Source organism: Pseudomonas sp. NFACC42-2, from assembly GCF_900116055.1.
Classification (GTDB): Bacteria; Pseudomonadota; Gammaproteobacteria; order Pseudomonadales; family Pseudomonadaceae; genus Aquipseudomonas; species Aquipseudomonas marginalis.
On the sequence record NZ_FOZO01000008.1, the window covers coordinates 168037 to 225014 of the forward strand.

At 62.5% G+C, this 56978-nt stretch carries 51 protein-coding genes and 1 pseudogene (2 of these 52 only partly in view); 31 read left to right on the plus strand and 21 right to left on the minus strand.

Annotation, left to right across the window (positions count from 1 at the left end):
- From BM416_RS17060 to BM416_RS17090, 7 genes are all read left to right on the plus strand, one after another.
- Window positions 1–375, plus strand: partial view of a DMT family transporter gene (locus BM416_RS17060; protein ID WP_092488827.1) — the 3' end only. It extends 555 nt beyond the left edge of the window; only the last 375 of its 930 coding nucleotides appear in the window; the start codon falls outside the window, past its left edge; its stop codon occupies window positions 373–375.
- Between the two features lie 124 nt (window positions 376–499).
- Complete coding sequence (locus BM416_RS17065; RefSeq protein WP_092488828.1) at window positions 500–3421, plus strand: monovalent cation/H+ antiporter subunit A; 2922 nt, start codon at window positions 500–502, stop codon at window positions 3419–3421.
- A complete protein-coding gene (locus BM416_RS17070; protein WP_003192163.1) occupies window positions 3421–3765 on the plus strand; it encodes a Na+/H+ antiporter subunit C in 345 nt (114 codons plus the stop codon). The genes BM416_RS17065 and BM416_RS17070 overlap by 1 nt, the downstream gene beginning before the upstream one ends.
- Window positions 3762–5444 carry a monovalent cation/H+ antiporter subunit D gene (locus BM416_RS17075; RefSeq protein ID WP_092488829.1) on the plus strand — a complete coding sequence of 561 codons (1683 nt, stop codon included), beginning with the start codon at window positions 3762–3764 and terminating at the stop codon, window positions 5442–5444. The genes BM416_RS17070 and BM416_RS17075 overlap by 4 nt, the downstream gene beginning before the upstream one ends.
- Window positions 5441–5929 (plus strand): Na+/H+ antiporter subunit E, encoded by a 489-nt coding sequence (locus BM416_RS17080; protein ID WP_092488830.1) that lies wholly within the window; start codon window positions 5441–5443, stop codon window positions 5927–5929. The genes BM416_RS17075 and BM416_RS17080 overlap by 4 nt, the downstream gene beginning before the upstream one ends.
- The gene (locus BM416_RS17085) at window positions 5926–6204 is read left to right on the plus strand and encodes a K+/H+ antiporter subunit F (protein ID WP_005789171.1); all 279 of its coding nucleotides are present in this window, start codon (window positions 5926–5928) and stop codon (window positions 6202–6204) included. The genes BM416_RS17080 and BM416_RS17085 overlap by 4 nt, the downstream gene beginning before the upstream one ends.
- Complete coding sequence (locus tag BM416_RS17090) at window positions 6201–6539, plus strand: Na+/H+ antiporter subunit G (protein ID WP_028616866.1); 339 nt, start codon at window positions 6201–6203, stop codon at window positions 6537–6539. Before BM416_RS17085 ends, BM416_RS17090 begins: the two co-directional genes overlap by 4 nt.
- 60 nt (window positions 6540–6599) lie before the next feature.
- Here the strand turns inward: BM416_RS17090 and BM416_RS17095 are convergent, their stop codons facing one another.
- Complete coding sequence (locus tag BM416_RS17095) at window positions 6600–7058, minus strand: HIT family protein (protein ID WP_065940422.1); 459 nt, start codon at window positions 7056–7058, stop codon at window positions 6600–6602.
- A gap of 112 nt (window positions 7059–7170) precedes the next feature.
- Here BM416_RS17095 and BM416_RS17100 point away from each other — a divergent pair, with 112 nt between their 5' ends.
- Window positions 7171–7500, plus strand: coding sequence for a winged helix-turn-helix transcriptional regulator (locus tag BM416_RS17100; RefSeq protein ID WP_065940100.1), 330 nt, complete (start codon window positions 7171–7173; stop codon window positions 7498–7500).
- Here BM416_RS17100 and BM416_RS17105 read toward each other — a convergent pair.
- Window positions 7497–8279 carry an SDR family oxidoreductase gene (locus BM416_RS17105; RefSeq protein WP_065940101.1) on the minus strand — a complete coding sequence of 261 codons (783 nt, stop codon included), beginning with the start codon at window positions 8277–8279 and terminating at the stop codon, window positions 7497–7499. The genes BM416_RS17100 and BM416_RS17105 overlap by 4 nt on opposite strands.
- 216 nt (window positions 8280–8495) lie before the next feature.
- Window positions 8496–9163, minus strand: a pseudogene (lepB, locus tag BM416_RS17110) (signal peptidase I).
- A 111-nt stretch (window positions 9164–9274) separates the two neighbouring features.
- On the opposite strand from lepB, the gene BM416_RS17115 reads away from it, so the two are divergent.
- Window positions 9275–9838, plus strand: a complete 564-nt coding sequence (locus BM416_RS17115) for a dihydrofolate reductase family protein (protein WP_092488831.1) — start codon at window positions 9275–9277, stop codon at window positions 9836–9838.
- Window positions 9839–9881: 43 nt separating this feature from the next.
- Window positions 9882–10250 (plus strand): dihydrofolate reductase, encoded by a 369-nt coding sequence (locus tag BM416_RS17120; RefSeq protein ID WP_092488832.1) that lies wholly within the window; start codon window positions 9882–9884, stop codon window positions 10248–10250.
- A gap of 349 nt (window positions 10251–10599) precedes the next feature.
- On the opposite strand, the gene cysS is transcribed toward BM416_RS17120, so the two are convergent.
- On the minus strand, window positions 10600–11988 hold the full coding sequence (gene cysS / locus BM416_RS17125) for a cysteine--tRNA ligase (RefSeq protein WP_065940105.1): 1389 nt from the start codon (window positions 11986–11988) through the stop codon (window positions 10600–10602).
- Window positions 11989–12008: 20 nt separating this feature from the next.
- The gene (locus BM416_RS17130) at window positions 12009–13709 is read right to left on the minus strand and encodes a glutamine--tRNA ligase/YqeY domain fusion protein (protein WP_065940106.1); all 1701 of its coding nucleotides are present in this window, start codon (window positions 13707–13709) and stop codon (window positions 12009–12011) included.
- 249 nt (window positions 13710–13958) lie between these two features.
- On the opposite strand from BM416_RS17130, the gene BM416_RS17135 reads away from it, so the two are divergent.
- Window positions 13959–14462: a peptidylprolyl isomerase gene (locus BM416_RS17135; RefSeq protein ID WP_065927032.1), complete on the plus strand. Its 504-nt coding sequence runs from the start codon at window positions 13959–13961 to the stop codon at window positions 14460–14462.
- The gene (gene lpxH, locus BM416_RS17140) at window positions 14459–15208 is read left to right on the plus strand and encodes a UDP-2,3-diacylglucosamine diphosphatase (RefSeq protein WP_074847193.1); all 750 of its coding nucleotides are present in this window, start codon (window positions 14459–14461) and stop codon (window positions 15206–15208) included. Before BM416_RS17135 ends, lpxH begins: the two co-directional genes overlap by 4 nt.
- Before the next feature lie 153 nt (window positions 15209–15361).
- Here lpxH and BM416_RS17145 read toward each other — a convergent pair whose 3' ends face one another.
- The 7 genes from BM416_RS17145 to BM416_RS17175 form a co-directional block, all read right to left on the minus strand.
- Entirely contained in the window at window positions 15362–16891 is a 1530-nt protein-coding gene (locus tag BM416_RS17145) for a DHA2 family efflux MFS transporter permease subunit (RefSeq protein ID WP_092488833.1), read from the minus strand.
- A complete protein-coding gene (locus BM416_RS17150; protein ID WP_065927031.1) occupies window positions 16891–18090 on the minus strand; it encodes an HlyD/EmrA/EmrK family protein in 1200 nt (399 codons plus the stop codon). The genes BM416_RS17145 and BM416_RS17150 overlap by 1 nt, the downstream gene beginning before the upstream one ends.
- Window positions 18091–18105: 15 nt before the next feature.
- A complete protein-coding gene (locus BM416_RS17155; RefSeq protein WP_092488834.1) occupies window positions 18106–19557 on the minus strand; it encodes an efflux transporter outer membrane subunit in 1452 nt (483 codons plus the stop codon).
- Window positions 19554–20027, minus strand: a complete 474-nt coding sequence (locus BM416_RS17160; RefSeq protein WP_092488835.1) for a MarR family winged helix-turn-helix transcriptional regulator — start codon at window positions 20025–20027, stop codon at window positions 19554–19556. Before BM416_RS17160 ends, BM416_RS17155 begins: the two co-directional genes overlap by 4 nt.
- A 205-nt stretch (window positions 20028–20232) precedes the next feature.
- Window positions 20233–23904 (minus strand): translocation/assembly module TamB domain-containing protein, encoded by a 3672-nt coding sequence (locus tag BM416_RS17165; protein WP_092488836.1) that lies wholly within the window; start codon window positions 23902–23904, stop codon window positions 20233–20235.
- Window positions 23904–25631: an autotransporter assembly complex protein TamA gene (locus BM416_RS17170; RefSeq protein ID WP_092488837.1), complete on the minus strand. Its 1728-nt coding sequence runs from the start codon at window positions 25629–25631 to the stop codon at window positions 23904–23906. The genes BM416_RS17165 and BM416_RS17170 overlap by 1 nt, the downstream gene beginning before the upstream one ends.
- A 64-nt stretch (window positions 25632–25695) precedes the next feature.
- A complete protein-coding gene (locus tag BM416_RS17175; RefSeq protein WP_092488838.1) occupies window positions 25696–26340 on the minus strand; it encodes a GNAT family N-acetyltransferase in 645 nt (214 codons plus the stop codon).
- Between the two features lie 168 nt (window positions 26341–26508).
- On the opposite strand from BM416_RS17175, the gene xthA reads away from it, so the two are divergent.
- Window positions 26509–27321 (plus strand): exodeoxyribonuclease III, encoded by an 813-nt coding sequence (gene xthA / locus BM416_RS17180; protein ID WP_092488839.1) that lies wholly within the window; start codon window positions 26509–26511, stop codon window positions 27319–27321.
- A 149-nt stretch (window positions 27322–27470) separates the two neighbouring features.
- Window positions 27471–28805, plus strand: coding sequence for a substrate-binding domain-containing protein (locus tag BM416_RS17185; RefSeq protein ID WP_092488840.1), 1335 nt, complete (start codon window positions 27471–27473; stop codon window positions 28803–28805).
- Window positions 28806–28927: 122 nt separating this feature from the next.
- Here BM416_RS17185 and BM416_RS17190 read toward each other — a convergent pair whose 3' ends face one another.
- On the minus strand, window positions 28928–30157 hold the full coding sequence (locus tag BM416_RS17190) for an acyl-CoA dehydrogenase (protein WP_032860248.1): 1230 nt from the start codon (window positions 30155–30157) through the stop codon (window positions 28928–28930).
- Between the two features lie 166 nt (window positions 30158–30323).
- Here BM416_RS17190 and BM416_RS17195 point away from each other — a divergent pair, with 166 nt between their 5' ends.
- The 3 genes from BM416_RS17195 to BM416_RS17205 all read left to right on the plus strand — a co-directional run bounded on the left by BM416_RS17195 (window position 30324) and on the right by BM416_RS17205 (window position 32682).
- Entirely contained in the window at window positions 30324–31259 is a 936-nt protein-coding gene (locus BM416_RS17195) for a LysR family transcriptional regulator (RefSeq protein WP_027606275.1), read from the plus strand.
- Window positions 31260–31373: 114 nt separating this feature from the next.
- On the plus strand, window positions 31374–31766 hold the full coding sequence (locus BM416_RS17200; protein WP_027606274.1) for a MerR family transcriptional regulator: 393 nt from the start codon (window positions 31374–31376) through the stop codon (window positions 31764–31766).
- Window positions 31767–31782: 16 nt separating this feature from the next.
- Window positions 31783–32682, plus strand: coding sequence for a hydroxymethylglutaryl-CoA lyase (locus BM416_RS17205; RefSeq protein ID WP_092488841.1), 900 nt, complete (start codon window positions 31783–31785; stop codon window positions 32680–32682).
- A gap of 543 nt (window positions 32683–33225) precedes the next feature.
- Here BM416_RS17205 and BM416_RS17210 read toward each other — a convergent pair.
- The gene (locus BM416_RS17210; protein WP_092488842.1) at window positions 33226–34863 is read right to left on the minus strand and encodes an AMP-binding protein; all 1638 of its coding nucleotides are present in this window, start codon (window positions 34861–34863) and stop codon (window positions 33226–33228) included.
- Window positions 34864–35013: 150 nt separating this feature from the next.
- Here BM416_RS17210 and BM416_RS17215 point away from each other — a divergent pair, with 150 nt between their 5' ends.
- From BM416_RS17215 to BM416_RS17230, 4 genes are read left to right on the plus strand one after another with little or no spacing between them, the layout of a single operon-like run.
- The gene (locus BM416_RS17215) at window positions 35014–36177 is read left to right on the plus strand and encodes an isovaleryl-CoA dehydrogenase (RefSeq protein WP_092357658.1); all 1164 of its coding nucleotides are present in this window, start codon (window positions 35014–35016) and stop codon (window positions 36175–36177) included.
- Window positions 36178–36188: 11 nt separating this feature from the next.
- Entirely contained in the window at window positions 36189–37796 is a 1608-nt protein-coding gene (locus BM416_RS17220) for a carboxyl transferase domain-containing protein (RefSeq protein WP_092488843.1), read from the plus strand.
- A 14-nt stretch (window positions 37797–37810) separates the two neighbouring features.
- Complete coding sequence (locus BM416_RS17225; RefSeq protein WP_092488844.1) at window positions 37811–38617, plus strand: gamma-carboxygeranoyl-CoA hydratase; 807 nt, start codon at window positions 37811–37813, stop codon at window positions 38615–38617.
- Window positions 38614–40539 carry an acetyl/propionyl/methylcrotonyl-CoA carboxylase subunit alpha gene (locus tag BM416_RS17230; protein ID WP_092488845.1) on the plus strand — a complete coding sequence of 642 codons (1926 nt, stop codon included), beginning with the start codon at window positions 38614–38616 and terminating at the stop codon, window positions 40537–40539. The genes BM416_RS17225 and BM416_RS17230 overlap by 4 nt, the downstream gene beginning before the upstream one ends.
- Here the strand turns inward: BM416_RS17230 and BM416_RS17235 are convergent.
- On the minus strand, window positions 40536–41171 hold the full coding sequence (locus tag BM416_RS17235; protein ID WP_092488846.1) for a LexA family protein: 636 nt from the start codon (window positions 41169–41171) through the stop codon (window positions 40536–40538). The genes BM416_RS17230 and BM416_RS17235 overlap by 4 nt on opposite strands.
- A 131-nt stretch (window positions 41172–41302) precedes the next feature.
- On the opposite strand from BM416_RS17235, the gene BM416_RS17240 reads away from it, so the two are divergent.
- Entirely contained in the window at window positions 41303–41653 is a 351-nt protein-coding gene (locus BM416_RS17240; protein ID WP_092488847.1) for a DUF6124 family protein, read from the plus strand.
- A gap of 464 nt (window positions 41654–42117) precedes the next feature.
- Entirely contained in the window at window positions 42118–43269 is a 1152-nt protein-coding gene (locus tag BM416_RS17250) for a M14 family metallopeptidase (protein ID WP_092488849.1), read from the plus strand.
- 18 nt (window positions 43270–43287) lie between these two features.
- On the opposite strand, the gene BM416_RS17255 is transcribed toward BM416_RS17250, so the two are convergent.
- Both BM416_RS17255 and BM416_RS17260 read right to left on the minus strand, forming a co-directional pair.
- Window positions 43288–43827: a cytochrome b gene (locus BM416_RS17255; protein WP_065940125.1), complete on the minus strand. Its 540-nt coding sequence runs from the start codon at window positions 43825–43827 to the stop codon at window positions 43288–43290.
- A complete protein-coding gene (locus BM416_RS17260; RefSeq protein ID WP_092488850.1) occupies window positions 43824–44906 on the minus strand; it encodes a catalase family peroxidase in 1083 nt (360 codons plus the stop codon). The genes BM416_RS17255 and BM416_RS17260 overlap by 4 nt, the downstream gene beginning before the upstream one ends.
- Window positions 44907–45075: 169 nt before the next feature.
- Here BM416_RS17260 and BM416_RS17265 point away from each other — a divergent pair, with 169 nt between their 5' ends.
- The 4 genes from BM416_RS17265 (at window position 45076) to BM416_RS17280 (ending at window position 48818) form a co-directional block, all read left to right on the plus strand.
- A complete protein-coding gene (locus tag BM416_RS17265; protein WP_027606262.1) occupies window positions 45076–45582 on the plus strand; it encodes an RNA polymerase sigma factor in 507 nt (168 codons plus the stop codon).
- Entirely contained in the window at window positions 45579–46316 is a 738-nt protein-coding gene (locus BM416_RS17270; RefSeq protein WP_092488851.1) for an anti-sigma factor family protein, read from the plus strand. The genes BM416_RS17265 and BM416_RS17270 overlap by 4 nt, the downstream gene beginning before the upstream one ends.
- A gap of 62 nt (window positions 46317–46378) precedes the next feature.
- Window positions 46379–47473: a cell division protein ZapE gene (zapE, locus tag BM416_RS17275; protein WP_092488852.1), complete on the plus strand. Its 1095-nt coding sequence runs from the start codon at window positions 46379–46381 to the stop codon at window positions 47471–47473.
- A gap of 40 nt (window positions 47474–47513) precedes the next feature.
- The gene (locus BM416_RS17280) at window positions 47514–48818 is read left to right on the plus strand and encodes a protein kinase (protein WP_092488874.1); all 1305 of its coding nucleotides are present in this window, start codon (window positions 47514–47516) and stop codon (window positions 48816–48818) included.
- A gap of 76 nt (window positions 48819–48894) precedes the next feature.
- Here the strand turns inward: BM416_RS17280 and BM416_RS17285 are convergent, their stop codons facing one another.
- Complete coding sequence (locus tag BM416_RS17285) at window positions 48895–49602, minus strand: YebC/PmpR family DNA-binding transcriptional regulator (protein WP_027606258.1); 708 nt, start codon at window positions 49600–49602, stop codon at window positions 48895–48897.
- 98 nt (window positions 49603–49700) lie between these two features.
- Entirely contained in the window at window positions 49701–50558 is an 858-nt protein-coding gene (locus BM416_RS17290; protein ID WP_092488853.1) for a LysR substrate-binding domain-containing protein, read from the minus strand.
- A gap of 113 nt (window positions 50559–50671) precedes the next feature.
- On the opposite strand from BM416_RS17290, the gene BM416_RS17295 reads away from it, so the two are divergent.
- The 3 genes from BM416_RS17295 to BM416_RS17305 all read left to right on the plus strand — a co-directional run bounded on the left by BM416_RS17295 (window position 50672) and on the right by BM416_RS17305 (window position 53441).
- Complete coding sequence (locus BM416_RS17295; protein ID WP_092488854.1) at window positions 50672–51781, plus strand: 2-aminoethylphosphonate--pyruvate transaminase; 1110 nt, start codon at window positions 50672–50674, stop codon at window positions 51779–51781.
- 27 nt (window positions 51782–51808) lie between these two features.
- Window positions 51809–52636, plus strand: a complete 828-nt coding sequence (gene phnX, locus BM416_RS17300) for a phosphonoacetaldehyde hydrolase (protein ID WP_092488855.1) — start codon at window positions 51809–51811, stop codon at window positions 52634–52636.
- Window positions 52637–52883: 247 nt separating this feature from the next.
- The gene (locus tag BM416_RS17305) at window positions 52884–53441 is read left to right on the plus strand and encodes a cytochrome b (RefSeq protein ID WP_092488856.1); all 558 of its coding nucleotides are present in this window, start codon (window positions 52884–52886) and stop codon (window positions 53439–53441) included.
- Here the strand turns inward: BM416_RS17305 and BM416_RS17310 are convergent.
- Both BM416_RS17310 and BM416_RS17315 read right to left on the minus strand, forming a co-directional pair.
- The gene (locus BM416_RS17310; protein WP_092488857.1) at window positions 53431–54321 is read right to left on the minus strand and encodes a 1-aminocyclopropane-1-carboxylate deaminase/D-cysteine desulfhydrase; all 891 of its coding nucleotides are present in this window, start codon (window positions 54319–54321) and stop codon (window positions 53431–53433) included. The genes BM416_RS17305 and BM416_RS17310 overlap by 11 nt on opposite strands.
- A 57-nt stretch (window positions 54322–54378) precedes the next feature.
- Window positions 54379–56418 carry an NADPH-dependent 2,4-dienoyl-CoA reductase gene (locus BM416_RS17315; protein ID WP_092488858.1) on the minus strand — a complete coding sequence of 680 codons (2040 nt, stop codon included), beginning with the start codon at window positions 56416–56418 and terminating at the stop codon, window positions 54379–54381.
- 211 nt (window positions 56419–56629) lie between these two features.
- Between BM416_RS17315 and BM416_RS17320 the strand changes: the two genes are divergently transcribed.
- Window positions 56630–56978, plus strand: the start of a protein-coding gene (locus tag BM416_RS17320; RefSeq protein WP_092357682.1) for a carbon-nitrogen hydrolase family protein. Its footprint extends 782 nt past the window's final position; 349 of the gene's 1131 nt are visible here — the first part of the coding sequence; the start codon lies at window positions 56630–56632; the stop codon falls past the right edge of the window.

Sequence of the window (56978 nt, forward strand, 5' to 3'; positions counted from 1 at the left end):
CGGGTGACGGTGGTGCAACTGGCGACGGCGTCGCTGCTGTCGTTTTTGATGGTGGTGCCGATGGGCGAGGCGCTGCCGGGGTTCTCCTGGCTGCTGCTCTTCAGCGCCGTGGGCCTGGGCCTGACCAGTGCGGTGATCCAGGTCGCCATGAATTGGGCGCAGCAAAGCGTTTCGCCGACACGGGCCACGTTGATCTACGCCGGTGAGCCGGTGTGGGCCGGGGTAGTCGGGCGGATCGCCGGCGAGCGGTTCCCGCCGATTGCCATGCTGGGGGCGGCGTTGATTGTGGTGGCGGTGATTGTGAGTGAGATCAAGACAAAAGGGCAAAAGGCCATCGAGTTGCAGGATGAGCGGGAACAGGAGCAACAGGGCTAGGGTCCGAAACAATGCCAAACGGGAGTTTTCGACCTACTTTGTAGGATCCTGCCACATGTTGCCGTTTGGTGATCGACAAAGCGGCACGTATGATGCATCCCAAACTCCCGCAGATTAGAAGCCTATGTCCCTGATAGTTCTACTGCTTCTGCCTTTTATCGGCAGCTGTCTGGCGGCCTTGCTGCCGCACAATGCACGTAACACCGAATCCCTGCTGGCTGGCCTTGTGGCCCTGGTCGGAACCGTTCAAGTCGCCCTGCTCTACCCCCAGATCGCCCACGGTGGCGTGATCCGCGAAGAATTCATGTGGTTGCCCAGCCTCGGGCTGAACTTCGTGCTGCGCATGGATGGGTTCGCCTGGCTGTTCTCGATGCTGGTGCTCGGCATCGGCACGCTGGTGTCGCTGTATGCGCGCTACTACATGTCACCGGACGATCCGGTGCCGCGTTTCTTCGCGTTTTTCCTGGCCTTTATGGGCGCCATGCTCGGGCTGGTGATCTCCGGCAACCTGATCCAGATCGTGTTCTTCTGGGAACTGACCAGCCTGTTCTCGTTCCTGTTGATCGGCTACTGGCACCACCGCGCCGATGCGCGTCGTGGTGCGTACATGGCGTTGATGGTCACCGGCGCGGGCGGCCTGTGCCTGCTGGCCGGGGTGATGCTGCTGGGGCATATCGTCGGCAGCTATGACCTGGACCGGGTGCTTGCCGCCGGGGACCAGATTCGCGCGCATTCGCTGTACCCGGTGATGCTCGCCCTGGTGCTGATCGGCGCGCTGAGCAAAAGCGCGCAGTTCCCGTTCCACTTCTGGCTGCCCCATGCCATGGCCGCACCGACCCCGGTGTCAGCCTATCTGCACTCGGCGACGATGGTGAAGGCCGGCGTGTTCCTGCTGGCCCGCCTGTGGCCGTCGCTGTCCGGCAGCGAAGAATGGTTCTGGATCGTCGGCGGTGCCGGCGCGCTCACCCTCCTCCTCGGCGCTTACTGCGCCATGTTCCAGAATGATCTCAAAGGCCTTTTAGCCTATTCCACCATCAGCCACCTCGGGCTGATCACCTTGCTGCTGGGCCTCAACAGCCCGCTGGCCGCCGTCGCCGCGGTGTTCCATATCCTCAACCACGCCACCTTCAAGGCCTCGCTGTTCATGGCGGCGGGCATCATCGACCACGAAAGCGGCACGCGGGATATCCGCAAGCTCAGCGGCCTGGTCAAGCTGATCCCGTTTACCGCGACGCTGGCGATGGTCGCCAGTGCGTCCATGGCGGGGGTGCCGTTGCTTAATGGTTTCCTGTCCAAGGAGATGTTCTTCGCCGAGACCGTGTTTATCTCGTCGACACAATGGGTAGAAATCGCCCTGCCGATGATCGCCACCATTGCCGGGACCTTCAGCGTCGCCTACGCCCTGCGCTTCACCGTGGATGTGTTCTTCGGCCCCCCTGCCACCAACCTGCCCCACACGCCCCACGAGCCACCACGCTGGATGCGTGCGCCAGTTGAGCTGCTGGTGTTTACCTGCCTGCTGGTGGGGATCTTCCCGGCCCAGGTGGTCGGTTCGATCCTCGCGGCTGCTGCATTGCCGGTGGTCGGCGGCGTGCTGCCGGAGTACAGCCTGGCGATCTGGCACGGCTGGAATGCACCGATGATCATGAGCCTGGTGGCCATGTCCTGCGGCGTAGTGCTCTACCTGCTGCTACGCAAGCAGCTCAAGCGCGGCCGCTTCAAGTACCCGCCGATCATCAGCTACTTCAACGGCAAGCGCGGCTTCGAGCGCAGCCTGGTGCTGATGATGCGCGGCGTGCGCAAGATCGAGAAACGCATCAGCACCAAGCGCCTGCAAACCCAATTGTTCCTGTTGGTAATCGTCGCGGTGATCGGCGCCATGATCCCGATGCTCAACAGCGGCCTTACCTGGGGCGACCGGCCGAAGATCCCGGGCTCCATCGTGTTCGTCACCCTGTGGCTGCTGGCGATTGCCTGTGCCCTGGGCGCCGCCTGGCAAGCCAAGTATCACCGGCTCGCGGCCCTGACCATGGTCAGCGTGTGCGGCCTGATGACCTGCATCACCTTCGTGTGGTTCTCGGCACCGGACCTGGCGCTGACCCAGTTGGTCGTAGAAGTCGTCACGACGGTGCTGATCCTGCTCGGCCTGCGCTGGCTGCCACGGCGGATCGAAGAAGTCTCGCCACTGCCCAGTTCGCTGCGCAAGGCGCGCATCCGTCGTCTGCGCGACTTCCTGCTCTCCACCGTGGTAGGCGGCGGCATGGCGTTGCTGTCCTATGCAATGCTGACGCGCCAGACGCCCAACGATATTTCCTCGTTCTACTTGAGCCGCGCCCTGCCCGAGGGCGGTGGCAGCAATGTGGTGAACGTGATGCTCGTGGACTTCCGGGGCTTCGATACCCTCGGCGAAATCACCGTGCTCGGCGCCGTGGCGCTGACGGTGTATGCCCTGCTGCGTCGTTTCCGCCCGTCCAAGGAAAGCATGGAGCTGCCGCCACAGCAGCGTCAACTGGCGCCGGACGTGGCCACCGACCTGGTCAACCCGCGCCAGGCCAGCGACACCGCACTGGGCTTCATGATGGTGCCGGCGGTGCTGGTGCGCCTGCTGCTGCCGATTGCGCTGGTGGTGTCGTTCTACCTGTTCATGCGCGGCCACAACCAACCGGGCGGCGGGTTTGTCGCGGGGCTGGTGATGTCGGTGGCGTTTATCCTGCAATACATGGTTGCCGGTACCCAGTGGGTCGAGGCGCAGATGAGCCTGCGGCCGATGCGCTGGATGGGCTTCGGCCTGCTCTCGGCGACGCTGACGGGGATCGGCGCTTTGTTTGTCGGCTACCCGTTCCTCACCACCCATACCTGGCATTTCAGCCTGCCGCTGCTGGGCGATATTCATGTTGCCAGCGCGTTGTTCTTCGATGTGGGCGTATACGCCATGGTCGTCGGCTCGACGCTGCTGATGCTCACCGCCCTCGGTCACCAGTCGGTGCGCGCGCATAAACCGAGCAACCAGGCCAAAGTAGTCGCCGCCACCGAAGGAGCCGCCTGATGGAAGAAGTCATCGCAATTGCCATTGGGGTCCTGGCGGCCTCCGGCGTCTGGTTGATCCTGCGGCCACGGACGTTCCAGGTGGTGATGGGCCTGTGCCTGTTGTCGTACGGGGTCAACCTGTTCATTTTCAGCATGGGCAGCCTGTTTATCGGCAAGGAGCCGATCATCAAGGACGGCGTGCCCCAGGACCTGCTCAATTACACCGATCCCCTGCCCCAGGCCCTGGTGCTTACGGCGATCGTGATCAGCTTCGCAATGACCGCGTTGTTCCTGGTGGTGCTGCTGGCGTCACGGGGCCTGACCGGCACTGACCATGTGGACGGCCGGGAGCCCAAGGAATGAATTGGGTCAACCAACTGATCGTCGCCCCGATCCTGCTGCCGTTGCTCACCGCCGCGCTGATGCTGATGCTCGGCGAAAAACGCCGCCCGCTGAAGGCCAGGATCAATCTGTTCTCCAGCGTCATCGGCCTGGGCATAGCGATCCTGCTGTTGTACTGGACGCAAAAAGGCGGCCCCGGCTCGATTGGCGTGTACCTGCCGGGCAACTGGCAGGTGCCGTTCGGCATCGTGCTGGTGGTCGACCAGCTCTCGGCGCTGATGCTGGTGCTCACCGGGATCATCGGCGTGAGCGCGCTGCTGTTCGCCATGGCCCGTTGGGACCGTGCCGGTACCAGTTTCCATGCGCTGTTCCAGATCCAGATGATGGGCCTGTACGGCGCGTTCCTCACGGCGGACCTGTTCAACCTGTTCGTGTTCTTCGAAGTGCTGCTGGCGGCGTCCTACGGCTTGATGCTGCACGGCTCGGGCCGGGCGCGGGTGTCGTCGGGGCTGCATTACATCGCGATCAACCTGTTGGCGTCGTCGCTGTTCCTGATCGGCGCGGCGATGATCTACGGTGTGACCGGCACGCTGAATTTCGCCGACCTGGCGCTGAAAATCCCCCTGGTCCCCGAGGCGGATCGCGGCCTGCTGCATGCCGGTGCGGCGATCCTCGCCACCGCATTCCTGGCCAAGGCCGGCATGTGGCCGCTGAACTTCTGGCTGGCCCCCGCCTATTCCTTGGCCAGTGCGCCGGTGGCGGCGATGTTCGCGATCATGACCAAGGTCGGCGTGTACACCGTGCTGCGCCTGTGGACCCTGCTGTTCTCCGGCCAGGCCGGCGCGTCGGCGTTGTTTGGCGGCGACTGGCTGGTGTACGGCGGCATGGCCACGATCATCTGCGCGGCGCTGGCGATGGTGGCGGCGCAGCGGCTGGAGCGCATGGCCAGCTTGAGCATCCTGGTCTCGGCCGGGATCCTGCTGTCGGCCGTTGGTTTCGCCCAGCCAAGCCTGACCGCTGGGGCGCTGTTTTATCTGGTCAGCTCCACCCTGGCGTTGAGTGCGCTGTTCCTGCTGGCCGAATTGATCGAGCGTTCGCGCTCGGCCAACGACCTGCCGCTGGATGAAGAAATCGACGCACTGCCCAAGGCCATGGAATCCCTGCATCCGCGTCCTGGCGTGAACCTGGATGACGAGCAGAAAGCCGTGGTCGGCCAGGTGATTCCCTGGACCATGGCCTTCCTCGGCTTGAGCTTTGTCGCCTGCGCCCTGTTGATTATCGGCATGCCGCCGCTGTCCGGATTTATCGGCAAGCTCAGCTTGTTGAGTGCGCTGGTTAACCCCTTGGGCCTGGGCGTCAGCGTGGATGAACCCATTCGTCCCGCGGCCTGGGGTTTGGTGGCGCTGTTGATCCTCTCGGGCCTGGCCTCGCTGATCGCCTTCGCCCGCCTGGGTATCCAGCGCTTCTGGACCCCGGAAGAGCGCCCGTCGCCCTTGCTGCGCCGCTATGAGTGCGTGCCGATCTTCTTCCTGCTGGGCCTGAGCATCCTGCTGACCTTCAAGGCCGAGCCGCTGATGCGCTACACCCAGGCCACTGCCCAGAGCCTGAACAACCCGGAACACTACGTGATGGCGGTGATGGCCACGCGTCCGGTCCCCAGCCCCGAAGCCAAGACCGCCGCGCTGGAGGTGCAACCATGAAACGCCTGCTCCCTGGGCCGTGGTTGTCCCTGGCCTTGTGGTTGTTGTGGCTGGTCCTGAACCTGTCCGTCAGCCCAGGCAACCTGCTGCTGGGCGCGCTGCTGGGCGTTCTCGCGCCGCTGCTGATGGCACCGCTGCGCCCGCTGCCGATCCGCATCCGCCGCCCTGGCGTGATCATCCGCCTGTTTTTCCTGGTCGGCCGCGATGTGATCGTCTCCAACCTGCAAGTGGCCTGGGGCGTGCTGGTGTGCGGCTCACGCCCACCGCGTTCGCGCTTCGTCAAAATCCCCCTGGACCTGCGCGACGCCAACGGCCTCGCCGCCCTGTCGATGATCACCACCGTGGTCCCCGGCACCATCTGGTCGGAACTGGCGCTGGACCGCAGCATCCTGCTGCTGCACGTATTCGACCTGGAGGATGAAGTGTCGTTTATCGAGCACTTCAAGACCACCTACGAGCGGCCCCTGATGGAGATCTTCGAATGAGCGCCCTGCTCTCCAATGCGATCCTGTTCAGCCTGTTCCTGTTCTCCCTGGCCATGGTGCTGACCCTGATCCGCCTGTTCAAAGGCCCGTCGGCCCAGGACCGGGTCCTGGCGCTGGACTACCTGTACATCCTGGCGATGCTGATGATGCTGGTGCTGGGTATTCGATATGCCAGCGACACCTACTTTGAAGCGGCGCTGCTGATTGCGCTGTTCGGCTTCGTGGGCTCGTTTGCCCTGGCCAAATTCCTGCTGCGTGGGGAGGTGATTGAATGATGCCGTTATGGATGGAAATCGTCGTCGCGGTATTGCTGGTGTTGAGCAGCGTGTTTGCGTTGATCGGCGCGATTGGCTTGCTGCGGATGAAGGACTTCTTCCAGCGCATGCACCCGCCGGCGCTGGCCTCGACATTGGGTGCCTGGTGTGTGGCGCTGGCGTCGATTATCTATTTTTCGGTGCTCAAGTCGGGCCCGGTGTTGCACGGCTGGCTGATCCCGATCTTGCTCTCGATCACGGTGCCGGTGACCACGCTGCTATTGGCGCGCACCGCGCTGTTTCGCAAGCGCATGGCGGGCGATGATGTACCCGCCGAAGTCAGCAGCCGCCGCTGACGCTTGAGGCGGACGCAACCCTTTGTAGGAGCCGGCTTGCCGACTCCTACAGTTTGGACATCAGGCGAGCGATCGGATATGCGCGGCCAATTGCGCCAGCTCCCCATCATCCGCCCGCACAAAATCGTGGGACGAAATGTAGCCCTCATACGTTTCAAAAAACTTGTCCACCTTTGAACTGATCGGTTTGAACGCACTGTCCGACCCCGTCCCATGCATGGGAAACAACTTCGCATGCAGGTGATCCACGCCGTAGCCTTCCAGCATCATCCCGGTGCGCGCCACATCCGGAAACGCCCGATCAATCTGCAGCGCGGTTTTCTTCGCCGCGACCGCGAGCCCGGCCAACACCTCATCCGACTGCGCAAACGCATAGCTGCCGTAGTGCTGCTTGGGGATTACCACGCTGAAACCCGGTGTGTTGGGAAAGATCGAAAGAAACGCCATATGCTGGTCGTCTTCCCACAGAATGTGCGCTGGGGAGGTCTTTTGAACAATGCTGCAGAAAATACAATCCATTTGAATCACCGCCAGTTTCATCGTGGGTTTGGTCGTGGCGACTATCTAAAGCCAGGATTCGGGCGGCGTCAAAACAAATGGCAAATGACCGAAATGTCCAAGGACGTATGCGATGAGTAAAACCTACACCCCTGCCACCGCTGCCGCCGACGTCGAAACCACCCTCGCCTGGCTTGGCGGGCGGTGGAAGCTGATCATCCTGTTCCATCTGTTCGGCGGCCAGGTGCAACGTTATTCGGACCTTGAGCGGCTGATCCCGGATATCTCGCAGAAGATGCTGGCCCAACAATTGCGCCAGCTCGAAGCCGATGGGCTGGTACAGCGCACGGTCTATCCGGTGGTGCCACCCAAAGTGGAATACCGCATGACCGAGTGGGGCCAGAGCCTGTGCCCGGTGCTGGATGGCCTGCTCAAATGGCAGGCTGCCAAGCCGACGACTTAAACCGTGGGAACGGTACCGCCATCGATCACGTACTCGGTCCCGCTGATCGACGCGGCGCGGGGCGAGACCAGGAAGGCGATCAAGTCAGCCACCTCCTGGGGCTTGGCCGGCCGTCCAAGCGGAATGCCGCCGAGCGCCTGCATGATGATCTGCTTGCCGCCCTCGTAATCCGTCCCCGCCTGCTCCGCCAGACGCTCCGCCAGCGCCACCGCCGCGTCAGTCTCCACCCAGCCTGGAGAAACCCGTACCACCCGAATGCCCTTGGGCGTCACTTCTTTCGACAGGCTCTTGCTATACGTCGCCAACGCCGCCTTTGCAGCGGCATACGCTGTGGTCGACTCCGGCAACGGCAACTCTCGCTGGATCGACGTGACATGAATAATCACCCCTGCCCGACGCTCGATCATCCCCGGCAACAACGCCCGATCCAACCGCACCGCCGCCATCAGGTTCTGGCCCAGCGCACTCGCCCACTGCTCATCGTCCAGTACCGCAAAACCACCACCCGGCGCGCTGGAGCCGCCGAGCACATTGACGATGATATCCACCCCACCAAACCGATCCTTCACCGCCTCGGTCACGCTCGCACAACCCGCGGCAGTGCCCAGGTCGGCAGCGATGAAATGCACGCCTTCAAGCGTCGAATCCGCCGCCGAACGCGCGACCGAAATCACCTGCGCGCCTTGTTCATGCAACACCGTCACCACGGCCGCGCCAATACCTTTGGTGCCACCGGTGACCAGTGCACGAAGGCCTTTTAGTCCGAGATCAAAACTCATGAAACCTACTCCTGGGTAAACGAAGACCGCAGGATAAGAACGAGATGGACAGCCCACAAGAACGCACAAAAAGGTGATGGGCTCACCAAAAAGTAAGTGCCTGGATTCAGGGGGCCGCGCCACACGTCGAACGGTAGGAACCGGCTTGCCGGCGATGGCGGCGTGTCGGTCGCTGTGGATGCAACTGACATACAGCAATCGCTGGCAAGCCAGCGCCTACAGGATCGGCGCGCCAAATCTGTTCAGGCGTGGCATCCAATGCTCCAGGATCTGCGCCGATGCCAGCACATGATGCGCCCGCCCGATCAACAGCCGACGTGGCACAAAGCCGATGTATCGCGAGTCATCGCTGTTATCGCGGTTATCCCCCAGCATGAAATAGCTGTCGGCCGGCACCACCACTGGTGCGAAATTGCGCATCGCCCGCACCGTCGGCATGAACTGCACAGTACGCTGGCGGTTGGCGGCCAATTCGTTCAGCTTGATCCCCGGTACCGTATGACCTGGGACAATTGGCTCGCTGATGTCCTGCGCATCACTGTAGGTGGCTGGCGTACCGTTGACCCACAGCACTTCATCGCGCATTTCCAGGGTGTCGCCGGGAACGCCGACAATCCGCTTGATCAGGCGCATGCCATCCTTGGGTGACGAAAAGTCACCACATCGCCGCGCTGGGGATTATCGAGGTGGGTCAGGGAAATATCCGTGAGCGGGACCTTGAGGTCATACGCTACGCGATTGACCAGCACCACATCGCCTTCCAGCAGGGTTGGGCGCATGGAGCCGGAGGGAATCGGATTCCAGTCGGCCAGGGAGGTACGGAAAACACCGAAGCATATCCAGAAAATGATTGCGTAACGGTAACGGATCAACCAACTTCGCATACATCCTCGCACGGCAGAAAGGGGCATCAGACTGTTTCTCAGACGCCCGGTTGTGGCACCCGAGGATTAAATGAATATTAGCGTCAAAGCGCACTAAAAGGAGTTTTCGCCATGGATATCCACTGTTCCGTTTTTATCGCAACCAGCATCGACGGCTTTATTGCCCGTCCAGACGGTGATATCGAATGGTTGCACCGACCGGAATACGAAACCGCCGAGCTGAACGGCGTGACCTATGAACGCTTCATCGCCACGGTCGATGCACTGGTAATGGGTCGCAAAACCCTGGAGAAAGTCTTGTCCTTTCCGGATTGGCCCTACGAGGGCACTCCCGTCATTGCACTCTCCCATCAGCCTCTGCAGATCCCTGCGCATCTGGAGGGCAAGGTCGAGGTCATGGCAGCAGACGTCACCTCACTCGTGGCAACGTTAGCCGAACGCGGTATGAAGCACCTCTATATCGACGGTGGTCAGACGATCCAGGCGTTTCTTGACGCGGGCCTGGTCAATGAGCTGATCATTACGCGTATCCCGGTTTTGCTGGGGCAAGGCATTCCACTGTTCAGCCAGGTTGGCAGTGAGCGGGAGCTGCAGCATATTGGCACCTACGTGTCGGACAATGGTTTTGTGCAAAGTCGGTATCAAGTAATGTCAGGCGGTTACGCCGCGCAATAATGGATTTCTCTGAAGGAACAGACCATGAACCCACCCCCTCGCATTGGTCGCAGGCATAGGCAGCCGTAATCGCTCCATCGGCAAAGCCGGCGGGCTGTTGCGAATGGTGCCGGATGATCTGCGCAGATTCGCTGCCAAGACGATTGGCAAACCGGTCATCATGGGCCGAAAAACCTTCGAGTCGGTCATTGCACTCAGCGGTAGGCCATTGGCCGATCGGCCCAACATCGTGCTGTCCAGAAACCCTGACTATGTGCACGAGCACGCTATCGCCTGCCAATCCCTGGCAGCGGCACTAGAACGCGCAGCCCTCTACACCCCCGAGGAAATTCATATCGGTGGCGGGCCAGAGCTTTATGACCAAGCGATACACTTTGTGGACAGGCTGTACCTGACCCCTGTTCAACGATGATCACGAGGGTGAAGCCAGGTTTCCGAGTTTTAAGGATGAGTTCGTTGAGGTCTGCCGCCATGGCGTCCGACAGCACGAGGGCCTTGAGTACGAATGGGTGGACTACGTCAGGCGTAGATAACGACGCAATGAAACGGCCGCGCTAAAAACTGTAGGAGCTGGCTTGCCGGCGATGGCGGTGTATCAGCCAGCATGTTCGGTGGAAACCGAAGAATTCGCAAAGTGGACACGGTAAAAAATGTGGGAGCGGGCTTGCTCGCTCCCACAATGGATCGAGTGAGCCGTTAAACCGGCATGCAAAAAAAACGCCCCGAACCAGTCGGGGCGTTTTTTGTTCAGCGTTGACCGATCAAGCCTGATCAGCCAACCGCCACGTCGTCCCGCCCTTGCCGTCTTCCAATACCACACCCATCGCGGTCAGTTGGTCACGGATACGGTCGGATTCCGACCAGTCCTTATTGGTACGGGCGGTCAAGCGCGCCTGGATCAATGCATCGACTTCAGCCGCATCCACACGCCCTTCGGCGCCGGCTTGCAGGAAGTCGTCGGCTTCCATCTGCAACACGCCCAGCACACTGGCCAGCTCTTTCAAGCGCGCCGCCAGACCCGCCGCTGCGTCAAGATCGCTCTCGCGCAGGCGGTTGATCTCGCGCACCATCTCGAACAGCACGGCGCAGGCTTCCGGTGTGCCGAAGTCGTCGTTCATCACTTCGGTGAAGCGTGCCACGAACGCTTCGCCGCCGGCCGGCGCCACGGATGGCAGGCCTTTCAACGCGTGGTAGAACCGCTCCAAGGCGCCCTTGGCGTCCTTGAGGTTGTCTTCCGAATAGTTGATCGCGCTGCGGTAGTGGCTGGACACCAGCAGGTAACGCACCACTTCCGGGTGGTACTTTTCCAGCACGTCGCGGATGGTGAAGAAGTTGTTCAAGGACTTGGACATCTTCTCGCCATTGATGCGGATCATGCCGCAGTGCATCCAGGCGTTGGCGTAGGTCTTGCCGGTGGCGGCTTCGCTCTGGGCGATTTCGTTTTCGTGGTGCGGGAACTCGAGGTCGCTGCCGCCGCCATGAATGTCGAAGGTCTCGCCCAGGCAGCAGGTGGACATCACCGAGCATTCGATGTGCCAGCCCGGACGCCCGGCGCCCCATGGCGATTCCCAGCTCGGCTCGCCGGGCTTGGTGCCTTTCCACAGCACGAAGTCGAGCGGATCCTGCTTGGCTTCGTCGACTTCGATGCGCGCGCCGATGCGCAGGTCTTCGATTTTCTTGCGCGACAGCTTGCCGTAGCCCATGAACTTGGCGACGCGGTAGTACACGTCACCGTTGCCAGGAGCGTAGGCGTAACCCTTGTCGATCAAGGTCTGGATCATGGCGTGCATGCCAGGGATGTGGTCCGTGGCACGCGGTTCCATGTCCGGCTTGAGGATGTTGAGGCGCGCCTCGTCCTCGTGCATGGCGGCGATCATGCGCTCGGTCAGCGCGTCGAACGACTCGCCGTTCTCGTTGGCGCGGTTGATGATCTTGTCGTCGATGTCGGTGATGTTGCGCACATAGGTCAAGTCATAGCCGCTGAAACGCAACCAGCGGGTCACCAGGTCGAAGGCAACCATGCTGCGGCCGTGGCCGATGTGGCAGTAGTCGTACACGGTCATGCCGCACACGTACATGCGCACCTTGTTGCCATCCAGCGGCTTGAAGACTTCTTTGGTCTTGCTGAGTGTGTTGTAGATCGTTAGCACGACAGTTCCTTAAGACAGAATCACTGGCCCCACGAATCACGCAAGGTCACGGTACGGTTGAATACCGGCTGACCAGGTTTCGAGTCCTTGATATCCGCGCAGAAGTAGCCTTCGCGCTCGAACTGGAAACGGTCTTCCGGCTGTGCGTCGCCCAAAGAGGGTTCGGCACGACAACCGGTGAGCACTTGCAGGGAGTCAGGGTTGATGTTGTCGAGGAAGCTGGCGCTGTCTTCGGCCTTTTCAGGATTCGGCGAACGGAACAGGCGATCGTACAGGCGCACTTCGCACTCGATGCTGGCAGCGGCCGGCACCCAGTGGATCACGCCCTTGACCTTGCGGCCTTCAGGGTTCTTGCCCAGGGTTTCCGGGTCGTAGGAGCAACGCAGTTCGACGATGTTGCCCTCGGCGTCCTTGATCGCTTCGTCGGCGCGGATCACGTAGCTGCCGCGCAGGCGCACTTCGCCGTTGGGCTCCAGGCGCTTGTAGCCTTTTGGCGGCTCTTCCATGAAGTCATCGCGGTCGATGTAGATTTCACGGGCGAACGGCAGCTTGCGCACGCCGAGTGCTTCGTTCTGCGGATGACGCGGCAGTTCGAGATGGTCGACCTTGTCTTCCGGGTAGTTGGTAATCACCACTTTCAACGGACGCAGCACGCACATGGCCCGTGGCGCGTTCGCGTCGAGGTCCTGGCGGATGCTGAACTCGAGCATGCCGTAGTCGACCACACCGTCTGAGCGGTTGGTGCCGACCATCTCGCAGAAGTTGCGGATCGACGCCGGGGTGTAGCCACGGCGGCGGAAGCCCGACAGGGTCGACATGCGTGGGTCGTCCCAGCCATTGACGTGCTTTTCATCCACCAGTTGCTTGAGCTTGCGCTTGCTGGTGATGGTGTAGTTGAGGTTCAGGCGGCTGAATTCGTACTGACGCGGGTGCGCCGGGACCGGCAGGCTGTCGAGGAACCATTCGTACAGCGGGCGATGGCTCTCGAACTCCAGGGTGCAGATGGAGTGGGTGATGCCTTCGATGGCGTCCGACTGGCCGTGGGTGAAGTCGTAGTTCGGGTAGATGCACCACTTGTCGCCGGTCTGGTGGTGATGGGCGTGGCGGATGCGGTACATGATCGGGTCGCGCAGGTTCATGTTCGGCGAGGCCATGTCGATCTTGGCGCGCAGCACGCGGGCGCCGTCCGGGAACTCACCGGCGCGCATGCGGGCGAACCAGTCGAGGTTCTCTTCTACGGAGCGGTCGCGGAACGGGCTGTTCTTGCCCGGTTCGGTCAGGGTGCCACGGTATTCCTTGGCCTGCTCGGGGGTCAGGTCGTCGACGTAGGCCTTGCCGGCCTTGATCAGCTCGACGGCCCAGTCGAACAGCTGGTCGAAGTATTTGGAGGCATAGCGCACTTCACCGGACCATTCGAAGCCCAGCCACTTGATGTCGCTTTCGATGGCGTCGATGTATTCCTGATCTTCCTTGGCCGGGTTGGTGTCGTCGAAACGCAGGTGCGTGACGCCACCGAACTCCTGGGCCAGGCCGAAGTTCACACAGATCGACTTGGCGTGACCGATGTGCAGGTAGCCGTTGGGCTCTGGCGGGAAGCGGGTGACGATCTGCGTGTGCTTGCCCGAATCCAGGTCCGCCTGGATGATCGGGCGCAGGAAATTGACCGGGACGGCAGGTCCGGCCTTGGAATTCGAGGTAGGGTCGACAGTGGGCTTGCTCATAGGATCCTTGAACAGACAGGTTCGTGGCCGGTTGGGGCCAGATAAAACAAAGGCGATATCATAGCTGATGCTGTCAAGACACTGACAGGTCACGACCAAAAACTGCTGCTTTAATTAACCAGGCGGTAAAAAACCACCTCGAAATTCCTGCCGGGCACGCTAAACTGCGCGCCTTGGCCGCCGTTTAGCCAGACAGGTAAGGCGCCCCAGGCGTCCAAACCCACGAATTCCCTGAAAAGAGTAGTGAACATGACTCAAGTCAAACTGACCACCAACCACGGTGACATCGTCATCGAGCTGAACGCCGAGAAAGCGCCGATCACCGTCGCCAACTTCATCGAGTACGTTAAGGCCGGCCACTACGAAAACACGGTTTTCCACCGTGTCATCGGTAACTTCATGGTCCAGGGCGGCGGTTTCGAGCCTGGCATGAAAGAAAAGAAAGACAAGCGCCCAAGCATCCAGAACGAAGCGGACAACGGCCTTTCCAACGACAAGTACACCGTCGCCATGGCCCGTACCATGGAGCCGCATTCGGCCTCCGCGCAGTTCTTCATCAACGTGGCCGACAACGCCTTCCTGAACCACAGCGGCAAGAACGTACAGGGCTGGGGCTACGCCGTGTTCGGTAAAGTCACCGAAGGCCAGGACGTTGTCGACAAGATCAAAGGCGTGTCGACCACCTCCAAGGCCGGTCACCAGGACGTTCCGGTCGAAGACGTGATCGTCGAGAAAGCCGAGATTGTTGAGTGATATTACTGATTTCAGATTTGCATCTGGAAGAGGAGCGCCCGGACATTACCCGGGCGTTTCTGGATCTGCTTCACAACCGCGCCCGTGGCGCCCAGGCGTTGTACATTCTGGGGGACTTCTTTGAAGCCTGGATTGGCGACGATGGGATGACGCCCTTCCAGCGTTCGATCTGCGAGGCTCTGCGCGAGCTGAGCGACAGCGGCACCCCGATTTTTATCATGCATGGCAACCGCGACTTCCTGATCGGCAAGGCGTTCTGCAAAGCGGCAGGCGCCACCTTGCTCAAGGACCCGAGTGTCGTGCAGCTCGCAGGCGAACCCGTGCTGTTGATGCACGGCGACAGCCTATGCACCCGCGACCTTGGCTACATGAAGCTGCGGCGCATCCTGCGTAATCCCATCGTGCTGTTTATCCTGCGTCACCTGCCGTTGCGCACCCGCCACCGGCTGGCGCGCAAACTGCGCAGTGAAAGCCGCGCGCAAACGCGCATGAAGGCCAACGACATTGTCGATGTGACCCCCGAGGAAGTGCCGCGGGTGATGCAGCAGTTCGGCGTGCGCACCCTGGTCCACGGCCATACGCACCGCCCGGCGATCCATAAGCTGCAGATTGGCGACCAGGCGGCCAAGCGCATTGTACTGGGGGATTGGGACAAGCAGGGCTGGGCGTTGCAGGCGGATGAGCAAGGCTTTCAGTTGGCGGCGTTTGACTTCGTCAATCCGCAGCTGGCGTTGCCTGGCGCCTGATCCTCGAATCCCCTGATCCAATGTGAACAGAGATCAAAATGTGGGAGGGGGCTTGCCCCCGATTAGGGCGGGTCAGTAAAAGATGTTCAACTGACACTCCCTCATCGGGGGCAAGCCCCCTCCCACAATTGATTGCATTTCAGTCTTTGCCAATCAGTGGGCGGACGCTTCCGGCCCTGCCTTGGCGCCAAACGGCGGTTTGGCCAGCCACACCAGCAGCATCAACCCCATGAACATCCACCCCAGCAACGTGAAGTAATCCACGGTGGACATCATGTACGCCTGGCTGGTGAGGATCTGGTCCAGTTGCGCGTAGGCCTTGTGCCCTGCCCCACCGAGCGCCTGCAGCGCGTCGCGGGTGGCCGAGTCATAGGTGGTCATGTTCTCGCTCATGTACGCATGGTGCTGGTCCGCCCGGCGGATCCAGATCCAGGTGGTCAGCGACGCCGCGAAGCTGCCGCCCAGGGTCCGCAGAAAGGTCGCAAGACCGGCGCCGTCGGCGATCTGGTGCGGTGGCAGGTCGGACATCAGGATGCTCAAGGTCGGCATGAAGAACAGCGCCACGCCGATGCCCATGAACAACTGCACCAGGGCGATGTGGGTGAAGTCCACCTCATTGGTGAAGCCCGCGCGCATAAAGCAGCTCAGACCGATCGCCAGGAACGCCAGGCCCGCCAGCAGGCGCAGGTCGAACTTGTGCGCGTACTTGCCCACGAACGGTGACATCAGCACCGGCAGGATGCCGATCGGCGCCACCGCCAGGCCGGCCCAGGTGGCGGTGTAGCCCATCTGGGTTTGCAGCCATTGCGGCAGGATCAGGTTGATGCCGAAGAAGCCCGCGTAGCCGAGGATCAGCACAATCGTGCCAATGCGAAAGTTACGGTAGGCAAACAGCCGCAGGTTGACCACCGGATGCTTGTCGGTCATTTCCCAGATGATGAACACCGCCAGGGCGATCACCGAAATCGCCGCGCCCACAATGATGAAGTTGGATTCGAACCAGTCCAGGTCGTTGCCCTTGTCGAGGATGATCTGCAGCGCGCCGACGCCCACGATCAGGCTCAACAGCCCGACATAATCCATCGGCTGGTAGCTGGTGGTCACCGGGCGCTTCTTCAATTGCGCACGCACCACCATCACCGCAAAGATGCCGATGGGGACGTTGATAAAGAAGATCCACGGCCAGCTGTAACTGTCAGTGATCCAGCCACCGAGGATCGGCCCCGCAATCGGCGCCACCACCGTGACCATTGCCAGCAACGCCAGGGCCATGCCACGCCTGGCCGGCGGGTAGACCGCGATCAGCAGCGTCTGGGTCATCGGGTACAACGGCCCGGCCACCAGGCCTTGCAGCACCCGGAAGCCGATCAATTCGGGCATCGAAGTGGAAATACCACAGAGGAACGAGGCCAGCACAAACAGCATGGTCGCCCACAAAAACAGCTTCACCTCGCCAAAACGCCGGCTCAACCAACCGGTCAGCGGCAAGGCGATGGCGTTGCTCACCGCAAACGAGGTGATCACCCAGGTGCCCTGCTCCGAACTCACGCCGAGGTTGCCGGAAATGGTCGGCAACGCCACGTTGGCGATGGTGGTGTCGAGCACCTGCATAAAGGTCGCCAGCGACAGGCCGATGGTGGCCATCACCAGGCTGGGCGGCGTGAAGGAGGCGTTATTGCTCATCAGCGTTGCACAGCCTTGGGCGCGGCGATGCTGTTGGCATGGATCAACTCGGTGATCATGGCGTCAGCCTCGGCCAATTGGCGGTCATACACATTGGTGGTGAAGGTCGCCTTCTGCGGCGCCTGTTGCGCCAGCACCGGGCCGCTCTGGTCATGCAGGTCGACATTGACGACGGTGCTCAGGCCGACCCGCAGCGGGTGCTTGGCCAGTTCTTCGGCATTGATGTGGATGCGTACCGGCACCCGTTGCACGATCTTGATCCAGTTACCGGTGGCGTTCTGCGCCGGCAGCAGTGCAAACGCACTGCCGGTGCCGGCGCCAAGGCTATCCACGGTGCCGCTGAATTTCACGTCGCTGCCGTAGATGTCCGACTCGATGTCCACCGGCTGGCCAATGCGCATGTCGCGCAATTGGGTTTCCTTGAAGTTGGCGTCGATCCACAGCTGGTTCAGCGGGATCACCGCCATCAACGCCGTACCCGGCTGCACGCGCTGGCCCAGTTGCACGGTGCGCTTGGCCACGTAGCCGGTGACCGGCGCGATCAAGGTGCTGCGCGCATTGGCCAGGTAAGCCTGGCGCAGTTGCGCGGCGGCGGCCTGCACGTCCGGGTGGGACGAGATCACGGTGTCATCCACCAGCGCATTGCTGGTCTTGAGTTGCTGCTCAAGGTTGGTCAGCGCGTTTTTCGCGGCCGTCAGGCTGTCACGGGCGTGGGACAGTTCTTCCTGGGAAATCGCGCCGCCCTGGGCCAGGGTCTTGCGACGGTTGAAGTTGTCCTGGGCAGTTTGCACATCGGCTTTCTGTGCGTTGACCTGGGCTTTCATGCCATCGACGTTGCTGTACAAGCCCCGTACCTGGCGCACGGTGCGGGCCAGGTTGGCCTGGGCACTTTGCAGGCCGACAGCGGCGTCGTTGGGGTCGAAGTTGATCAGCACCTGGCCTTCGTGGACCAGGTCGCCATCGTCGGCGCCGATGCTGACCACGGTGCCAGTGACCAGCGGGGTGATTTCCACCACGTTGCCGTTCACATAGGCGTCGTCGGTGCTCTCGTTGAAGCGCCCGTAGAATTCATACCAGCCCCATACGCCCACGACGCCGAGGATGACGATCAGCGCGAGGCCGATCAGCATGACCTTGCGTTTGCGTGGGTTGTTGTCTTTGGGTTGTTCTGTAGCGTTGGTGTTTTCGGCAGTGGCCATGACAAATACCTCAAATTATTCCGTGCGGGTGGCTGGGGTGGTCGACGCCACGTTGTCGGCGCTGTATCCGCCACCCAGGGCCTGCATCAATTGAATCGACAGATCGATTTGCCCGGCATTCAGGGTCGCCAGCTGACGCTGGGCCTGCAGCAATTGCTGCTCGATGCTGAGCACGTCCAGGTAGTTACCGACCCCTGAGCCGTAGCGCTGGACCACAGTGTCGTAGGACTGCTGGGCAATGTCCGTGGCGTGTTGCTGGGCCTGGATCTGCCGACCGGTTTCGCGCAGTTGCGAAAGGGTGTTGCCGATATCGCCCAAGGCCTGCACCAGGGTCTTGTTGTACTGGGCCACGGCCAGGTCGTAGTCGGCATCGCGCGCATCGAGGTCGGCGCGCAGGCGGCCGCCATCGAAGATCGGCAACGAGATCGTCGGCGCAATGTTGAAGAAGCGGCTGGCCGAGCCGAACATCGCATCCCCCAGCAACGACTCGGCCCCGGCGCTCGCGCTGAGGTTGAGGTTGGGGTAGAAGCGCGTCTTGCTGGCGGCGATGTCCTTGCTCGCAGCCTCAACTCGCCAGCGCGCGGCGATCAGGTCCGGGCGGCGGCCCAGCAATTCGGCGGGCAACACCGAAGGCACGGCGACAGCGGCGGGCTTGAGCACATTCGGACGGGCCAGTTCGCCGCCTCGGTCGGGGCCTTTGCCGAGCAATACGGCGAGTGCGATCTGGGCGCTCTGCAGTTGCTTGTCGGCATCGATCAATTGCGACTGGGAGCTGGCTTCCAGGCTTTCGGTCTGCTGGTACTGGTACTGGCTGTCGATGCCCGCAGCCAGGCGGCGCTTGCTCAGGTCGAGCATTTGCCGGGTGCGCTTGAGGTCATCGCCGGCCAGGTCGCGCACGATGTGCGCCTGGCCCAGGTCGCTGTAGGCCTTGGCCACATCGGCAGCGAGGGTCAGGCGCGCGGCCTGCTGGTCGACCTCGGCGGCGCGGGCCTGGCCCAGCGCGGCTTCCCAGGCGGCGCGCTGGCCACCCCAGAGGTCGAAGTTGTAATTGAAGCTGGCGCCGATATTACGCACGGTCGAGTAGGCATCGCCCTCGCCGCGCGGGTCCTGGTCCTTGGCCAGGCGTGAACGGCTCACGCCGGCGCTGCCATCCAGGGTCGGCATGCGTGCGGCATTCGCGGCATAGGCGGCGGCTTCGGCCTGATGGGCACGGGCGCTGGCGACTTGCATGTCGGGGCTGTTTTGCAGGGCTTCCTGGATCAGGCCGTCGAGCTGCGGGTCGCCGAGGCTTTTCCACCAGTCGGCGCTGGGCCAGGCGGCATTCGACAGGGTCACCCCGCTCAGGGATTTACCGGTCTGCAAGGTGTTGGCGTCGAGGCGCCGGCCCTGGGTGTCGAGACCGCTGAAGTTGGCGCAACCGGCCATGCTCATGGCCACGAGCACCAGGCATAGGGCACGTGTGTTCATGCTTTACCTACCCGCTGCAGGGTGATGGGATCACCGGCAGCTATCAGAATTTTCTTGAGGATCCGTTCCAGGGTTTGCAGCTCGCCGGGTTCAAGCACGCCCGCCAACTGGTTCAACGCCTGGGCGCCTATATGCGGCAGCATGTCTGCCAGGCGCTGGCCGTCGGCAGTCAGCACCAACTGCACCTGGCGGCGGTCCTGCTCGGAGCGTTTGCGGTCCAGCAGGCCTTTCTGCTCGAGGCGGTCGAGCATGCGGGTCATCGAACCGCTGTCCAGGGACAGGTTGCGGCACAGCTCGGCCGGGGTGTCGACACCGAACTGGGCCATGATGATCAGCACCTTGAACTGCGCGGCCGTGATGCCGTGGGGTTCCATGTGGGTGTCGATGATGCGGTCCTTGAGGAGCGCCGCACGGCCCAGCAACAGCCCGAGGTGGCAGTTGTGGAAGTTTTCAGGGGTGAAGTGGGGCATCGGAAGTCACCTTATTACTGCCTAGGCAGTGAATGTATGACGAGATGTTACTGCCTAGGCAGCGAAAGTCAAATGGAATAATTAGCTTGCTTGCTAATGTGGGAGGGGGCTTGCCCCCGATAGCGTTGGGTCAGTCACTGATGTGTTGACTGAACGACCGCCATCGGGGGCAAGCCCCCTCCCACATTTTGTACCGCGACAGGATCTAGAAATCGCGCTTGTAGAAGATGTCGAGGGAACTGGCCACGCCACTCGCCACTTCCAGGTACACCTTCTTGCTCAGCAGGTAGCGCAAGGCGATGGTGCTGGCCGGTTCAAACACTCCTACCCCGTAACGCAGGCTGAGTTTCTCGGTGATCTTGCCGCTGGCCACCACTGCCGTATTGTTGCCGCTGCCCTGGGTGTCGAGGTCGAAGTCGCGAATCCCCAGTTTGTTGGCAAGATCCGAGGTGACCCCGGCGCTGCCCATCAGGCCCAGGCCAAGGGCGGCCTGGGCGAGCATGTTGTTGTCTTCGCCGGTGGAGCTCAGCGGACGGCCCAGCACCAGGTAGGACAGCGCCTGTTCCTGGCTCATGGCCGGTTCCGAGAAGATCTGCGTGGTGGGCTGCTCGGCGCTGCCGCTGAGGCGGATACCGGCGACTACATCGTCGGTCTTGCGGATCGCTTCGATATCCAGGTACGGCTGGTCGAGCGGCCCGGCGAACAGCAGGCGTGCGCGGCGCACATCCAGGCGCTGGCCATAGGCGCGGTAGCGACCGTCGTTGAGCCACAACTCGCCACGGGTATCCATGTTGTCGCCGATGTGCACATGGCCCTGCACCTTGGCGGTGAGGCCGAAGCCCGAGAAGTTGAGCTGGTCTTCGCCCACCGCCACGTCGATATCCATGGCCATGGCCATCGGTGGCTTGCCCTCTTCGGTCTGGCTGCCGACGATCACGGTGTCATCCGAGACCTTGACCGTCGAAGGCGGCAGTTCGCGCACGGTGATGTCGCCGCGGGGGATTCGCACCTTGCCGGCTATCGCCAGTTTGTCGTTCTTCAGGCTGATCTTCAGGTCCGGGGCCACTTCCAGCACCGCATAGGGCTCCACCGTGACCGGCAGTTGCGAGCCTTGCAGGCTGAGGTCCACCACCAGGGCCTGGCCCCAGTCGACCTGGCCCTTGAGGCTGCCCTGCCCGGCCTTGCCACTGCGCCATGCGCCATTCAATTGCACGCTTTCACCGGCGATCAGCGCCTGCACGTTCAGGCCTTCAAGGCTGATGGGCAATTCCGGCCCGGAGACTTCACCGCCCACCAGGTTGACGTTGCCGTTGACCTGCGGCGCCAGCAGGCCACCGGCGATCCGGCCGCTGCCGTTGAGCTTGCCGTTGAGTTTCTCGACCATTGGCACAAACGGCCGCGCCACGGCGAGATCGAGGCCGGTCAGGCTGAAATTGCCGCTGATCGGCTTGTTTTTCGGCAACGGGTTGATCTGCGCCTGCAACAGCAACTCGCCGAGTTTGCCGCCTCGGAAGTTCAGCTGGGTGTCGATGCGCTTGGGGTTGAGGGTGGTTTCCAGCTTGAGGGTGTCGTAGGGGAAATCCAGCCACTGGTCCTTGTCCTTGACCCGCAGGGTGCCGCCGCTGGCATCCACCGCGACCACGCCTTTGGGGCCGCTGTCAGGCAGGTCCAGTTGGACGTCGGCGTTGAGCTTGCCCTGCCAGGCGAAGTCCTTGGGCAGAAACGCCGCCAGGCTGTCGATGGGGAATTGCTTGAGGTGGTAGCGTAATTTGGGTTCGGGCATCAGGCGCTGGTCTTCACCGCACAGGCTGGCGGCGCCGGAGATCCAGCAGTGGGCCGCGAAGGTCAACTTGCCGTCGGCCAGGCGCTCGATTTTTGCCGGCGCCTGCAGCTTCCAGTCCTGGCCACCCGCCTGCACATCGCCACTGGCCAGGCGACCGCGCCAGTTGCCCTGGTCGAGGTTGCCATCCAGGGCCAGGGCCAGTTTGACCAAGGGGCCGGCCAGGTCGAGTTGGACCTTCTGGCTCCTGATATCGCCCTGGGCACTGGCGGTGAGCGTGCCAACCTGGGTGTCACCGCTTTGAATGCCGCTGCCCTTGAGGTCGATTTTCCCGCGCTGGGCACTGTCCAGGGTCGCGCCCAGGCTCAGGCTTTGCAGGCGATTATCGGCGAACGCCAGTTGCTGGCCCTTGAGGTCGAGTTTGCCTTGGGGCGCCTTGAGGCTGCCGGCCACGTCGAGTCGGCCATTCACCTGACCACGCAACTGCGGCCACAGCTGAGCCAGGCGCGCCAGCTTGATGTCGATCTGCCCGGCCAGGCGTTGCTGCAGGCTGCCGCTGCCGTTGACGCGGTTGTCGCCCAGGCGGATATCCAGGTTGGCCAGGGTCCATTGCTCGCCCGCGCCTTCGGCCTTGGCCGCCAGCACGGCGGTTTGCCCACGCAGGCGGCCCTTGAGGTCGAGGTCGGCGTTGAGCTTGAGCTGTTCGTTTTTGAATTCACCTTTGCTGCGCAAGGGGCCAGCCAGCGTGCCCGGCAATTCCGCCACCCAGTACGCCGGGTTCAGCGCCGACAGGTCCAACGCGGTGTCCCAGGCAATCCCATCGGCGAATTGCAGGTTCAGGTGCCCTTCGGCCTTGCCTTGGCCAGCGGTCAGTTTCAGCTCCGGCAGGAAGATTTGCGTGAGGTCGCCACTGAACGGCGTGACCAGATTGAATTTGCCGGCCGGGCCGTCGAGGTCGGCCTTGAGGTTACCGAGGTAGTTGCCGTCTTTGTAGGAAATCTCACCGTTGAAGGTGCGCAACACCACCTGTGGCTCGTCGATCAGCGGGTAGAGGCGATGCCAGGGAAAGTCCAGCCAGTCGATCTTGGCCTCGGCACTGAAGCCTTGTTGCCAGTCCAACTGCGCCGTGAGCTTGAGGCTTTGTTTGTCGCCGGCATTCAGGTCCAGGCCGGCGATCTGCGCGCCCTTGGCGTCGACCTTGCCTTGCAGCAGCAGGTCCACCGGGCCTTTTTCCGCCGGCAGTACAGCCTTGCCCAGCAGTTGGTAGCCGCTGCCCAGGTCGCCCTTGGCGGTGAGGTCCAGTTGATTGAGTTGCAGGGTGTCGGGCAGATCGGCGCTGGGTTTGAAGCCATCGGCAGTGAGGTGCAACTGGGCCGGGAGGTTGTCCACCAGGGGTTGCAGCTCGCCCTTGAGTTTGGCCGGCAGGTAGCCGCTGCTGTCGGCGTCGAGCCTGAGGGTCTTGAGCAGGTCGCCCTCGACCTTGAGCGCCACCGTCCACGGCGCGCCGCCGGGGGCGTAGGGCAGGCTCAGGTTGCCGCTGGCGGTCAGCGGCCAGTCGCCGCTGGGTTGCAACAGGCCGTTCAGGTCCAGCACCAGGCCGTCCCGTTGCAGGTGCACCGCGTCAATCTGCATGCCGGCGGCGGTCCAGTGCGCGGCCAGTTGCAGGCCCTTGAGTTGTTCGCTGCCGTTGAACAGCAGGCTGCCGACGCGAATGTCGCCCAACTGAATGGAAACGGGCAGCTTCAGGTCCGGCAAGTGAATCGGCCCACTGCTCTCTTCAGTGCTCGGCGCGACGTCCAGGCGGACTTGCTCCACATCCAGGCGATTGATGCACAGGGTCATGCGCAACAGGCACGCCGGCGACCAGTCAAACGTCGGCGCATCGAGTTCGACGCGACTGCCGTCCTGCGCCCACAGCAGATGATCGGCGCGCCACTGGCCGCCCAGACGGCCGTGGAAATTCTCTACGCTCAAACCCGGTAAACGCCCCAGCGCCCAGCGACTGCCCGCCTGGGTGCCGAGGACCGCCCACAGGGCCAGCAACAACACGACAAGGACGGCCAACACGGCCAGCCCCGCTATTTTCACACCACGCATCACAGCTCAGGCCCCATGGAAAAGTGCAATCGAACGCCGCCGGGGTCTTCCAGGGCGTGGGCCAGGTCCAGGCGGATCGGGCCGACCGGCGAGACCCAGCGGATGCCGACACCCACACCGGTCTTCAAGCTGGGCAACTCCAGGGAGTTGAACGAGTTACCCTGGTCGATAAAGGTCGCAATCCGCCATTTTTCGGCGATGGAATATTGATACTCGGCACTCAGGGCCACCATGTAGCGGCCGCCGATACGGTCGCCCCGGTCATTCTCCGGCGACAGGGTCTGGTACTCGTAGCCGCGCACGCTCTGGTCGCCACCGGCGAAGAAACGCAGCGACGGCGGCACCGACTTGTAGCCATTAGTGGCACTGCCGCCGACCTGCGCACGCGCCAGGAAGCGGTGGTTGTCCCACAGGGTGGTCAGGCCCTTGACCATGGCCGTGCCGTACAGCAGGTTGGTGTCGGAGCCCAACCCTTCCTTGGCCACCTTGCTGTCGAATTGCAGGCGGTAGCCGTTGTGGGGGTCGATGCGGTTATCGCTGCGCAGATAGGAATAACTGATCCCCGGCATCACCAGGTTACTGAGGCCCGAGTCATTGCCCAGGCGATATTCTTCGCGCTGGTATTTGAGCGAGATCACCCGGGTCCAGCCACTGGGCAACTTGCTGTGCCATTCGGGCCCGAGGGTGAGCAATTTACTCAAGGTGTCGGTGTTGGCGATTTCTTCATTCTGGTAACCGCCGGCGAAACGCAGTTTATCGGTGAGCGGCGGGTCCAGCGGGATGTCGTACCACAGCCCGACGTTCTGCCGAGGTGCCGACAGTTCAGCCTCCCAGCCATAGCTGTGGCCCTGGGGATTGACCCAGTGGCGCGTCCAGTTGGCCTTGCCGCGCGGGCCGACGTCGGTGGAGAAACCCAGGCCCAGGCCCATGGTGCGTGGCTTGCGGGTCTCCAGGTTGACGGCCACCGGGATCACGTCATTGGCCGAAGCCGCGGGTGCGGCGTCGACGCGCACGCCTTCGAAAAAGCCGCTGGCTTGCAGGTTCTGGTTGAGTTCGGCGATCAGTTCAGAATCGTAGGGGGCGCCACTTTTAAACGGCACCATGCGTTGCAGCAGCTCTTCGTCAAACGGCGTATCGCCGGCAAAGCTGACCTTGCCCAAGGTGTAGCGCGGGCCGCTGTCATAGATGAGTTCGATATCGGCGACACCGGCCTGGGGGTCTACCGAGAGTTTCTGGTGAGTGAAGCGCCCGCTGAAAAAGCCGTAGCGCGAGGCCTGGTTCTGGATCAGACGCTTGGCGTCTTCGTAGTGGCCGTGGTTGAGCACGGCGCCGGATTTCAGGTCGTCGCTGGCGGGCACGCGAAAGGCCTTGAGGTCAGCGGCCGGGCCGTCGACCCGAATGGTCACGTTGCGCAGATGCACCGGTTCGCCGGGATCGATGGTGAGGATCAGGCGCGGGTTCTTGCCGCCCTTCACATCGCTTTCGATCCGGGGCTGATAGAAACCTAAAGCCTGGGCGGCTTTGCGCGCCTGCTCTTCGGCCCCACGGCTGAACCGCAGCAAGGCCTCTTCGTCACGCTCGCCCACCCCGCCGATATAGCCTTCGATGTTGGCTTTCAACGCGTCGTTTTTTGGCTTGATCCGCACGTCCAATTCGCTTTGCGCGAATGCGCCGCAGCTTGTGAACAGCAGAACCAAGCCGCTGGTAAATCTTCCTGGAAACTTCATAGGCGCGGATGCTACACGAGCTGGGGAGAAACTTAGAACTCAGAGGATTCTGAAAAATTCTGCGCTAAGCCGTTGCAGCATGTAACACCTGCGGATTGGGGTGGAAAAATACGTGTTCCAGAATCGGTCCTACCGCCACTTCGCCGATCTCCTCATAGCCCTGGCGTTTGTAGAACTCCAGATAGCGCGAATTCCCCGTGTCCAGTACCACACCGGATGAATGCGGGTCTTCCGCGCACCAGTTGTGCACCGCTCCCAGCAACTGCTCACCATAGTGCTTGCCCTGGAATTGCGGGTGAATGCCCAGCAGCGGCAACACATGCACCGACTCGTTGGGCAGGCAGGCCATCACCGCATAGTGGTAGTCCAGGTAGCGCCGGGTGCCGCGCACGCCGGTGCTCAACCACATGCGCAATTGCCAGGCCCAACTTTCGGTAATCCCCAGGCGCCGCTGCGGGGGCGCGATCAGCGCGATGCCGATCAGGCGGTCGTTGACGAACAGGCCGATGGCGGGAAGTTTCTGGAAGAAATGCTGCTTGACCAGTTCGCGCACCGTGGCACGTACCCGTTGTTCATAGCCTGCGCGTTCCGCCTCGAAGATGTAGGCAAACGTCGGCTCATGCCGATAGGCCTGGTACAGCAGCGAGCGTGCTTCGCGGGAGTAGCCGCTGTTGAGCAGGCGAACTTCGCCAATGGCAGTGTCAGTCATACGGTCAATCTCCCTGGGCGCCACTCAATAGATGGCGTTCTTATGGGTACGAACCTACGCAGCACCAGTCGTTCCCAGACATTAGCAGTGCATCTGTCCTACCGCCACGCTGGCCCCCGTCAGACTTGTCCGCTAGCATCGCCCTTTTGCCAGACTGGACCGCCGACCATGAAAATCGTCTCCTTCAATATCAACGGGCTGCGCGCCCGCCCTCATCAGCTGGCGGCACTGATTGAAAAACACCAACCCGACGTGATCGGCCTGCAGGAAACCAAGGTCCACGACGACCAGTTCCCTCTGGCCGAAGTGCAGGCCCTGGGCTATCACGTGTACTACCACGGCCAAAAAGGCCACTACGGTGTAGCGCTGCTCTCGCGCAAAGAAGCCTTGAGCGTGCACAAGGGGTTTGCCAGCGATGAAGAAGACGCCCAGCGTCGTTTTATCTGGGGCACCTTCGCCGATGAAAACGGCCAGCCCATCACCATCATGAACGGCTATTTCCCACAAGGTGAAAGCCGCGACCACCCGACCAAGTTCCCCGCCAAGCAGCGCTTCTACGCAGATTTGCAGCACCTGCTGGAAAGCCAGTTCAGCAACGACCAGGCCCTGGTGGTGATGGGCGATGTGAACATTTCCCCGGAAGACTGCGACATCGGCATCGGTGCCGACAACGCCAAGCGCTGGCTGAAAACCGGCAAGTGCAGCTTCCTGCCTGAAGAGCGCGAGTGGATGACGCGCCTGAAGAACTGGGGCTTGGTGGACAGTTTCCGCCACCTGAATCCCGAGGTGGCGGACCGTTTCAGTTGGTTCGACTACCGCAGCCGTGGGTTCGAGGATGAGCCCAAGCGTGGGCTGCGCATTGACGTGATCATGGCCTCCAATGGCTTGTTGCCACGAGTCAAGGATGCCGGGGTGGATTACGACCTGCGGGGCTTGGAGAAACCGTCTGACCATGCGCCGATCTGGCTTGAACTGAGCTGATCCCCCTGACTGTACTCGGGCCAAATGTGGGAGGGGGCTTGCCCCCGATCGCGGTGTATCAGTAACAGATAAGCTGACTGTCAGTCACATTATTGAAATCCAAGTGACTTAATCTCGCGGCACTCCCTTTGGCTTGAGAAGGTGCCGGCATGATGCTGCGCGTTCTGTTCCTGTTGTGTAGCGCGTTTTCCCTCTGCGTCGTGGCTGCCCCCCTCCCCGTTCCCGACCAAGGCCCGGCTTTGCGCATCCAGGGTTCCAACACCATTGGCGCGGCGCTGGGGCCGGCGTTGGTCAAGGGGTTGATGGAGCATCAGGGCCTGCAGGCGGTGCGCAGCGAACCGGCCGAGGGCGCCAATGAACAGCGCGTGATCGGCAAGACGCGCCAGGGCAGGACGGTGACCGTCGAGGTGGCGGCCCATGGTTCCAGCACCGGGTTTGCCGCGCTGAAAAACGCCAGCGCCGACCTGGCCGCCTCGTCCCGGCCGATAAAAGACAGTGAACTGGTGGACCTCGAACCGCTCGGCGACCTGAAAAGCCCCGAGGCCGAACAGGTGATCGCCATCGACGGCCTGGCCATTATCCTCAACCCGCGCAACCCGCTGAATACGTTGAACACCGAGCAACTGGCGCAGATTTTCAACGGCGAAATCAACACCTGGGAAGCATTGGGCGGGATCGGCGGCACCATTCACCTGTACGCGCGGGATGATCAATCCGGCACCTATGACACCTTCAAGGACCTGGTGCTGCGCCTGGGCGGCAAGCCCCTGGCCGCGTCCGCCAAGCGCTTCGAGTCCAGCGAAGCGTTGTCCGATGCGGTGAGCCGGGATCCCCAGGGCATCGGTTTTATCGGCTTGCCTTACGTGCGCCAGGCCAAGGCAGTGGCGATTGTCGATGGCGACTCACAACCGATGTTGCCGTTGAACAGCCTGATTGCCACCGAGGATTACCCGCTGTCACGCCGGCTGTTCTTCTACCTGCCGCCCTCCTCCAGCAACCCGTGGGCCAAGGCCCTGGTGGACTTTGCCCAGAGCAGCAAAGGCCAGGCGATTGTGGCGGCCAATGGGTTTATTGCGCAGCAGGTGCAGGCGATGACGGTGGAGCCGCGCCCTTCGATGCCCGACGACTACCAGGCGATTGCCCGTGACGCCCAGCGTTTGAGCGTGAATTTTCGCTTCGAGGAAGGCAGCGCCAGCCTGGACAACAAGGCGCGCCAGGATGTGCAACGCGTCGTGGCCTATATAAAGAGCCACAACCAACTCGACAAGCAGGTAACGCTGGTGGGATTCGGCGATGCCAAGAATGACCCGCAACGGGCCGCGCTGCTGTCCAAGCTGCGAGCGATGGCGGTGCGCCGGGAGCTGGTCAAGAACGGCGTGGTATTGCGCGATATTCGCGGCTTCGGCGCACAGATGCCGGTGGCGACAAATACGGCGGATGAGGGGCGGATCAAGAATCGGCGGGTGGAGGTTTGGGTGTACTGAGGGCTGCTGGATCTTCAGGGCCTGATCCGGCCTCATCGGGGGCAAGCCCCCTCCCACACTTTGAATGTATTCCCAAATCAAAATGTGGGAGGGGGCTTGCCCCCGATTCAGGCGACGCGGTGTTACTGCCCGCTGCGCATCAACTCTTTAGGCACATACTTGCCGATCTCGAACTTGCCGATGGCCGCGCGGTGCACTTCGTCCGGGCCGTCGGCCAGGCGCAGGGTGCGTTGCATGGCGTACATGTAGGCCAGCGGGAAGTCGTTGGAGACGCCGGCGCCGCCGTGGATCTGGATCGCGCGGTCGATCACCTTCAACGCCACGTTCGGCGCCACCACCTTGATCTGGGCGATTTCACTTTTCGCCACTTTATTGCCCACGGTGTCCATCATGTACGCCGCTTTCAAGGTCAGCAGGCGCGCCATGTCGATTTCCATGCGTGAGTCGGCGATCTTGTCGATATTGCCGCCCAGGCGCGCCAAAGGCTTGCCGAACGCGGTGCGGCTGACGGAGCGTTTGCACATCAGTTCCAGCGCGCGCTCGGCCATGCCGATGGAGCGCATGCAGTGGTGGATACGGCCGGGGCCAAGGCGACCTTGGGCAATCTCGAAGCCTCGGCCTTCACCCAGCAGTACGTTTTCGTACGGCACGCGGACATTGTCGAACAGCACTTCGGCGTGACCGTGGGGCGCGTCGTCGTAGCCGAACACCGGCAGCGGGCGTACGATTTTCACGCCGGGGGCGTCCACCGGCACCAGGATCATCGAGTGCTGCTGGTGGCGCGGTGCATCCGGGTTGCTCAGGCCCATGAAGATCAGGATCTTGCAGCGCGGGTCGCAGGCGCCGGAGGTCCACCACTTCTTGCCGTTGATCACCCACTCGTCGCCCTGGCGCTCGGCGCGGGCGGCCATGTTGGTGGCGTCCGAGGAGGCGACATCGGGCTCGGTCATGGCGAAGGCCGAACGGATCTCGCCGCGCAGCAGCGGCTCGAGCCAGCGTTGTTTCTGCTCTTCGTTGGCGTAGCGCACCAGCACTTCCATGTTGCCGGTGTCGGGGGCGGAGCAGTTGAACGGCTCCGGACCCAGCAGCGAGCGGCCCATGATCTCGGCCAGGGGGGCGTATTCAAGGTTGGTCAGGCCGGCGCCCAGTTCGGACTCGGGCAGGAACAGGTTCCACAGGCCTTCGGCTTTCGCCCGGGCCTTCAGCTCTTCCATGATGGCGGTGGGCTGCCAGCGGTCGCCTTCGCTGACCTGGCGTTCGAACACCGGCTCGGCCGGGTAAACGTAAGCGTCCATGAACGCTGTGACGCGTTCACGCAGTTCCTGAACCTTGGGCGAATAGGCGAAATCCATGAGCAGCTCCCTTCTTTGAGAGGTTGTTTAGGTCATGCAATCGATGCTAGAACAGCGCTGATAATTTACCTAGCCTATTCTCGGCGTGTATTAACATTCATCACCGATATATGATCGACGTATGAGCACGTAACAAATCGCCACCTAATAATAAGAGCGCAACCCAATGAATCTGAGCAAGGTCGACCTCAACCTCTTTATCGTCTTCGACGCGATCTACACCGAAGCCAACCTGACCCGCGCCGGGCAGATTGTCGGCATCACCCAGCCGGCGGTGTCCAACGCCCTGGCGCGCCTGCGCGAGACGTTCAACGACCCGCTGTTCGTGCGCACCGCCCAAGGCATGGTGCCCACGCCGATGGCGCAGAACATCATCGGCCCGGTGCGCAATGCGCTGTCGTTGCTACGGGTGTCGGTGCAGGAAAGCCGCATCTTCAATCCGCAGCAGGCGGCCAAGACCTACCGCATCAGCATGACCGACCTCACCGAAGCGGTGATTCTGCCGCTGCTGTTCCAACGCCTGCGCCGCCTGGCGCCCACCGTGGTGATCGAGAGTTTCCTGTCCAAACGCCGCGAGACCACCAAGGAACTGGCGGCCGGGCGCCTGGATTTTGCCGTGGATGCGCCGCTCAACACCGACCCGCAGGTGCGCCACGTCAAGCTGATGGAAGACCGCTACGTGTGCGCCATGCGCAAGGGCCATCCCATGGCGGGCAAGGACAAGTTCACCCTGGATGACTACCTGTCGCTGACCCATATCCATATCTCCAGCCGCCGCAACGGCTTGGGCCACGTCGACCTGGCCCTGGGCAAGATGGGCATCCAACGCAAGATCGCCCTGCGCTCCCAGCATTACCTGATGGCCTCGCAAGTGTTGCAGCAGACCGACATGGTCATGACCGTGCCCGAACGTTTCGCCCGCCGCCATGAGCTGCATTGGTTCAACCTGCCGGTCAACGACGTGCCACCGGTGGAAACCCACCTGTACTGGCATGAAAGCACCGACCAGGACCCGGCCAACCGCTGGATGCGCGAGCAGATGATCGAGTTGTGCCAGCAAGTCACCGCCCACGAGAAGAAGCTGGACAAACAACAGGCCTGAGGCTGAAGAGCGCCCCCTGTGGCAGGGGGCTTGCCCCGATGGGCTGCGCAGCGGCCCTTGACGTTTACGTCAACCTGACATTAGCTTAGCGCCAAGACCTTCTTGAGCGCCCCCATGAGCACGACCTACAGCATCTCCGACCTCGCCCGCGAGCTCGACATCACCACCCGCGCCATTCGCTTCTATGAAGAACAAGGCCTGCTGGCCCCGGAACGTCGGGGGCAGGAGCGCATTTATTCGGCGCGGGACAAGGTCAGCCTCAAGCTGATCCTGCGGGGCAAACGCATCGGTTTTTCCCTGGCCGAGTGCCGTGAGCTGATCGAACTCTACGACCCCACCGGCGGCAACCAGATCCAACTCAACAGCATGCTGGCCAAGATCGCCGAGCGCCGTGAGCAGTTGGAACAGCAACTGCTGGATATCGAACAAATGAAGCTGGAACTGGACACCGCCGAAGAGCGTTGCACCCAGGCCCTGGCGCAAACCATGGGCCAGGTTGGCCATTGATCAGAAGGTAGCTGCCATGTCCCTCCCCTCCCATGTGCGCCTGGTGGAAGTCGGCCCGCGCGACGGCTTGCAGAACGAAGCCCAGCCCATCAGCGTGGCCGACAAGGTCCAATTGGTGGATGCCCTCAGCGCGGCGGGCCTGAGCTATATCGAAGTCGGCAGTTTTGTCTCGCCCAAGTGGGTGCCGCAAATGGCCGGTTCCGCCGACGTGTTCGCGCAGATCCAGCGCAAGCCCGGCGTAACCTACGGTGCGCTGGCGCCAAACCTGCGTGGTTTCGAGGACGCGCTGGCGGCGGGCGTGAAGGAAGTGGCGGTGTTTGCCGCAGCCTCCGAGGCGTTTTCCCAGCGCAATATCAACTGTTCCATCAGCGAAAGCCTGGAGCGTTTTGCGCCGATCATGGCGGCGGCGAGGCAGCACGGCATCAGCGTGCGCGGCTATGTGTCCTGTGTGTTGGGTTGCCCTTACGAAGGTGAGATTGCGCCGGAACAGGTGGCGGCGGTCGCGCGGGAGTTGTATGCCATGGGCTGCTACGAGGTGTCCCTGGGCGACACCATCGGCACCGGCACGGCGGGCAACACGCGGCGGCTGTTCGAGGTGGTCGGCGCGCAGGTGCCACGGGACAAACTGGCGGGCCACTTCCATGACACCTATGGCCAGGCCATCGCCAATATCTATGCCGGCCTTCTGGAAGGCATTACGGTATTCGACAGCTCTATTGCAGGCCTCGGCGGCTGCCCCTATGCCAAGGGCGCCAGCGGTAACGTCGCCACCGAAGATGTGCTGTACCTGCTCAATGGCCTCGGGATCGACACCGGCATCGACCTGGACGCATTGATTCGCGCGGGCCTGCAAATCAGCCATGTCCTCGGCCGCCCCACGGGCTCGCGCGTAGCCAAGGCGCGGACAGCCGTTTGAGTAGCGTAGCCGTGACAATGTGTTACCGCACGGCTACACATCGAGTAACACGGGAACATATTTTGTCGTATTTTCTGTAGGTCAAGGCCTACTAAAAAAATTAACTTATTGATTTTAAAGGAATTTAAAAAGTTGGCACGCCTTCTGCTATCTCTATGGCATAACAAGAATAAAAAGCGCCAAACCTAATAAAAATAAGACGAAACGACTCTGACATAACAAAAACAACACGGCAGAGACGCAGCTAACAGATTTTTTTGGAGAAGATGTGCTTCGCAGGGTCCGGCATGCCGAAACCCGCAACCGGTTAGAGAAAAATAAAACTACCTCAGGTAGCTACCCACTGGTTGGATCGTTAACGAAGAAGCAGATCAGCGCTCAAAAAAATACGTTTGCTCTTGACCCCGGATGGGGGTCGCCAAAAACAGCGGTAAAGGGTAACGGTTGCCAAAAACAACAATAGACCGCCCCTCAATAATAAAAAAAGAGCACGCAACGACAAATTAAAGGGGACCTTCGGGTCCCCTTTGTGCTTTCTGGCCTTTAACCCTGCCCTGCCCCCAGCTCTTCGATCGAGATCTCGCGCATGCGGAATTTCTGGATCTTGCCCGTCACCGTCATCGGAAACTCCTCCACGAACTTGAAATACCGCGGCGTCTTGAAGTGCGCGATGCGGCCCTTGCACCAGGTCTGCAGTTCCTGTTCGCTGGCCACATGACCGGGATGTAGCTTGACCCAGGCCACGATCTCCTCGCCGTAGCGCTCGTCCGGAATGCCGATGACCTGTACATCGGCCACCGCCGGGTGGGTGAAGAAAAACTCTTCCACCTCGCGCGGGTACACGTTTTCGCCACCGCGAATGATCATGTCCTTGTTGCGCCCGGCGATGCACACATAGCCATGGGCATCCATGGTGGCCAGGTCGCCGGTGTGCATCCAGCCCGCAGCGTCGATGGCCTCGCGGGTGCCGTCGGGGTTGTTCCAGTAGCCGAGCATCACGCTGTAGCCACGGGTGCACAGTTCGCCGACCTGGCCACGGGGCAGCGTGTTACCGGCTTCATCGATGATCTTGCTTTCCAGTTGCGGCTGGGTGCGGCCGACGGTGGTCACGCGGCGCTCCAGATCGTCATCCGCGCCGGTTTGCAGGGATACGGGGCTGGTCTCGGTCATGCCGTAGGCAATCTGCACCTCGCCCATGTGCAATTCGCCGATGACCCGGCGCATCACCTCGATGGGGCACGTGGCGCCGGCCATGATGCCGGTGCGCAGGGTGGACAGCTCGAACTCGCCCCGGCGCGGGTGATCGAGCAAGGCAATAAACATGGTGGGCACGCCGTACAGGCCGGTGGCACGTTCTTCGGCGACGGCGGTGAGGGTCAGCAGTGGATCGAAGCCGTCATTCGGGTAGATCATGGTGGTGCCATGGGTGATGCAGCCCAGGTTGCCCATCACCATGCCGAAGCAGTGGTACAGCGGCACCGGGATCACCAGGCGGTCCTGCGCGGTGAGGCCCAGGCTTTCGCCGACCATATAGCCGTTATTGAGGATGTTGTGATGACTGAGGGTGGCGCCCTTGGGGAAACCGGTGGTGCCGGAGGTGTACTGGATATTGACGGCTTGATCGAAGTGCAGGCTGGCCTGGCGGCTGTGCAATTGCTCGGGCGGCAGACCAGCACCGAGGGCCGCCAGTTCCGACCAGGGCAGGAAGCCCGGGGGCGGGGTGGGGTCGAGGCTGATCATGCCGCGCAGCTCAGGCTGCAATGCCTGCAGCATCGCGTGGTAGTCGGAGGTCTTGAACGCGCCGGCGCACACCAGCCACTCGCAGCCGGACTGCTTGAGCACGTAGTCCAGTTCACTGCTGCGATACGCCGGGTTGATATTGACCAGGATCACGCCAATCTTGGCGCTGGCGATCTGGCTGATGCACCACTCGGCACAATTGGGCGCCCAGATCCCCAGGCGGTCGCCGGTCTGCATACCCAAGGCCAGGAACGCGCGAGCGTGCACCTCGACGGTCTCGGCCAGTTGCCGCCAGGTGTAGCGACGCTGCTGATGGCGCACCACAAGGGCCTCGCCATCGGGGTGTTGCGCCACGGTGTGATCGAAGGCCTGGCCAATGGTCATGGCCAGCAAGGCCTTGTCCTGGGAGCCACGGCTGTAGCTCGGATGCGGTTGATCCATAACGACCCCTGTTGTCTTTTTTGTAGGTTGACGTATACGTAAACTACGATTGACAGCACCGTAACGCAAGCTTACGTTAACGTAAAGGTGAGCGCCCTTCCCTGGCGCGCCATCCACACAACAACAACGCTCACATTAAGGTGCCTGTCCATGAGTTACCCGTCCCTGAACTTCGCCCTCGGTGAAACCATCGACATGCTGCGCGACCAGGTGCAGTCCTTCGTGGCCAAGGAAATCGCCCCCCGTGCGGCACAGATCGACATCGACAACCTGTTCCCCGCCGACCTGTGGCGCAAGTTCGGGGACATGGGCCTGCTGGGCATCACCGTACCGGAAGAATACGGCGGCGCCGGCCTGGGCTACCTGGCCCACGTGGTGAGCATGGAAGAAATCAGCCGTGGCTCGGCCTCGGTGGCGTTGTCCTACGGCGCCCACTCCAACCTGTGCGTGAACCAGATCAACCGCAACGGTACTCACGAACAGAAACTCAAGTACCTGCCCAAACTGATCAGCGGCGAACACGTCGGCGCCCTGGCCATGAGCGAGCCCAACGCCGGTTCCGATGTGGTCTCGATGAAACTGCGCGCCGACAAGCACGGCGACCACTACGTGCTCAACGGCAGCAAGACCTGGATCACCAACGGCCCCGACGCCAGCACCTATGTGATCTACGCCAAGACCGACCTGGAAAAGGGCCCCCACGGCATCACCGCGTTTATCGTCGAGCGCGACTGGAAAGGCTTCAGCCGCAGCAACAAGTTCGACAAGCTCGGCATGCGTGGCTCCAACACCTGCGAACTGTTCTTCGATGACGTGCAAGTGCCGGAAGAAAACATCCTCGGCGTGCTCAACGGCGGCGTGAAAGTGCTGATGAGCGGCCTCGATTACGAGCGCGTGGTGTTGTCCGGCGGCCCCACCGGGATCATGCAGGCGTGCATGGACCTGATCGTGCCGTACATCCACGATCGCAAGCAGTTCGGTCAAAGCATCGGCGAGTTCCAGCTGATCCAGGGCAAGGTCGCCGACATGTACACCCAGCTCAACGCCAGCCGCGCCTACCTCTACGCGGTGGCCCAGGCCTGCGAACGCGGCGAAACCACGCGCAAGGACGCGGCCGGGGTCATCCTGTACAGCGCCGAACGCGCCACGCAAATGGCCCTCGACGCGATCCAGATCCTCGGCGGCAATGGCTACATCAATGAATTCCCCGCCGGGCGCCTGCTGCGGGACGCCAAGCTGTATGAAATCGGCGCCGGCACCAGTGAGATTCGGCGGATGCTGATCGGTCGCGAACTCTTCAACGAAACCCGCTGAAGGAGCGCCCCATGGCCACCTTGTACACCCAGCTCAACCCACGCTCGGCGGAGTTCGCCAGCAACAGCGCGGCGATGCGCCGACAGGTCGACGCCCTGCACACCCTGCTCGCCCATGTGCAGCAAGGCGGCGGCGCCAAGGCCCAGGAGCGCCACACCTCGCGCGGCAAACTGCTGCCGCGCGAGCGCATCAATCGCCTGCTGGACCCAGGCTCGCCGTTCCTCGAACTCAGCCAACTGGCCGCCCATCAGGTGTATGGCGAAGACGTGCCGGCCGCCGGCGTGATCGCCGGCATCGGCCGCGTGGAAGGCGTCGAATGCATGATCGTCGCCAACGACGCCACGGTGAAAGGCGGCTCCTACTACCCGCTCACGGTGAAAAAACACCTGCGCGCCCAGACCATCGCCGAACAGAACCGCCTGCCGTGCATTTACCTGGTGGACTCCGGCGGCGCCAACCTGCCGCGCCAGGATGAAGTGTTTCCCGACCGCGAACACTTCGGGCGGATCTTCTTCAACCAGGCCAACATGAGTGCCCAGGGCATCCCGCAGATCGCCGTGGTGATGGGCTCGTGCACCGCCGGTGGCGCCTACGTGCCGGCCATGGCCGACGAAGCGATCATGGTGCGCAACCAAGCCACCATCTTCCTGGCCGGCCCGCCATTGGTGAAGGCGGCTACCGGTGAAGTGGTCAGCGCCGAAGACCTCGGCGGTGCCGACGTGCACTGCAGGATATCCGGCGTCGCCGACCACTATGCCGACAGTGATGAACACGCCCTGGCCCTGGCCCGCCGCAGCGTGGCCAACCTCAATTGGCGCAAGCAGGGCCAATTGCTGCAACGCACGCCCGTGGCGCCGTTGTACAGCAGCGAAGAGCTCTACGGCGTGATCCCGGCCGATGCCAAGCAGCCGTTCGATGTGCGCGAAGTGATCGCACGGCTGGTGGATGGCTCGGTGTTCGATGAGTTCAAGGCGCTGTTCGGCACCACCCTGGTGTGCGGCTTCGCGCATGTGCACGGCTACCCGATTGCGATCCTGGCGAACAACGGGATTCTGTTCGCCGAAGCCGCGCAAAAAGGCGCGCACTTTATCGAGCTGGCCTGCCAACGGGGGATTCCGCTGCTGTTCCTGCAGAACATCACCGGATTTATGGTCGGCCAGAAATACGAAGCCGGGGGCATCGCCAAGCACGGCGCCAAGCTGGTGACCGCAGTGGCGTGTGCAAAGGTGCCGAAATTCACGGTGATCATCGGCGGCAGCTTCGGCGCCGGCAACTACGGCATGTGCGGCCGCGCCTATGACCCGCGTTTTTTGTGGATGTGGCCCAACGCGCGGATTGGTGTGATGGGCGCCGAACAGGCCGCAGGCGTGCTGGTGCAGGTCAAGCGTGAGCAGGCTGAACGGGCAGGCGTCGGTTTCAGCGCTGAAGAGGAAGCGGCGATCAAGCAGCCGATCCTCGACCAGTACGAAACCCAGGGTCACCCTTATTACTCCAGCGCACGCCTGTGGGACGACGGCGTCATCGACCCGATGCAGACCCGCGATGTGCTGGCCCTGGCCTTGTCCGCCGCGCTGAATGCCCCCATCGAGCCGAGCCGCTTCGGCGTGTTCCGCATGTAAATGGAGCCGTACCCATGAGCGATTTCAATACCCTCGAACTGATCACCGACAGCCGTGGCTTTGCCACCCTGTGGCTCAGCCGAGAAGCCAAGAACAACGCGTTCAACGCCGAGATGATCCGCGAACTGATCATCGCCCTCGACCATGTGCAAGGTGATGCGTCCCTGCGTTTCCTGGTCCTGCGAGGGCGTGGCAGGCACTTCAGCGCCGGTGCCGACCTGGCCTGGATGCAGCAGTCGGCCGAGCTGGATTACCACACCAACCTGGACGACGCCCGCGAACTGGCGGAGCTGATGTACAACCTGGCCAAGCTGAAAATCCCGACCCTGGCGGTGGTGCAAGGCGCGGCCTACGGTGGCGCGCTGGGCCTGATCAGTTGCTGCGACATGGCCATCGGCGCCGATGACGCGCAGTTCTGCCTGTCGGAAGTGCGCATCGGCCTGGCCCCGGCCGTGATCAGCCCGTTCGTGGTGCAGGCCATCGGCGAACGGGCGGCGCGGCGCTATGCCCTGACCGCCGAGCGCTTTGGCGGCCAGCGTGCCCGGGAAATCGGCCTGCTGGCGGAAAGCTACCCGATTGGCGAACTGGCCCAACAGGTGGAACAGTGGATCACCCACCTGCTGCATAACAGCCCGGCAGCGATGCGCGCCAGCAAGGACCTGCTGCGCGAAGTCGGTAACGGCGCGCTCACCCCTGCCCTGCGCCGCTATTGCGAAAATGCCATTGCGCGCATCCGTGTCAGCGCCGAAGGCCAGGAGGGCTTGCGCGCGTTCCTGCAAAAACGCCCACCCAGCTGGCAGCCCCAGGAGCCGCGTTCATGAGCACGCTGACCACCGTACTGGTGGCCAACCGCGGCGAGATTGCCTGCCGGGTGATGCGCACCGCCAAAGCCATGGGCCTGACCACCGTGGCGGTGCACAGCGCCGTCGACCGTGATGCGCGACACAGCCGCGAGGCGGATATTCGTGTCGACCTGGGGGGCAGCAAGGCCACCGAGAGCTACCTGCAAATCGACAAACTGATCGCCGCCGCCCAGGCCAGCGGTGCCCAGGCCATTCACCCAGGCTACGGCTTCCTGTCGGAAAACGCCGGGTTTGCCCGTGCGATCGAGGCGGCGGGCCTGATCTTCCTCGGGCCGCCCGCCTCGGCCATCGACGCCATGGGCAGTAAGTCCGCCGCCAAGGCCCTGATGGAAACCGCCGGCGTGCCCCTGGTGCCTGGGTATCACGGCACAGAGCAGGACCTGGAAACCTTCCGCGCCGCCTGTGAGCGCATCGGCTATCCGGTGCTGCTCAAGGCCACGGCCGGTGGCGGCGGCAAGGGCATGAAGGTGGTGGAGGATGTCAGCCAACTCGCCGACGCCCTGGCCTCGGCCCAGCGTGAGGCGCTGTCGTCCTTCGGCAATGGGCAGATGCTGGTGGAGAAATACCTGCTCAAGCCACGCCACGTAGAGATCCAGGTATTTGCCGATCAGCATGGGCATTGCCTGTACCTCAACGAGCGGGATTGCTCGATCCAACGCCGCCACCAAAAGGTCGTCGAGGAAGCCCCGGCACCGGGGCTGAGCGTTGCACAGCGCAAGGCCATGGGCGAAGCGGCGGTGCGTGCGGCCCAGGCCATCGGTTATGTCGGCGCGGGCACGGTGGAGTTCTTGCTGGATGCGCGCGGCGAGTTTTTCTTCATGGAGATGAACACCCGGCTGCAGGTGGAACACCCGGTCACCGAAGCGATTACCGGCCTGGACCTGGTGGCCTGGCAGATTCGCGTCGCCCAGGGCGAGGCGCTGCCGATCACCCAGGAGCAGGTGCCGCTGATCGGCCATGCGATTGAAGTGCGCTTGTACGCCGAAGACCCGGCCAACGACTTCCTGCCCGCCACCGGGCACCTGGCGCTGTATCGCGAGTCCGCGCCGGGTCCGGGGCGTCGCGTGGACAGTGGTGTCGAGCAAGGAGACGACGTGTCGCCGTTCTACGACCCGATGCTCGGCAAGCTGATTGCCTGGGGCGAAGACCGTGAACAGGCGCGCCTGCGCTTGCTGAGCATGCTCGACGAGTTTGCCGTGGGCGGGCTGAAGACCAATCTGGGCTTCCTGCGGCGCATTATTGGCCATCCGGCATTTGCGGCGGCCGAGTTGGATACCGGGTTCATTCCGCGCTATCAGGACGATCTGCTGCCAGTGCCCGGCGCGTTGAGCGATGAATTCTGGCAGGCCGCAGGTTCTGCCTTCATGCAGAGCTTGCCCCCAGGTAACGGGCCATGGGCGGACACCGGTGGATTCCGTGCGGGACTGCCCGCCGAGGTCTCGCTGCACTTGAGCTGCAATGGCCAGGACCGCCTGGTGACACTGGCCGCCGTCGCCGCGACATTGCAGGGCGAACAGTTAGTGATCGAACACCAGGGCGTCCGTCGTTCACATCTGGCAGTGCGCAACGAGCACAGGGTTTTCCTGCGTTGGGACGGCGAGATGCAGGGCGTGAGCCTGTTCGATCCGATTGCCGCAGTCGAGGCCAGCCAGTCGCACCAGGGCGGCCTCACGGCACCCATGAACGGCAGCATCGTGCGGGTACTGGTGGACGTCGGCCAAACGGTGGAGGCCGGCACCCAGTTGGTGGTGCTCGAAGCGATGAAGATGGAGCACAGCATCCGCGCGCCCCAGGCCGGGGTAGTCAAGGCGCTGTTCTGCCAGGAGGGCGAAATGGTTGCCGAAGGGTGCGCGTTGGTGGAGCTCGAAACGGCGGACTAGAACTTCACCGTGGCCTGCACGACGACGCCGAGGATGCGGCAATCAACGGTGAACAGCAGTTTCGGGTAGGTGGGGTTGAGCGGCACCAGGTAGAGCTGGCCGCTCTCTTCCAGCAACTGCCGGAAGGTCGCCTGGCTACTGCCGGCCCGTTGGGCGACTACCAATTTGCCCGGTTCGGCGGCGATGGCCGGATCCACCAGGATCATCATCCCCGCTGCGATGCTCGGGCCGCTGAGCGCGGTCATGGCGTCGCCTGTCACCGGCAGCCAGAAGGCGTCGCCCCGGGCGTGGTAATCCGTCAGCTCGAAGCGTGCGGCGCCATAGGCCGGGCGCTCTTCGCGCGTTTCGCCCAGGCCTTTCCACTCGCTGACCGGGTAGCGAAAATACGCCGTGTACTGTCTTGCCGGGTCTACGACCTCGTCGGCCTTCTCACGCAGCTCCTGCACCACTTCCAGGTCGCCCAGCCCCAACTCCACCAGCACCCGGTTCATGTCCACCAGGCTCGGCACGCGGCGCTTGTTGAGCCAGTGGCCAACGCCCCCCTGGGACATGCCCAAGCGTTCAGCCAGCTCACCCTGGGTGACCTTGCGGTCTTTCATGTTGGCCTTGACCAACGCTATCCATTTATCCATGGCCGCCGACAATACGTCAGCCAGTTTCCAGGGCAATAAACAGTTTGTAGTAATCCATAAAACGACATAAATACGATACGTACTATCATCGGGCATAAGGTTTTCGACACCCACCCAGAGTACCGCCCCTTATGACGACGAGCCCGTATCCCCTGCCTGAAACACCCGAAAACGATGACGTTCAAGGCCTGCGCAGCAGCGGTGCTGCCCAGCGTGCCTTGGACTTCTACTTGAAAGAAAATATGTCTGCACCCATCCCGGATGACAGCTTTTTCGCCATCAAGCCCGGCATCAGCCAGGAGGAAGCCCTGGTGCACGCCTCGGACCTGTTGCGCAGTGCCGCTGCCACAGCCTACGAATCAGCGAGCAGCCATCAGGGCAACCAGCGCGACCTGGCGTTTTCAGTGGTGTATTTGATTGATATGGCGAAGGCGATGGTCGAGCGGTCGTTGCGGGCACCGGAGGTTCGGGCGAACGGATAACAGCCGCGAAAGAAAAATATTTCTATCCCATGGATAAAAACATTTGACTTGCAAATGATAATGATTATTATTGGACCCAGCTGATCGCGAGATCAGTCGATAGACCAAGGGACCTTAGGTCGGACTCTTGGAATATCTCCTCATCAGGCTAATCACGGTTTTTGACCCGGCTCTTTGGCCGGGTCTTTTTTTTGCCAGTTTCCCTGGCATGGCTTCAGGCTAATGAAGACTGTGTGTTGCTTGATGGCGCGCATGGTAGCAAAAGACCATCGCCAAAAGAAAGCCAGTCCAGCGCTCCAGCGCACATCTCTGCGAAATAGCGCTTGAGAATCAATCTCATAGATTCTAAGCTGCGGCGGCGTCACGGACGACGCCCCCCCTCCCCGCAACAATTTTGCATCCAGGCTTTACCAGACTCCTGTGTAATATAGCCGCCACAACACTCATATTCAGGCAACCAGACTATGACCGTGGCCTTGACCTCCATCAAGATCAGCACCGACTTCGACAGTGGCAATATCCAGGTGCTCGACGCCAGCGACGCCTACCAGTTGCTGCTGGCCATCCAGCCCGATACCCGCAGCCACCATTACCAATGGTTCCACTTCAAAGCCGAAGGCATGCACGTGGGTCACACCCATAATTTTCGCCTGAGCAACGCCGGTGGTTCTTCGTATAAGCACGCCTGGAGCGGCTACAACGCTGTCGCGTCTTATGATCACGTCAACTGGTTCCGAGTCCCTACGCGCTTCGACGGCGAGATCCTGCACATCAGCCTCGAAACCCGTGAGAAACATGCCTGGTTGGCCTACTTCGAGCCCTACAGCCGCGAACGCCACGACTGGCTGATCGACCAGGCCATGAAGTACGCCGGCACCCAACTGCTGGCCACCGGCAAAAGTGTCGAGGGCCGCGATATCCAACTGTTGCGACGTGGCAAAGGCGGCGAAGGCCGGCGCAATGTCTGGATCATTGCCCAGCAGCACCCCGGCGAGCACATGGCCGAATGGTTCATGGAGGGCATCATCGAACGCCTGCAACAGGATGGCGATGCCGAGATGAAAAAGCTCCTGGCCGTTGCCGACCTGTACCTGGTGCCGAACATGAACCCCGACGGCGCCTTCCACGGTCACCTGCGCACCAACGCCATGGGCCAGGACCTCAATCGCGCCTGGCAAAGCGCCAGCCTGGAGATCAGCCCGGAAGTGCTGTTCGTGCAACAGCAAATGCAGCAGTACGGTGTCGACCTGTTCCTCGATATCCACGGCGACGAAGAAATCCCCTACGTGTTCACCGCCGCGTGCGAAGGCAACCCCGGCTACACCCCGCGTATTGAAGCGCTGGAAAAACGCTTCCGCAGCCATTTGAGTTCGCTGACCCGTGACTTCCAAACCACCCACGGCTACACCCGTGACTTGCCGGGTGAAGCCAACATGACCCTGGCCTGCAATGCCGTCGGGGAAAAATACGACTGCCTGTCCCTGACGCTCGAAATGCCGTTCAAGGACAACGACGACGCCCCCAACCCGAAAACCGGTTGGTCAGGCGAACGTTCCAAACAACTGGCCAAGGACGTCTTGAGCACCGTCGCCGATATCGTTACGGTCCTGCGCTGACGTCCTCACGCCCCGGCATCAGTCCTTGGTGCCGGTCATGCTCTGCAACACACCATCGCGCCGAATCAACCCATGGAACAGCGCCGCCGCCAGGTGCAGCAGTACCGTCAGGAACAGCAGGTACGCCAGATATCCATGGGCCTTGCGCAATAGCGCAAACAGCGGTGCATCCGCCGCCACCAGCGCCGGCAACTGCACCGAACTGCTGAGCATCACCGGGTCGCCCGCCGCCGAAATCATCGCCCAGCCCAGCAGCGGCAACACCAGCATCAACCCATACAAGACCAGATGGGACGCCTTGGCTGCCAGCACCTGCCACAGCGGCAAGTCAGACGGCAACGGCGGCTGGCGGGTGGAAAAGCGCACCGCCAGGCGCACGATCACCAGCACCAGGATCGCGATCCCCAGCGGCTTGTGCAGGTGGATCAACCACTCATGCCGTTCCGACACTGACGCCGCCAGGCCTGCGCCGATAAACAACATGGCGATGACCATCAGCGCCATCAACCAGTGCAGCAGGCGCGCCAGGGGGGCAAAAAACCGCGGTTGGGCATTCATGGCTTCGACTCCGCTGGGGCACTGTGCAAGGGGCTGACTTCACCGGCACGGCGCAGGTACGAACTGGCATACGCCGCCGAACGTGCAGCCAGCAGCGGATCATTGGAGGCTTCGATGCCGCTGGGCAAAATCAACGGATCGAAATTAATGTCGCGACAATCGCCGTCAGCCTGAGGCTGGCTGCTTTGCAGCACCAGGGTGCCGGCATTCAACACCTTGTGCTCACCGGTCCAGGGTTTGCTCGCGTCCTCCAGCGGGTCGCCGGGGTTGGCCAGGGTCATGTTCAATTGCCAACGCAACGGCCCTGAGGCCAGGCGTTGCACCAGGTCTTTCTCCAGAAAGTCGGCGCCAGTCGGTGCGGTCTCCCCCGCTGCATCCTGACTCTGGGGCACTACGCCCCAACGCACGGCCTGGCGCTTGCCCTCGGCACTCACCAAATAAAACGCGTTGATACCGTTATAGGTTTCGGTTGCATAACTGGCCGATGGCCTGGCCGTCTTGACCCACGCCAGGAATGGCGCCGCCTCAGGGTGAGCGGCAAAAAACGCCGGCATATTCGCCGGGTTCGGCTTGCCGGTGGCCGGGTCCGGCGCGCCGGCCTTGAGCAACTGGTAGAACGCCTCGGGCGTGCCCACCGGGAACACCGGCATGCTGTTCATGCCGGTGCGCCATTGCTGGCCATTGGCCAGACTGAACTGCACGGCAAAGCTGCGGATCGGCACACTGCTGTCCGGCGCATAGGGGTTGCCGCTGGGCAAGGCGAAGCGGCCGATCAACGGCGTCCTGGCCGCGCTGAACACCTCGGCGCGGGAGTAGGCACGCGCCTCGGCACTGCTTTCGAAATACCCGGCCACGCACACGCCCTTGGCATGGTTACGCCGGAATCCCGGGTGCACGCCGTTGTTGGTTTCCAGGGCATTGACCAGGGTTTTCGGGCGCAGGCGTTGTGGGTCGAGGCTGCCGTTGACGTAGGCAAATGCCCCGGCCATAACCGCGACCACGGCACCAATACCCGCTAGTCGCGCGATCAGGCTCGCCGTGCTTAACGGGGGACGTGGCGGTGATGAGTGATCTACCATGAACAGACTCCAGGGCCTGAAGGCCTTTGGGGGTAACCATAAGGTCGGAGCATTAAGACGAACGCCGATCCGCTCTATTCCCAGGCCCTGGATTTATTTTCCACCGCTGGGAATAACCGTTCACGCCGGACGTCTCTCTAATCCCAGCGTAGTGACCAGCCAGACACCCATGCATGAACTCGACGAACCGTTACGTGAACTCATCCCCAGGCTGCGGCGTTTCGCTGTGTCCCTGACCCGTAACGCCAGCAGTGCCGACGACCTGGTGCAGGCAACCCTGGAGCGGGCGATCACCCGTTGGGCCGACAAACGCATCGAGGGCGATCTGCGCGCCTGGCTGTTCTCGATCCTCTACCGGCAGTTCCTCGATGCCCACCGCCGCACCCGGCGCTATGCACGCATGCTGGAATTCTTTACCGGCCGCGATGACGCGCAGCCGTCGGTGGAACGCACCGTCATCGCCCAGGCGACCCTGCAAGCCTTCGACCAACTCAACACCGAACAACGCGCGCTGCTGTTGTGGGTGTCGGTGGAGGGCTTGAGCTACAAGGAAGTCGCGCAAATACTCGAGGTGCCGATCGGCACCGTGATGTCGCGCCTGTCCCGGGCGCGCCAAGCGTTGCGTCAACTCAGCGATGGCGACATCGCCAGCCCTTCCCTGCGGATACTCAAATGATCAGCCTGCCCCCCAGCGAACGCGACCTGCATGCCTACGTCGATCACCAACTCCTGGACAGTGATCGCCGTGTGCTCGAAACCTACCTGGCCGCCCACCCCGAGGTCGCGGCCCAAGTGCAGGCGTGGCAGCAGGACGCGCAATTGCTGCGCGCGTCCTTGAGCGGCGCCCTGCAACAACCGGCCAACCCGGCGCTGGACCCGGCGCTGATTCGCCAGCGCCTCAAGCACCAGGCGCGCCGCCGCTTTGCCACCGCCGCAGTGCTGCTGATGGCCGTCAGCCTCGGCGGCCTCGGCGGCTGGCAGGCCCGTGAAGCCACGCAACCGCCGCTGCTGCCGATGGCCGATGCGATGCAAGCGTTCCGCCTGTTTGCCCAGGAGGGCATCATGCCCGCCGACTACAACGGCCAGGACCGCGGCACGATGCAGGCGTGGCTCGACCGCTACTTCAATCAAGCCCATCGCCTGCCGGACTTGAGCCAGGCGGGCTTCACGCCCGTCAGCGGGCGACTGCTCACCACCGATCAAGGCGCCGCCGCCATGGTGCTGTACCAGGACACCCAAGGTCGGCGCATCAGCTTCTACATCCGCCCACCGGGCCCGGACAACGGTTTCCTGCCCCGTGGCGAGCGCACGGCGGATGGGTTGCAAGCGCAATACTGGTCCGGCGGCGGCTACAACTATGCGGTGGTCAGCCCGACGGACCAGCCGACGCCACCCCTGCAGCCGTTCTAGATTGGTCAAATCGCCAGCGGCGCCCTAAAGTAAGCGACCACCGCACTACAGAGTGACTCGCATTGGCCGTGCTCCCCCTTATCCGTCGTTTGCTCGGTAAAAAAACCGACACACTGGACGACACGCCCATCCAGACGTTCTTTCAGGACAAAACCCGACAACTGGGTTACACCCTCAGTGCTGGTCAAGCCCAGGCCATCACCGCGATGGCGCGCCAGACCCGGCACCTGCTCGCCAGACAGCCGACCCGTAGCCTGTACCTGCACGGCCCGGTGGGGCGTGGCAAAAGCTGGCTGTTGGACGGTTTCTTCCAGGCGCTGCCCATCGCCGAGAAACAACGGGTGCATTTCCATGAGTTTTTCGCCCGACTGCACCGCGGTATGTTCACGCATCAGGCGACGGACGATGCCTTGGCCATGACCCTGGACGAACTGCTCGACGGCTGTCGCGTGCTGTGTTTCGACGAGTTCCACGTGCACGACATCGGCGACGCCATGCTGATTACCCGGCTGTTCAAGGCCCTGTTCCAGCGTGGCGTGTGGGTGCTGGTCACCTCCAACTATCCACCCGAAGGGCTGTTGCCCAACCCGCTGTACCACGAGCGTTTCAAGCCGGTGATCGACTTGATTGCCGCGCGTATGGACGTGCTGGAAGTCAGTTCGCCCGAGGACTTTCGCAGCCTGCCCCAGGCCCATGCCGTGCAGCGCTTTACCACCGGCTGTTACCTGTGGCCGGGCACGCAGGCCCAGCGTGCGGCGCTCGGCCTGCCTGTCAGCGGCGGCCCGACGCAGACGCTGACGGTGGGCAACCGCACATTGATCTGCCGCCAGCATCATGCACGCACCATCGTATTCTCCTTCAACGACCTGTGCGAACAGCTGACGGCGGTGATGGACTACCTGTTGCTGTGCGAGGCGTTCGATCACTGGGTCATCGACGGACTGCCCCGCCTGGCAGACTGCCCGATCGCCGTGCAGCAACGTTTTATCAACCTGGTGGACGTGCTTTACGACAAGGACAAGCACCTGATCCTGATCGGCGAACAACCGCTGGCACAGGCCATGAGCGGCCAGGCCATCGACCTGGCGCGCACCGCCAGCCGCCTGAACCAATTGCAACAGGCCGACCCGCAACGGGCGTGCGACCCGGTATCATGAGTGCCTTTTACGCCCCCCTTGCCGAGTGACCGCGCCGTTCATGAATACCCTCGCCCAACTCAAGGCCGGCCACTTGGTCGGCATTACGCGCCTGGACCTGTCCTGCGGGCTCACCGAATTCCCTGAGGAAATCTTCGGGCTGGCCGACTCCCTGGAAATCCTCAACCTCAGCGGCAATGCCCTGAGCCGCCTGCCCGACGACCTGCACCGCCTGCCGCACCTGCGCGTGCTGTTCTGCTCGGACAACGCCTTTACCGAACTGCCGGAATGCCTGGGCCAATGCGCCAAACTGAGCATGATCGGCTTCAAGGCCAACCAGATCAGCCACGTGCCCGCCGCCGCGCTGCCGCCGTTGCTGCGCTGGCTGATCCTCACCGACAACCGCATCAGCCGGTTACCCAGCGAGTTGGGTGAGCGGCCGCTGCTGCAGAAACTGATGCTCGCCGGGAACCAACTGACGCAGTTGCCGCAGAGCCTGGCCAACTGCAGTAACCTGGAGCTGATCCGCATTGCCTCCAACCGCCTCACGCGCCTGCCCGAATGGCTGTTGACGCTGCCAAGCCTGACGTGGCTGGCCTATGCGGGCAACCCGGTGGAAATGGCCGTGGATGTGGCGGTGGACGACACGACAGCGACTATTCCCTGGACGGAACTGGAACTCGCCGAGGTGCTGGGCGAAGGTGCCTCGGGGGTTATTCGCAAGGCCCTGTGGACCCCCACGGCCAAGCCCGTCGCCGTCAAGCTGTACAAAGGCACGATCACCAGCGATGGCTCGCCGCTGCACGAAATGCAGGCCTGCATCGCCGCCGGGTTGCACTCTAACCTGATCAAGGTGCAAGGCCGCGTGGTGGGTGCCCCCGAGGATCAGGCCGCATTGGTCATGGACCTGATCGACCCGAGCTACCGCAACCTCGCCGGCCTGCCGAGCCTGGCCTCGTGCACCCGCGACGTCTACGACCCCGCCACCCGCTTCAGCGTCGATACAGCCTTGCGCATGGCCCGGGGCATCGCCTCCGTGGCGGCGCATCTGCACCGGCACGGCATCACCCATGGCGACCTGTACGGGCACAATATCCTGTGGAATGACGCGGGCGATTGTTTGCTCGGCGACTTCGGTGCGGCGTCGTTTCATGCCAAGGCAGACACCTTGGAAACGCGAGCCTTGCAACGCATTGAAGTGCGCGCGTTCGGGGTGCTGCTGGGGGAATTGCTGGAGCGGGTTGAAGCGGGGTTGTCTGACGAGGTGCTGTTGGATTTGCAGAAAAGCTGTTGCCAGCCCGACGTGTTGTCACGACCAGGCTTCGAAGAAATCAACGCCCTGCTGCAATCCATCCAACACCACTAAACAAATGTGGGAGGGGCGGTGCGACGATTCGACTTGTCCCCTCCCACATTTGGATCGCGTTTCTTCAGTTGATAAATCAGCCCGCCAGGCCGACGAACATATCCTGCACGTCATCATGGTTGTCCAGGCCTTCGAGGAAGGCTTCGACTTCAGCCATCTGCTCATCGGTCAGGCCACTTACCGGGTTCTTCGAGATGTAACCCAACTTGGCCGACAGCACGGTGAAACCCTGTTCCGGCAGGGCCTTTTGCACGGCGTCCAGGTCGGTGGTCTCGGTGATGAACAGGGTGGTGCCTTCTTCTTCGCCGTCTTCAAAGTCCTGCGCACCGGCTTCGATCGCTGCCATCTCCGCATCGGCATCCGGGGTGTCCGGCGAGGCTTCGATCAGGCCGACGTGGTTGAAATCCCAGGCCACGGAGCCGGAAGCACCCAGCTGTCCCTTGCGGAACGCCACGCGGATTTCCGCCACGGTGCGGTTGATGTTGTCGGTCACGCACTCGACGATCAGCGGTACCTGGTGCGGGGCGAACCCTTCGTAGGTCACGCGGTGGTATTGCACGGTTTCACCGAGCAGACCGGCGCCCTTCTTGATCGCGCGTTCCAGGGTTTCCTTGGGCATCGAGGCCTTTTTGGCCTGTTCCACCACCAGACGCAGGTGGGCGTTGGTCGCGGTGTCGGCACCGTTGCGGGCGGCGATGGTGATTTCTTTCACCAGCTTGCCGAAGATCTTGCCCTTGGCATTGGATGCCGCTTCTTTATGTTTGACTTTCCACTGTGCGCCCATGACTCACTCTCTTCTATACATCGCGCCGAAACGTCTACTGGCCGGCGCTTTGGGGGCAGAGTTTATAGCGCGAGAACGCATCGTTCCACCAAAAACCCTCAGGGCGCCAACTCGAAAACCGCCTGAATCAGGCGCAACGAGCGGCGCCGCTCCATGCAACCGAGCAGGTGCCGGTTGACCAGCCCCCCGCCCTCAATCGGCACCGCCTGCACCCGTGGGTCGGGGCTGACTTCCATGGACGAGACCACGCCCACTCCCAGCTCAGCGGCGACGGCTTCGGTCACCGCCTCGCGGCTGTCCAGTTCCAGCAACACCTTGGGCTGCACATTCGCGGCCATGCAGGCGTCATCGAAGGTGCGCCGGGTGATGGAACTGGGCTCGCGCAGCACCATGATCACGTCGTTGAGTTGCTCGAGACGAATACCCTCGGGTTGCTGCGCCCACGCATGGCTGGCCGGCACCAATGCGCACAGCCGCGACTCACTCAACGGTTGCAGGTGCAGGCCATTGCGCGGCTCCACTTCGGTGAGTACCGCCACATCGGCATGTTCGGACAACAGCGCGGCCAGGGTTTCCTGGGCATTGCCCAGGCGCAGGTTGACGGTAATCCCGGGGTAGCGCGCGCGCAGGCTGGCAATCATCGGCATCACCAGGTGCGGGCCGTCCGCCGCGACTTCCAGGCGCCCGCTCAGCAGTTGGCAGTTGGCCTCCAGCATGGTCTGGGCTTCGTCCACCAGGCCAAAGATCGCCCGTGTGATCGCCGCCAGCCGCGCGCCCTCTTCGGTCAACTCCACCCGCCGCGCGGTGCGACGCAGCAACGGGATCTGGTAGTGCTCCTCCAGGGCCTTGATATGCCCGGTCACCGCCGGTTGGCTGATGAACAGGCGCGCGGCAGCACGGGTAAAACTGCCCTCGCGGGCCACGGCGTCGAACGCGCGCAGTTGGAACAGGTTCATGGTTATCGGCCTCACTGATAGCTCGCATAACAACAAACAATTTGATTGATAACAAGCCAAACTGCAATTTAGGCGCCGTAGCTTCACCCCCCGATGCCTTGCGAGGACTTGAGATGACCCCTGCCGCGCCGATCCTGCTGACCCCTGGCCCCCTGACCACATCGAACCGCACCCGCCGGGCCATGATGGTGGACTGGGGTTCATGGGATGACCGTTTCAACCAACTCACCGCCAGCGTCTGCGCGCAATTGCTGGCGATCCTCCACGACGAAGGCAGCCACCATTGCGTGCCGTTGCAAGGCAGCGGCACCTTTGCGGTCGAGGCCGCCATCGGCACTCTGGTACCGCGTGACGGCAAGGTGCTGGTGCTGATCAACGGCGCCTACGGCAAGCGCCTGGCCAGGATCTGCGAAGTGCTCGGCCGTGATTTCAGCACCTTTGAAACCGCCGAGGACCAGCCCACCACCGCCGCCGATGTGGACCGCCTGCTGGCGGCAGACAGCGCCATCACCCACGTTGCGTTGATCCACTGCGAAACCAGCACCGGCATTCTCAACCCGCTGCCGCAGATCGCCGAGGTCGTCAAACACCACGGCAAGCGCCTGATCATCGACGCCATGAGCTCCTTCGGTGCGCTGCCGATCGATGCCCGCGAAGTGCCGTTCGACGCACTGATCGCCGCCTCCGGCAAGTGCCTGGAAGGCGTGCCGGGCATGGGCTTCGTCTTCGCGAACAAACAGGCGCTGGCCGCCGCCCAGGGCAACTGCCATTCCCTGGCGATGGACCTGTTAGACCAGCACAGCTACATGACCAAGACCGGCCAATGGCGCTTTACCCCGCCGACCCATGTGGTCGCCGCCCTGCACGAAGCGCTGCTGCAATACCAGGAAGAAGGCGGCCTGCCCGCGCGCCACCGACGCTATGCCGACAACTGCCAGGCCTTGCTCGACGGCATGGCCGCACTGGGCCTGCGCAGCTTCCTGCCGGCGGCGATCCAGGCACCGATCATCGTGACCTTTCACGCACCGCAGGACCCGCGCTACCAGTTCAAGGACTTCTACGAACGGGTCAAGGCCAAGGGGTTCATTCTGTACCCCGGCAAATTGACCCAGGTGGAGACATTCCGCGTGGGCTGCATCGGCCATGTCGATGCGCAAGGGATGCGCGCAGCGGTCAAGGCGATCGCCGAGGTGCTGGAAGAAATGGAAGTGTCGGACATCTGATTGCCCCTTACCCACAGGATCTGAACCATGAACTATCAAAACCCCAACACCCTCCAGGCCGTCATCCTCGACTGGGCCGGCACCGTGGTCGACTTCGGCTCCTTCGCCCCCACGCAGATTTTCGTCGAGGCCTTCGCCGAGTTCGATGTGCAGGTATCCATCGAAGAAGCCCGTGGCCCGATGGGCATGGGCAAGTGGGACCATATCCGCACCCTGTGCGACCAGCCGCAAGTCGCCGAGCGCTACCGCCAGGCGTTCGGCCGCACGCCCACCGATGACGACGTGACCGCCATCTACCAGCGCTTCATGCCGTTGCAGATCGAGAAGATCGCCGAACACTCGGCGCTGATCCCCGGCGCCCTCGACACCATCGGCCAGCTGCGCGGGCAAGGCATCAAGATCGGCTCCTGCTCGGGCTATCCCAAGCAAGTCATGGACAAAGTGGTCGCCCTGGCCGCCACCAACGGCTACGTCGCCGACCACGTGGTCGCCACCGACGAAGTGCCCAACGGCCGCCCATGGCCAGCCCAGGCACTCGCCAACGTGATCGCCCTGGGCATCGACGATGTGGCGGCGTGCGTCAAGGTCGACGACACGGTGCCGGGCATCCTCGAAGGCCGTCGCGCCGGGATGTGGACCGTGGCCCTGACCTGCTCCGGCAATGCCCTGGGCCTGACCTACGCGCAGTTCCGCGCCCTCGACGCCGCGACGCTGGCCAGCGAACGCACGCGTATCGAAGCGATGTTCGAAGGCTCGCGCCCCCACTACCTGATCGACACCATTACCGACCTGCCGGCCGTCATCGCCGACATCAACCAGCGCCTGGCCCGTGGCGAAATGCCGCAAAGCGACTGATAGAGGTCAAGACAACGGCATCGCGCCGGGCAAACCGCACAAAACAGGCTTACAGTTAACTCACTGCGTCACCTAAGAGCGCAATGTTGTTCCGTGAAGAAACTGTACCTGTGGCGAGAAGGAACTTGCTCCTGCTGAGGCACGAAGCGGCCCCGCTCTTTGCTGACAAAGAAGGGGACTGCTACGCAGTCCAACGGGAGCAAGCTCCCTCGCCACAGATTTGCCCTGATGAGTGAGGAACCCAGCGATGCCGTGGAAAAATTCCGATACGCGCTACAGCACCATGTCGATTGCGCTGCACTGGTTGATGGTGGTGCTGCTGGCGGTGGTCTACGCCTGCATTGAGTTACGCGGACAGTTCCCCAAAGGCAGCGGTGCACGGACGTTGATCGTCGAGATGCATTTTATGTTCGGCCTCACCGTGTTTGTGCTGGTGTGGCTGCGCCTGTTCGCGCGCAGCCTGGGGGTTGCCCCCAGGATCGTCCCCGCCCCGCCGCAATGGCAAAGCCTGCTCGCCACGCTGATGCACTTCGCGCTGTACGCCTTGATGATCGGCATGCCGATTGCGGGGTGGCTGATCGTCAGTGCCGAGGGGCATTCGGTGATGTTTTACGGGATCGAGTTGCCGCCGCTGATCGCTGAAAACAAGGCGCTGGCCAAAGAGATTGAAGGCTGGCATGTGTGGTTCGGCAAGGTCGGTTACTGGCTGATTGGCCTGCATGCGTTGGCGGGGATCTTTCATCACTATGTGATGCGCGACAATACGGCGCTGCGGATGATGCCGGGTAGGCGCGCTAGGCTGTAAACCCTCGGCGGCCCTGCAAGCCGCCGGTATGCAAAAAGATCAGGCGAGTGCCGGGCACGAACCGCCCGGCCTCGATCTGCTGCTTCAACGCCAGCAACGCCTTGCCGGTATAGAGCGGCTCCAGCGGTACACCGCAGGCCTGTTCAGTGCTCTCGATAAACTCGAGCAATAGCGGATCAACCTTCCCAAAGCCACCCCGGCTGGCGTCCAGCAATTCATAACCGCCCTGCACCAGGGCACTCACGTTCTGCGCCACGCCATGATCATCCGGTACCGCCATGGCGCCGTACACCGGATGCGCGCCCGCCTCTGCCAGGACCAAACCCGCCAACGTCGTACCGGTGCCTGCCGCCAACCACCAGGCGTCGTAATCGGCCCAGTCCACGGTGCTCAATTGCCTGCGTGCCTGCTCGATCAAGCCCCCGCATCCCAATGCCCCGGCCATCCCGCCACCGCCTTCGGGCACGGGGTAAAAATCGGGATAGTTCTCGCGCCACGGCAGCCAGAAACCCGGCTCATGGCGCGCGCGATAGCCGCCGTAGCCCAGCCAATGCAGGTGCATGCCACAGGCTTTCAGGTCGAGGACGGTGGGTGTGTCGTGGGGATGACCACGCAACAGGCCGACAGTGGGGAAGCCAAAACGCTTGCCCGCCGCTGCCAGCGCGTGAAGATGGTTGGAGTACGCCCCGCCAAGGCTGATGATGCCGTTGGCACCGGCCTGTCGTGCCTGGGCCAGATGTTCGGTGAGCTTGAACCACTTGTTGCCGCTGATCAGCGGGTCGATGCGGTCCAGGCGCAGCACGGCCAACTCGACGCCATTGAGCCAATCGAGCTGCATGGCTTCAAGGGGGGCGTGGGGAAGCCAGTCAAAGGGACCCATCGGGCGGCATCTGCATGGAAAAAGGGGCGGTAGTCTAACACCGCCCCTTGCGTCGTCTTACAGCTCGGCGGCGAGGCGCGAGCCTTGGTTGATGGCGCGCTTGGCATCCAGCTCGGCCGCCACATCGGCGCCGCCGATCAGGTGCACGTTCTGCCCCGCTGCGACCAAGTCGTCCTGCAACTCGCGCAGCGGGTCTTGCCCGGCGCAGATGACGATGTTGTCCACGGCCAGCAGCTGCGGCTCACCCTCGGCGCCGATGCGGATATGCAGGCCGTCATCGTCGATCTTCAGGTACTCGACGCTGTTAAGCATCTGCACGCGCTTGTTCTTCAAGCCGGTACGGTGGATCCAGCCGGTGGTCTTGCCCAGGCCATCGCCGACCTTGGAAGCCTTGCGTTGCAACAGGAACACGTCACGGGCCGGGGCGTGGGGTTGCGGCTTGATCCCGGCCACGCCGCCACGGGCTTGCAACTGGGTGTCGATGCCCCATTCCTTCCAGAACGCTTCGCGGTCGAGGCTGGTGGACACGCCCTGGTGCACAAGGAATTCCGACACGTCAAAACCAATGCCGCCGGCGCCGATCACCGCGACGCGCTTGCCCACCGGCTTGCGCTCTAGGATCACGTCCAGGTAGCTCAGCACTTTGGCGTTTTCAACCCCCGGAATCGCCGGCGTGCGCGGCGCAATGCCGGTGGCCAGGATGATCTCGTCGTAACCGCCCGCCACCAGTTGTGCGGTGTCGACCCGGGTGTTGAGACACAGCTCGACGTGGGTGGTCTGCAACTTGCGATTGAAGTAGCGCAGGGTCTCGAAAAACTCTTCCTTGCCCGGTACGCGCTTGGCGATATTGAATTGGCCGCCGATCTCACTGGCCGAATCGAACAGTGTCACCTGGTGGCCACGCTCAGCCGCCACGGTGGCGGCGGCCAGGCCTGCGGGGCCGGCGCCGACCACGGCGATTTTCTTGATCTGCTTGACCGGCAGGTAGTTGAGTTCGGTTTCATAGCAGGCCCGCGGGTTGACCAGGCAGGTGGTCAACTTGCCGCCAAAGGTGTGGTCCAGGCAGGCCTGGTTGCAGCCGATGCAGGTGTTGATTTCATCGGCGCGGCCGGCGGCGGCCTTGTTGACGAACTCCGGGTCGGCGAGGAAAGGCCGCGCCATCGAGACCATGTCGGCATCGCCTTCGGCGAGGATCTGCTCGGCAATCTCCGGTGTGTTGATGCGGTTGGTGGTGATCAGCGGGATCCGCACCGCACCGCGCAATTTGGCCGTGACTTTGCTGAACGCGCCACGGGGTACTTTGGTGGCGATGGTCGGGATACGCGCTTCGTGCCAGCCGATGCCGGTGTTGATGATGGTCGCGCCGGCCTGCTCGATGGCCTTGGCCAGCTGCACGATTTCTTCCCAGGTGCTGCCGCCTTCCACCAGGTCGAGCATCGACAGACGGAAGATAATGATGAAGTTCGGGCCAACGGCTTCGCGCACGCGGCGCACGATCTCCACCGCCAGGCGCATGCGGTTTTCGTAGCTGCCGCCCCAACGGTCGGTGCGGTGGTTGGTGTGGGCGGCGAGGAACTGGTTAATGAAGTAGCCTTCGGACCCCATGATTTCCACGCCGTCGTACTCGGCGACCTGGGCCAGCAGCGAACAGGTGACAAAATCCTGGATCTGCTTCTCGATGCCTTCCTCGTCCAGCTCCTTGGGCTTGAACGGGTTGATCGGCGCCTGGATCGCACTCGGCGCAACCTGCTTGGGGCTGTAGGCATAACGGCCGGCGTGGAGGATCTGCATGCAGATCTTGCCGCCCGCCTCATGCACGGCCTGCGTGACGATCTTGTGCTTCTGCGCTTCTTCTTCGGTGGTGAGCTTGGCCGCGCCGGAGTACACCCCGCCTTCATCATTCGGGCCAATGCCGCCGGTGACCATCAGCCCGACGCCACCACGGGCACGCTCGGCAAAGTAGGCCGCCATGCGCTCGAAACCACCGGGTTTTTCTTCCAGGCCCGTGTGCATCGAGCCCATCAGGGTGCGGTTGCGCAAGGTGGTAAAACCCAGGTCCAACGGGGCCAGCAGGTGCGGGTAGGCAGCAGCGGTCATGGTACAGCTCCACAACGGATCATCACGGGACGTGGAGGGCTCGAATGGCACCCCATCGGTTTATGTCCCACAGACTAAGAGGCGGTGGACGACGGCTCAATGACTGAAACTGACAAGTTATTGATCCAAATGCACAGCGCCCCTTGGCAAGCCGCTGCCGGGGCCCTACCCTAGTCGCGAACCCTGCACCCGGTCTGTTGTCTGTTGCCCCATGCGTAAACTTCTCGCTTTTACCGTCTCCATGGCCCTGGTTGCCGCCGTCGCCGCGTATCTGGTCTGGACCCAGGAGCGCCCCGTGGGGCATTACCTGTCGGACCTGCGCATCACCCTCGCCGTCAACGAAGGCTTGCCCGCCGATCGCGGCAACTTGCTGGGCATCCAGCCGGAGCTGTTTCCCGCCGATTACCAGAGCCTGGAACGCCTGCACCTGAAGCTCGCGGCCTACCTGCAAAAGGCCCGGGACCAGGGATTGATCAACGAAAAAACCATCGTGGTGCTGCCCGAACATATCGGCACCTGGCTGATGTTGACCGGTGAAAAAAATGAGGTGTACCAGGCGC

What these genes read in the sequence shown, in the direction of transcription:
- BM416_RS17155 (WP_092488834.1), bottom strand. Translation starts at nt 19,557, where the DNA reads ATGAACACACGTGCCCTATGCCTGGTGCTCGTGGCCATGAGCATGGCC.
- BM416_RS17225 (WP_092488844.1), top strand. Translation starts at nt 37,811, where the DNA reads ATGAGCGATTTCAATACCCTCGAACTGATCACCGACAGCCGTGGCTTT.
- BM416_RS17080 (WP_092488830.1), top strand. Translation starts at nt 5,441, where the DNA reads ATGAAACGCCTGCTCCCTGGGCCGTGGTTGTCCCTGGCCTTGTGGTTG.
- BM416_RS17135 (WP_065927032.1), top strand. Translation starts at nt 13,959, where the DNA reads ATGACTCAAGTCAAACTGACCACCAACCACGGTGACATCGTCATCGAG.
- BM416_RS17280 (WP_092488874.1), top strand. Translation starts at nt 47,514, where the DNA reads ATGAATACCCTCGCCCAACTCAAGGCCGGCCACTTGGTCGGCATTACG.
- BM416_RS17100 (WP_065940100.1), top strand. Translation starts at nt 7,171, where the DNA reads ATGAGTAAAACCTACACCCCTGCCACCGCTGCCGCCGACGTCGAAACC.
- BM416_RS17095 (WP_065940422.1), bottom strand. Translation starts at nt 7,058, where the DNA reads ATGGATTGTATTTTCTGCAGCATTGTTCAAAAGACCTCCCCAGCGCAC.
- BM416_RS17255 (WP_065940125.1), bottom strand. Translation starts at nt 43,827, where the DNA reads ATGAATGCCCAACCGCGGTTTTTTGCCCCCCTGGCGCGCCTGCTGCAC.
- BM416_RS17115 (WP_092488831.1), top strand. Translation starts at nt 9,275, where the DNA reads ATGGATATCCACTGTTCCGTTTTTATCGCAACCAGCATCGACGGCTTT.
- BM416_RS17220 (WP_092488843.1), top strand. Translation starts at nt 36,189, where the DNA reads ATGGCCACCTTGTACACCCAGCTCAACCCACGCTCGGCGGAGTTCGCC.
- BM416_RS17185 (WP_092488840.1), top strand. Translation starts at nt 27,471, where the DNA reads ATGATGCTGCGCGTTCTGTTCCTGTTGTGTAGCGCGTTTTCCCTCTGC.
- BM416_RS17090 (WP_028616866.1), top strand. Translation starts at nt 6,201, where the DNA reads ATGATGCCGTTATGGATGGAAATCGTCGTCGCGGTATTGCTGGTGTTG.
- BM416_RS17195 (WP_027606275.1), top strand. Translation starts at nt 30,324, where the DNA reads ATGAATCTGAGCAAGGTCGACCTCAACCTCTTTATCGTCTTCGACGCG.
- BM416_RS17130 (WP_065940106.1), bottom strand. Translation starts at nt 13,709, where the DNA reads ATGAGCAAGCCCACTGTCGACCCTACCTCGAATTCCAAGGCCGGACCT.
- BM416_RS17315 (WP_092488858.1), bottom strand. Translation starts at nt 56,418, where the DNA reads ATGACCGCTGCTGCCTACCCGCACCTGCTGGCCCCGTTGGACCTGGGT.
- BM416_RS17310 (WP_092488857.1), bottom strand. Translation starts at nt 54,321, where the DNA reads ATGGGTCCCTTTGACTGGCTTCCCCACGCCCCCCTTGAAGCCATGCAG.
- BM416_RS17215 (WP_092357658.1), top strand. Translation starts at nt 35,014, where the DNA reads ATGAGTTACCCGTCCCTGAACTTCGCCCTCGGTGAAACCATCGACATG.
- BM416_RS17240 (WP_092488847.1), top strand. Translation starts at nt 41,303, where the DNA reads ATGACGACGAGCCCGTATCCCCTGCCTGAAACACCCGAAAACGATGAC.
- BM416_RS17105 (WP_065940101.1), bottom strand. Translation starts at nt 8,279, where the DNA reads ATGAGTTTTGATCTCGGACTAAAAGGCCTTCGTGCACTGGTCACCGGT.
- BM416_RS17230 (WP_092488845.1), top strand. Translation starts at nt 38,614, where the DNA reads ATGAGCACGCTGACCACCGTACTGGTGGCCAACCGCGGCGAGATTGCC.
- BM416_RS17200 (WP_027606274.1), top strand. Translation starts at nt 31,374, where the DNA reads ATGAGCACGACCTACAGCATCTCCGACCTCGCCCGCGAGCTCGACATC.
- BM416_RS17210 (WP_092488842.1), bottom strand. Translation starts at nt 34,863, where the DNA reads ATGGATCAACCGCATCCGAGCTACAGCCGTGGCTCCCAGGACAAGGCC.
- BM416_RS17250 (WP_092488849.1), top strand. Translation starts at nt 42,118, where the DNA reads ATGACCGTGGCCTTGACCTCCATCAAGATCAGCACCGACTTCGACAGT.
- BM416_RS17075 (WP_092488829.1), top strand. Translation starts at nt 3,762, where the DNA reads ATGAATTGGGTCAACCAACTGATCGTCGCCCCGATCCTGCTGCCGTTG.
- BM416_RS17205 (WP_092488841.1), top strand. Translation starts at nt 31,783, where the DNA reads ATGTCCCTCCCCTCCCATGTGCGCCTGGTGGAAGTCGGCCCGCGCGAC.
- xthA (WP_092488839.1), top strand. Translation starts at nt 26,509, where the DNA reads ATGAAAATCGTCTCCTTCAATATCAACGGGCTGCGCGCCCGCCCTCAT.
- BM416_RS17085 (WP_005789171.1), top strand. Translation starts at nt 5,926, where the DNA reads ATGAGCGCCCTGCTCTCCAATGCGATCCTGTTCAGCCTGTTCCTGTTC.
- BM416_RS17270 (WP_092488851.1), top strand. Translation starts at nt 45,579, where the DNA reads ATGATCAGCCTGCCCCCCAGCGAACGCGACCTGCATGCCTACGTCGAT.
- BM416_RS17290 (WP_092488853.1), bottom strand. Translation starts at nt 50,558, where the DNA reads ATGAACCTGTTCCAACTGCGCGCGTTCGACGCCGTGGCCCGCGAGGGC.
- BM416_RS17065 (WP_092488828.1), top strand. Translation starts at nt 500, where the DNA reads ATGTCCCTGATAGTTCTACTGCTTCTGCCTTTTATCGGCAGCTGTCTG.
- BM416_RS17160 (WP_092488835.1), bottom strand. Translation starts at nt 20,027, where the DNA reads ATGCCCCACTTCACCCCTGAAAACTTCCACAACTGCCACCTCGGGCTG.
- BM416_RS17175 (WP_092488838.1), bottom strand. Translation starts at nt 26,340, where the DNA reads ATGACTGACACTGCCATTGGCGAAGTTCGCCTGCTCAACAGCGGCTAC.
- BM416_RS17165 (WP_092488836.1), bottom strand. Translation starts at nt 23,904, where the DNA reads ATGCGTGGTGTGAAAATAGCGGGGCTGGCCGTGTTGGCCGTCCTTGTC.
- BM416_RS17235 (WP_092488846.1), bottom strand. Translation starts at nt 41,171, where the DNA reads ATGGATAAATGGATAGCGTTGGTCAAGGCCAACATGAAAGACCGCAAG.
- BM416_RS17265 (WP_027606262.1), top strand. Translation starts at nt 45,076, where the DNA reads ATGCATGAACTCGACGAACCGTTACGTGAACTCATCCCCAGGCTGCGG.
- BM416_RS17170 (WP_092488837.1), bottom strand. Translation starts at nt 25,631, where the DNA reads ATGAAGTTTCCAGGAAGATTTACCAGCGGCTTGGTTCTGCTGTTCACA.
- BM416_RS17285 (WP_027606258.1), bottom strand. Translation starts at nt 49,602, where the DNA reads ATGGGCGCACAGTGGAAAGTCAAACATAAAGAAGCGGCATCCAATGCC.
- BM416_RS17190 (WP_032860248.1), bottom strand. Translation starts at nt 30,157, where the DNA reads ATGGATTTCGCCTATTCGCCCAAGGTTCAGGAACTGCGTGAACGCGTC.
- BM416_RS17070 (WP_003192163.1), top strand. Translation starts at nt 3,421, where the DNA reads ATGGAAGAAGTCATCGCAATTGCCATTGGGGTCCTGGCGGCCTCCGGC.
- BM416_RS17295 (WP_092488854.1), top strand. Translation starts at nt 50,672, where the DNA reads ATGACCCCTGCCGCGCCGATCCTGCTGACCCCTGGCCCCCTGACCACA.
- BM416_RS17150 (WP_065927031.1), bottom strand. Translation starts at nt 18,090, where the DNA reads ATGGCCACTGCCGAAAACACCAACGCTACAGAACAACCCAAAGACAAC.
- phnX (WP_092488855.1), top strand. Translation starts at nt 51,809, where the DNA reads ATGAACTATCAAAACCCCAACACCCTCCAGGCCGTCATCCTCGACTGG.
- BM416_RS17305 (WP_092488856.1), top strand. Translation starts at nt 52,884, where the DNA reads ATGCCGTGGAAAAATTCCGATACGCGCTACAGCACCATGTCGATTGCG.
- BM416_RS17145 (WP_092488833.1), bottom strand. Translation starts at nt 16,891, where the DNA reads ATGAGCAATAACGCCTCCTTCACGCCGCCCAGCCTGGTGATGGCCACC.
- BM416_RS17260 (WP_092488850.1), bottom strand. Translation starts at nt 44,906, where the DNA reads ATGGTAGATCACTCATCACCGCCACGTCCCCCGTTAAGCACGGCGAGC.